Origin of the sequence: Streptomyces sp. NPDC056161, from assembly GCF_042268025.1 — a bacterium.
In the GTDB taxonomy this organism is placed as follows: domain Bacteria; phylum Actinomycetota; class Actinomycetes; order Streptomycetales; family Streptomycetaceae; genus Streptomyces.
Map to the genome: position 1 here is coordinate 57672 of NZ_JBHJUV010000011.1, position 57208 is coordinate 114879.

The 57208-nt window shown below is 73.4% G+C and carries 46 protein-coding genes, 1 tRNA gene, 2 pseudogenes and 1 riboswitch; of the genes and pseudogenes, 29 read left to right on the forward strand and 20 right to left on the reverse strand.

All coding sequences use genetic code 11. The features are described 5' to 3' along the window. The first annotated feature begins 18 nt into the window (after positions 1-18). Positions 19-210, forward strand: coding sequence for a hypothetical protein (locus ACFC09_RS12635; protein WP_376526461.1), 192 nt, complete (start codon positions 19-21; stop codon positions 208-210). An 82-nt stretch (positions 211-292) separates the two neighbouring features. On the opposite strand, the gene ACFC09_RS12640 is transcribed toward ACFC09_RS12635, so the two are convergent. The 3 genes from ACFC09_RS12640 to ACFC09_RS12650 form a co-directional block, all read right to left on the reverse strand. After that, entirely contained in the window at positions 293-1297 is a 1005-nt protein-coding gene (locus ACFC09_RS12640; protein ID WP_376526464.1) for a Gfo/Idh/MocA family oxidoreductase, read from the reverse strand. Positions 1298-1454: 157 nt separating this feature from the next. After that, positions 1455-2231 (reverse strand): SDR family oxidoreductase, encoded by a 777-nt coding sequence (locus ACFC09_RS12645; protein ID WP_376526467.1) that lies wholly within the window; start codon positions 2229-2231, stop codon positions 1455-1457. A gap of 14 nt (positions 2232-2245) precedes the next feature. Then, entirely contained in the window at positions 2246-3412 is a 1167-nt protein-coding gene (locus tag ACFC09_RS12650) for a phytanoyl-CoA dioxygenase family protein (protein ID WP_376526470.1), read from the reverse strand. Positions 3413-3594: 182 nt separating this feature from the next. On the opposite strand from ACFC09_RS12650, the gene ACFC09_RS12655 reads away from it, so the two are divergent. Next, a complete protein-coding gene (locus tag ACFC09_RS12655) occupies positions 3595-4626 on the forward strand; it encodes a LacI family DNA-binding transcriptional regulator (protein WP_376526473.1) in 1032 nt (343 codons plus the stop codon). Here the strand turns inward: ACFC09_RS12655 and ACFC09_RS12660 are convergent. Beyond that, on the reverse strand, positions 4607-5767 hold the full coding sequence (locus ACFC09_RS12660; protein WP_376526475.1) for a Gfo/Idh/MocA family protein: 1161 nt from the start codon (positions 5765-5767) through the stop codon (positions 4607-4609). The genes ACFC09_RS12655 and ACFC09_RS12660 overlap by 20 nt on opposite strands. 125 nt (positions 5768-5892) lie before the next feature. Here ACFC09_RS12660 and ACFC09_RS12665 point away from each other — a divergent pair, with 125 nt between their 5' ends. Both ACFC09_RS12665 and ACFC09_RS12670 read left to right on the forward strand, forming a co-directional pair. Further along, positions 5893-6903 carry a LacI family DNA-binding transcriptional regulator gene (locus tag ACFC09_RS12665; protein ID WP_376526479.1) on the forward strand — a complete coding sequence of 337 codons (1011 nt, stop codon included), beginning with the start codon at positions 5893-5895 and terminating at the stop codon, positions 6901-6903. Positions 6904-7058: 155 nt separating this feature from the next. Beyond that, positions 7059-7132 (forward strand) — tRNA-Pro (locus ACFC09_RS12670). A gap of 102 nt (positions 7133-7234) precedes the next feature. Here the strand turns inward: ACFC09_RS12670 and ACFC09_RS12675 are convergent. Continuing rightward, positions 7235-8062 (reverse strand): class I SAM-dependent methyltransferase, encoded by an 828-nt coding sequence (locus ACFC09_RS12675; RefSeq protein WP_376526482.1) that lies wholly within the window; start codon positions 8060-8062, stop codon positions 7235-7237. A gap of 74 nt (positions 8063-8136) precedes the next feature. Here ACFC09_RS12675 and ACFC09_RS12680 point away from each other — a divergent pair, with 74 nt between their 5' ends. Next, a complete protein-coding gene (locus ACFC09_RS12680; RefSeq protein WP_376526484.1) occupies positions 8137-8748 on the forward strand; it encodes a TetR/AcrR family transcriptional regulator in 612 nt (203 codons plus the stop codon). A 60-nt stretch (positions 8749-8808) separates the two neighbouring features. Here ACFC09_RS12680 and ACFC09_RS12685 read toward each other — a convergent pair whose 3' ends face one another. From ACFC09_RS12685 to ACFC09_RS12695, 3 genes are all read right to left on the reverse strand, one after another. Further along, a complete protein-coding gene (locus ACFC09_RS12685) occupies positions 8809-9558 on the reverse strand; it encodes an SDR family NAD(P)-dependent oxidoreductase (RefSeq protein WP_376526488.1) in 750 nt (249 codons plus the stop codon). 199 nt (positions 9559-9757) lie between these two features. After that, positions 9758-11035, reverse strand: coding sequence for a YeeE/YedE family protein (locus ACFC09_RS12690; protein ID WP_376526490.1), 1278 nt, complete (start codon positions 11033-11035; stop codon positions 9758-9760). Positions 11036-11494: 459 nt separating this feature from the next. Continuing rightward, positions 11495-12301, reverse strand: a complete 807-nt coding sequence (locus tag ACFC09_RS12695) for a hypothetical protein (protein ID WP_376526493.1) — start codon at positions 12299-12301, stop codon at positions 11495-11497. 429 nt (positions 12302-12730) lie between these two features. Here ACFC09_RS12695 and ACFC09_RS12700 point away from each other — a divergent pair, with 429 nt between their 5' ends. The 11 genes and pseudogenes from ACFC09_RS12700 (at position 12731) to ACFC09_RS12750 (ending at position 22908) form a co-directional block, all read left to right on the forward strand. Continuing rightward, a complete protein-coding gene (locus tag ACFC09_RS12700; RefSeq protein ID WP_376526495.1) occupies positions 12731-12850 on the forward strand; it encodes a putative leader peptide in 120 nt (39 codons plus the stop codon). Positions 12851-12954: 104 nt separating this feature from the next. Further along, positions 12955-13839, forward strand: coding sequence for a glutathione S-transferase C-terminal domain-containing protein (locus ACFC09_RS12705; RefSeq protein WP_376526498.1), 885 nt, complete (start codon positions 12955-12957; stop codon positions 13837-13839). Positions 13840-13917: 78 nt separating this feature from the next. Further along, positions 13918-14027, forward strand: a riboswitch (SAM riboswitch). Positions 14028-14382: 355 nt separating this feature from the next. Further along, positions 14383-15363, forward strand: coding sequence for an amino acid ABC transporter permease (locus tag ACFC09_RS12710; RefSeq protein WP_376526501.1), 981 nt, complete (start codon positions 14383-14385; stop codon positions 15361-15363). Next, positions 15360-16166, forward strand: coding sequence for an amino acid ABC transporter ATP-binding protein (locus ACFC09_RS12715; protein WP_376526505.1), 807 nt, complete (start codon positions 15360-15362; stop codon positions 16164-16166). The genes ACFC09_RS12710 and ACFC09_RS12715 overlap by 4 nt, the downstream gene beginning before the upstream one ends. Before the next feature lie 183 nt (positions 16167-16349). Then, positions 16350-17366, forward strand: a complete 1017-nt coding sequence (locus ACFC09_RS12720; protein ID WP_376526508.1) for a transporter substrate-binding domain-containing protein — start codon at positions 16350-16352, stop codon at positions 17364-17366. Positions 17367-17424: 58 nt separating this feature from the next. Next, positions 17425-17821: pseudogene (locus ACFC09_RS12725) on the forward strand (GNAT family N-acetyltransferase). Further along, on the forward strand, positions 17818-17964 hold the full coding sequence (locus ACFC09_RS12730) for a putative leader peptide (protein WP_376526511.1): 147 nt from the start codon (positions 17818-17820) through the stop codon (positions 17962-17964). The pseudogene ACFC09_RS12725 and the gene ACFC09_RS12730 overlap by 4 nt, the downstream one beginning before the upstream one ends. Positions 17965-18079: 115 nt before the next feature. After that, entirely contained in the window at positions 18080-19282 is a 1203-nt protein-coding gene (locus ACFC09_RS12735) for an LLM class flavin-dependent oxidoreductase (RefSeq protein ID WP_376526514.1), read from the forward strand. A gap of 19 nt (positions 19283-19301) precedes the next feature. Continuing rightward, a complete protein-coding gene (locus ACFC09_RS12740) occupies positions 19302-20681 on the forward strand; it encodes an NtaA/DmoA family FMN-dependent monooxygenase (RefSeq protein ID WP_376526517.1) in 1380 nt (459 codons plus the stop codon). Next, on the forward strand, positions 20678-21769 hold the full coding sequence (locus ACFC09_RS12745) for an LLM class flavin-dependent oxidoreductase (protein ID WP_376526519.1): 1092 nt from the start codon (positions 20678-20680) through the stop codon (positions 21767-21769). Before ACFC09_RS12740 ends, ACFC09_RS12745 begins: the two co-directional genes overlap by 4 nt. 11 nt (positions 21770-21780) lie before the next feature. Then, complete coding sequence (locus ACFC09_RS12750) at positions 21781-22908, forward strand: MsnO8 family LLM class oxidoreductase (protein ID WP_376526522.1); 1128 nt, start codon at positions 21781-21783, stop codon at positions 22906-22908. Positions 22909-23122: 214 nt separating this feature from the next. Here ACFC09_RS12750 and ACFC09_RS12755 read toward each other — a convergent pair whose 3' ends face one another. Continuing rightward, positions 23123-24238 carry a M12 family metallopeptidase gene (locus tag ACFC09_RS12755; protein ID WP_376526524.1) on the reverse strand — a complete coding sequence of 372 codons (1116 nt, stop codon included), beginning with the start codon at positions 24236-24238 and terminating at the stop codon, positions 23123-23125. 70 nt (positions 24239-24308) lie between these two features. Between ACFC09_RS12755 and ACFC09_RS12760 the strand changes: the two genes are divergently transcribed. Then, the gene (locus ACFC09_RS12760; RefSeq protein WP_376526527.1) at positions 24309-26261 is read left to right on the forward strand and encodes a LuxR C-terminal-related transcriptional regulator; all 1953 of its coding nucleotides are present in this window, start codon (positions 24309-24311) and stop codon (positions 26259-26261) included. Between the two features lie 37 nt (positions 26262-26298). Here the strand turns inward: ACFC09_RS12760 and ACFC09_RS12765 are convergent, their stop codons facing one another. After that, positions 26299-28902, reverse strand: coding sequence for a CHAT domain-containing protein (locus ACFC09_RS12765; protein ID WP_376526529.1), 2604 nt, complete (start codon positions 28900-28902; stop codon positions 26299-26301). A gap of 132 nt (positions 28903-29034) precedes the next feature. Between ACFC09_RS12765 and ACFC09_RS12770 the strand changes: the two genes are divergently transcribed. Genes ACFC09_RS12770 through ACFC09_RS12780 form a run of 3 tightly spaced genes read left to right on the forward strand, consistent with a single transcriptional unit; the run spans position 29035 to position 31642 of the window. Then, complete coding sequence (locus ACFC09_RS12770; RefSeq protein WP_376526532.1) at positions 29035-30474, forward strand: S8/S53 family peptidase; 1440 nt, start codon at positions 29035-29037, stop codon at positions 30472-30474. Then, positions 30474-31112, forward strand: coding sequence for an RNA polymerase sigma factor (locus tag ACFC09_RS12775; protein ID WP_376526791.1), 639 nt, complete (start codon positions 30474-30476; stop codon positions 31110-31112). The genes ACFC09_RS12770 and ACFC09_RS12775 overlap by 1 nt, the downstream gene beginning before the upstream one ends. A gap of 5 nt (positions 31113-31117) precedes the next feature. Further along, positions 31118-31642 (forward strand): hypothetical protein, encoded by a 525-nt coding sequence (locus ACFC09_RS12780; RefSeq protein ID WP_376526794.1) that lies wholly within the window; start codon positions 31118-31120, stop codon positions 31640-31642. 138 nt (positions 31643-31780) lie between these two features. On the opposite strand, the gene ACFC09_RS12785 is transcribed toward ACFC09_RS12780, so the two are convergent. From ACFC09_RS12785 to ACFC09_RS12815, 7 genes are all read right to left on the reverse strand, one after another. Then, a complete protein-coding gene (locus tag ACFC09_RS12785; RefSeq protein ID WP_376526535.1) occupies positions 31781-32578 on the reverse strand; it encodes an N-formylglutamate amidohydrolase in 798 nt (265 codons plus the stop codon). A 69-nt stretch (positions 32579-32647) separates the two neighbouring features. Next, positions 32648-33790: a homoserine O-acetyltransferase gene (locus tag ACFC09_RS12790; RefSeq protein WP_376526797.1), complete on the reverse strand. Its 1143-nt coding sequence runs from the start codon at positions 33788-33790 to the stop codon at positions 32648-32650. Beyond that, the gene (locus ACFC09_RS12795; protein ID WP_376526538.1) at positions 33787-35148 is read right to left on the reverse strand and encodes a bifunctional o-acetylhomoserine/o-acetylserine sulfhydrylase; all 1362 of its coding nucleotides are present in this window, start codon (positions 35146-35148) and stop codon (positions 33787-33789) included. The genes ACFC09_RS12790 and ACFC09_RS12795 overlap by 4 nt, the downstream gene beginning before the upstream one ends. Before the next feature lie 435 nt (positions 35149-35583). Then, positions 35584-37803, reverse strand: a complete 2220-nt coding sequence (locus tag ACFC09_RS12800) for an NADP-dependent isocitrate dehydrogenase (RefSeq protein WP_376526540.1) — start codon at positions 37801-37803, stop codon at positions 35584-35586. Between the two features lie 409 nt (positions 37804-38212). Beyond that, on the reverse strand, positions 38213-39310 hold the full coding sequence (locus tag ACFC09_RS12805; protein WP_376526543.1) for a mechanosensitive ion channel family protein: 1098 nt from the start codon (positions 39308-39310) through the stop codon (positions 38213-38215). 269 nt (positions 39311-39579) lie between these two features. Beyond that, a complete protein-coding gene (locus ACFC09_RS12810) occupies positions 39580-40344 on the reverse strand; it encodes a crotonase/enoyl-CoA hydratase family protein (RefSeq protein ID WP_376526546.1) in 765 nt (254 codons plus the stop codon). Between the two features lie 66 nt (positions 40345-40410). After that, positions 40411-41388, reverse strand: coding sequence for a YbhN family protein (locus ACFC09_RS12815; protein ID WP_376526550.1), 978 nt, complete (start codon positions 41386-41388; stop codon positions 40411-40413). A 435-nt stretch (positions 41389-41823) separates the two neighbouring features. On the opposite strand from ACFC09_RS12815, the gene ACFC09_RS12820 reads away from it, so the two are divergent. Together ACFC09_RS12820 and ACFC09_RS12825 are read left to right on the forward strand one after the other, a co-directional pair. Continuing rightward, entirely contained in the window at positions 41824-43701 is a 1878-nt protein-coding gene (locus ACFC09_RS12820) for an ABC transporter ATP-binding protein (RefSeq protein ID WP_376526800.1), read from the forward strand. Between the two features lie 102 nt (positions 43702-43803). Beyond that, complete coding sequence (locus ACFC09_RS12825; protein WP_376526553.1) at positions 43804-44148, forward strand: GNAT family N-acetyltransferase; 345 nt, start codon at positions 43804-43806, stop codon at positions 44146-44148. Positions 44149-44818: 670 nt separating this feature from the next. Here the strand turns inward: ACFC09_RS12825 and gndA are convergent. Continuing rightward, a complete protein-coding gene (gene gndA, locus ACFC09_RS12830) occupies positions 44819-46258 on the reverse strand; it encodes an NADP-dependent phosphogluconate dehydrogenase (protein ID WP_376526556.1) in 1440 nt (479 codons plus the stop codon). A 275-nt stretch (positions 46259-46533) separates the two neighbouring features. On the opposite strand from gndA, the gene ACFC09_RS12835 reads away from it, so the two are divergent. Continuing rightward, a complete protein-coding gene (locus tag ACFC09_RS12835; RefSeq protein ID WP_376526558.1) occupies positions 46534-47928 on the forward strand; it encodes a peptidoglycan DD-metalloendopeptidase family protein in 1395 nt (464 codons plus the stop codon). Here the strand turns inward: ACFC09_RS12835 and ACFC09_RS12840 are convergent. After that, positions 47918-49108: a DMT family transporter gene (locus ACFC09_RS12840; protein WP_376526561.1), complete on the reverse strand. Its 1191-nt coding sequence runs from the start codon at positions 49106-49108 to the stop codon at positions 47918-47920. The genes ACFC09_RS12835 and ACFC09_RS12840 overlap by 11 nt on opposite strands. Positions 49109-49334: 226 nt before the next feature. Between ACFC09_RS12840 and ACFC09_RS12845 the strand changes: the two genes are divergently transcribed. From ACFC09_RS12845 to ACFC09_RS12860, 4 genes are all read left to right on the forward strand, one after another. Beyond that, positions 49335-50192, forward strand: coding sequence for a (2Fe-2S)-binding protein (locus ACFC09_RS12845; RefSeq protein WP_376526564.1), 858 nt, complete (start codon positions 49335-49337; stop codon positions 50190-50192). Positions 50193-50428: 236 nt separating this feature from the next. Then, positions 50429-52750 (forward strand): GH92 family glycosyl hydrolase, encoded by a 2322-nt coding sequence (locus ACFC09_RS12850; protein ID WP_376526567.1) that lies wholly within the window; start codon positions 50429-50431, stop codon positions 52748-52750. A gap of 144 nt (positions 52751-52894) precedes the next feature. Beyond that, positions 52895-54241, forward strand: coding sequence for a wax ester/triacylglycerol synthase family O-acyltransferase (locus tag ACFC09_RS12855; protein ID WP_376526570.1), 1347 nt, complete (start codon positions 52895-52897; stop codon positions 54239-54241). Between the two features lie 154 nt (positions 54242-54395). Continuing rightward, positions 54396-55889 carry an SDR family NAD(P)-dependent oxidoreductase gene (locus ACFC09_RS12860; protein WP_376526573.1) on the forward strand — a complete coding sequence of 498 codons (1494 nt, stop codon included), beginning with the start codon at positions 54396-54398 and terminating at the stop codon, positions 55887-55889. A 62-nt stretch (positions 55890-55951) separates the two neighbouring features. Here ACFC09_RS12860 and ACFC09_RS12865 read toward each other — a convergent pair whose 3' ends face one another. Beyond that, entirely contained in the window at positions 55952-56347 is a 396-nt protein-coding gene (locus tag ACFC09_RS12865) for a hypothetical protein (protein WP_376526576.1), read from the reverse strand. 457 nt (positions 56348-56804) lie between these two features. Here ACFC09_RS12865 and ACFC09_RS12870 point away from each other — a divergent pair, with 457 nt between their 5' ends. Together ACFC09_RS12870 and ACFC09_RS12875 are read left to right on the forward strand one after the other, a co-directional pair. Continuing rightward, positions 56805-56978 carry a hypothetical protein gene (locus ACFC09_RS12870; RefSeq protein WP_376526579.1) on the forward strand — a complete coding sequence of 58 codons (174 nt, stop codon included), beginning with the start codon at positions 56805-56807 and terminating at the stop codon, positions 56976-56978. Between the two features lie 59 nt (positions 56979-57037). After that, positions 57038-57160: pseudogene (locus tag ACFC09_RS12875) on the forward strand (GNAT family N-acetyltransferase); the annotation flags it as partial. Positions 57161-57208 lie beyond the last annotated feature (48 nt).

Genomic DNA, 57208 nt, shown 5'->3' on the forward strand with positions numbered 1-57208 from the left:
GGCCACGGGGAGGACCGGATGACCCACACGGCACCACAGGAGCAGCCCTCGGACAGGGCGGCCGAGGCCGCCCTGCGCCGCGCCCGGTTCGGCACCCTGCCGGAGCGGGTCCACCCGCGGGAGACGGTGGAGATGGCGCAGGCCACGCCCCGGGACCCGGCCCGCGACGCCTACCATCCCGACGACTGGCTGGTCCGCTACTGCCTGTGACCCGCACCCCGGACCCGTGGGTGACCGTGCCTCTTCGGTCGCCCACGGCGCCGGGCCTCGCCGTGCCGCCGGACCGCCGGGGTCAGACCGAGCGGATCTCCTCGATCGTCACCGGCCGGTGCTCGTGCAGCGACAGGGTGCAGGCATCCGCGATCCAGCCTGCCTCCAGGGCGTCCTCGATCGTGCACGGGGAGGGCCGGGTGCCGGCCACGACCTCCGTGAACGCGGTCAGTTCGGCGCGGTAGGCGGCGGCGAAGCGGTCCATGAAGAAGTCGTGCGGAGTACCGGCCGGGAAGGTCACCCCCGGCTCGACGGAGCGCAGCGGAAGCTTGTCCTCCAGGCCGACGGCGATGGAGTCCCGGAAACCGTGCAGTTCCATGCGGACGTCGTAACCGCGGGCGTTGTGGCGGCTGTTGGAGACGACCGCGATGGTGCCGTCGTCCAGCGTCAGGATCGCGCCGGTGGTGTCGGCGTCGCCCGCCTCCTTGATGTAGTCGGCGCCCCGGTTGCCGCCCACCGCGTACACCTCGGTCACCTCGCGGCCGGTCACCCAGCGGATGATGTCGAAGTCGTGCACGCTGCAGTCACGGAAGATGCCGCCGGAGGCGGCGATGTACGCGGCCGGCGGCGGGGCCGGGTCCAGCGTCGTCGAGCGGACGGTGTGGAGCTTGCCCAGCTCACCGGCCTGTACCGCGGCCCGCGCGGCGACGAAACCGGCGTCGAAGCGGCGGTTGTAGCCGATCTGGACGGGTACGTCGCTGCCCGCGACGGACCTGAGCACCGCCACGCCCTCCGCCATGGTGCGGGCGACGGGCTTCTCGCAGAAGACGGGGACGCCGGCCTCGACGCCGGCCCGGATCAGGTCCGGGTGGGCGTCGGTCGCGGCTGCCACGACGAGGCCGTCCACGCCGGCGGCCAGTACGGCCTCGGGCGAGTCCGCGACCTCGGCCCCGAACCGCTCCGCGGCGGTCTTGGCCGCGTCGGCGAACGGGTCGGCGACGACGAGGGACTCGACCGCGTCCAGTCCGGACAGGGTCTCGGCGTGGAAGGCGCCGATGCGGCCGAGGCCGAGGATTCCGATGCGCATGGTCGTGCAACTCCTTGGTGCTGTGCAGGGTGGTGCGATGTGCTGTGCAGGGTGGTGCGATGGGGCTGGGGGTGGTGCGGTGTGGTCTGGGCGGTGGTGTCGAGGACGGGGGCGGACGGTGGTGCGGAGGGTTGTGCTCGGGAGGGCGCCTGTGGGGCTAGTCGGCCGCGCCGAGGACGTTCTGGTCCCAGTCGATCACCGAACCGGTGACCACCCCGGAACGCTCGGACAGCAGGAACACCACGAAGTCGGCGATCTCGTCGGGCTGGCCGAGCTTGCCCATCGGCAGCCGGGCCGCGCCCTGCTCACGCCAGTCGTCCCCGGCGCCGTGGAAGGCGCGCTGCGTCGCGTCCTCGCCCTCCGTGTCCGTCCAGCCGATGTTCAGGCCGTTGATCCGGATCCGGTCCCAGCGGTGGGCGTGCGCCGCGTTGCGGGTGAGGCCGACCAGCCCGGACTTGGCGGCGACGTAGGGCGCGAGGAACGGCTGCCCGCCGTGCGCCGCGGAGGTGATGACGTTGACGATCGTGCCGGGCGCCTCACGTGCCACCATGTCGGCGACCGCCGCCTGCATGGCGAAGAACGGCGCCCTGAGATTGATCGCGACGTGCGCGTCGAACAACTCGGGAGTGGTGTCCAGCAGGGTGCCGCGCGCGGTGAGTCCCGCCGAGTTCACCAGGCAGTCGATCCGGCCGTGGGCGGCGGTCACCTCCGCAACGGCAGCCTTGGCCTGTCCGGCGTCGGCGAGGTCGGCGCGCAGATACCGCGCCCTGCCGCCGTCCCCCGACAGTTCGGCCACCAGCGCCTCGCCCGGCTCGGGGCGCCGCCCGGTCACGGTGACGGTCGCGCCCTCGCGGACCGCGGCCCGCGCGATCGAGGCGCCCAGGCCCTGGCTGCCGCCGTTGACGAGGACGACCTTGTCGTCGAGAAGTCCCATGGATCGCTGTCCTTTCAGCCGGCGCGACGCTCGGCGCCGGCCCGCAGTTCGTCCCGCAGCGCCCGCGGGGTCCACTCCTCGTGGACCGCCCGCCGTACGACGTCCGCCTGGCTGGGCGGCGCCAGGCCGTCGAGCGGTGGATCGTTGTCCAGGTCGGTGGGGAACGGATAGCCGTCGGCGCTCGCGGCGATCACACGCTCCAGCCACTCCTCGCCCGCGCCCGCCGCGCGGCGCTCCAGCAGCACCGGGAAGACCGCGTTCACCACGGCCTGCCGGTCCACCGTCTCCATCGCCCGCCCGAACGCCGAGGACACCTGGAGGAGGTTGGCCATCCGGCGGATGTCCGCCGAGCGGTTCGAACCGGCGGCGTGGAAGACCGCCGGGTTGAAGAAGACCGCGTCGCCCTTGGCGAGCGGCAACTGGACGTGGTGCTCCTCGAAGTACGCCCGGAACTCCGGCAGCCGCCAGGCCAGGTAACCGGGCTCGTACTGCTGCGAGTACGGCAGATAGAGCGTCGGCCCCGACTCGGCCGGCATGTCGCGGTGGGCGACCGCGCCCTGGAGGGTGAGCACGGGGGAGAGGCGGTGCACATGCGCCGGGTAGGCCGCGGCGGCCTCGTCGCTGAGGAAGCCGAGGTGGTAGTCGCGGTGCGGGGACTGGGCCGCCCCGCCCGGGTTGACCACGTTGATCTGCGAGGTCACCTGGTAGCCGGGGCCGAGCCAGGCGGTCGAGGCCAGGGCCAGGATGTCGTTGGCGTAGTAGTCGGCGAACGTCTCCGGGTCGTACAGGGCCGCCTTCTCCAGCGCGTTCCACACCCGGTCGTTCGCGCCGGGCCGGGCGAAGTGGTCGCCGGCCGCCAGCCCTTCGGCCCGCTGCTCCGCGATCAGCGCGTCGAACACCTCGGTCGCCCGGTCGACGACCGAGTGGTCCGGGAAGGCACGCCGGAAGACCACGACACCGGGACCGTCGGACAGCGCGCGGACCAGTTCCGCCGCGACCGCGCGCCGGTCGCCGGCCTCCCGCAGCCGGGCGCTGTCGTAGACGAGGACGTTCCGCTCGACGGACGAGGCGTACGGATAGCCGGCGAGCGGCGTGGAGCGGTCGACCAGGGCCCGGAAGGCGTCGAGATCGCAGTCCGGGCCGGACAGCCAGGCACGGCCCTGCGCGGTGGCGAAAGACATCGGTGTCCTTCTTTCGGTCACGGGAGTGACGTGCGTGCGGTCGGGGAAGGGGCGTGCCGTCGGTCAGGGGGGTGCGTTCGGGCACGGGGGTGGCGCGATGCCATTCTTGTCAGTACAAACCCATCGAACAACCAGCAGCAACCCATCAAAAACCCCTCAAGGAACTCAGGAGTCCGTTTCCCGTGGGCCATCCCTTCCCCATCCGTGAGATCGCACGTCAGGCAGGTCTGAGCGAGGCCACCGTGGACCGCGTGCTGAACGGCAGGGGCGGGGTGCGGGACAACACCGCGCAGGAGGTGCGCCGGGCCATCGCCGACCTCGACCGGCAGCGCACCCAGGTGCGGCTCGTCGGGCGGACCTTCATGGTCGACATCGTGATGCAGGCACCCGAGCGGTTCACCACCGCCGTGCGCGCCGCCCTGGAGGCCGAGCTGCCCGCGCTGCATCCGGCCGTGCTGCGCTCCCGCTTCCACTTCCGGGAGACAGGCCCGGCCGCCGAGCAGGTCGAGACGCTGGACCGGATAGCGCGGCGCGGCTCGCAGGGCGTGATCCTGAAGGCGCCCGACGTCCCCGAGGTGACCGCGGCCGTCGGCCGGCTGACCGCCGCGGGCATTCCGGTGGTCACGCTGGTGACCGACCTGCCCGCCAGCGGCCGGCTCGGCTACGTGGGCATCGACAACCGGGCGGCCGGCGCCACGGCCGCCTATCTCACCGGCCAGTGGCTCGGCGACCGTCCCGGCAATGTGCTGACCAGCCTGAGCAGCGGCTTCTTCCGCAACGAGGAGGAGCGCGAGATGGGTTTCCGCGCCACCATGCGGGCCCTGCACCCGGAGCGCACGCTCGTCGAGATCGCCGAGGGCCAGGGCCTGGACGCCACGCAGTACGACCTCGTGCGGGCCGCTCTGGCACGCGACCCGGCGATCCGCGCGGTCTACTCGATCGGCGGCGGCAACATCGCCACCCTGCGGGCCTTCGCGGACCTGGGCCGGGAGTGCGCCGTCTTCGTGGCGCACGACCTCGACCACGACAACACCCGCCTGCTGCGCGAGCACCGGCTGTCCGCGGTGCTCCACCACGATCTCCGGCACGACCTGCGGGAAGCCTGTCACCTGGTGATGCGCGCGCACGGCGCACTGCCGCCCGCGGGGCCCACCCTGCCGTCGGCGATCCAGGTGGTCACCCCGTACAACCTGCCTACGACGCCGGCAGGTTGACCCAGGACCCCGTCGCCGCGGACCGTTCCATCGCGTCCAGCGCGGCGGCGCTGCGCACCGCGTCCCTGAGGGTGGTGCCGTACGGGGTGCCCTCGGCGATCGAACGCAGGAACCGGGACGCCTCGACCACCTTGAGGTCGTCGTACCCCATGGCGTTGGCCGCCCCCGGCTGGAAGGCGCCGAACTCGCCCTGGCCGGGGCCGACGTACACCGTACTGACCGGTTGGTCCTGATATGTCGTTCCCTGGCTGATCGCCAGCTCGTTCATCCGGCGGAAGTCCCAGAACACCGCGCCCTCGGTGCCGTGCACCTCGAAGCCGTAGTTGTTCTGCTCGCCGACCGAGACCCGGCATGCCTCCAGGACGCCGCGGGCGCCGGAGGCGAAGCGCAGCAGACAGCTGACGTAGTCCTCGTTCTCCACCGGGCCCGGTGCCCCGCCGGAGGCGAGCGCATGCCCCGCGGTGGCTCCCGTGGGACGGGCCCGCTCCGGGATGAAGACCGCGGTGTCGGCGGTCAGCGACGCGATGTCGCCGAGCAGGAAGCGGGCCAGGTCGACGCCGTGCGAGGCGAGGTCGCCGAGGACCCCGCTACCGCCGCGCGCACGCTCGTAGCGCCAGGTCAGGGCACCGTCCGGGTGGGCCGCGTAGTCGCTGAACAGGCGGATGCGGACATGGGTGACCGTGCCGATCCCGCCCGCGGCGATCAGGTCACGGGCGCTCTCCACGGCCGGCGCGTTGCGGTAGTTGAAGCCGACCGAGCCCTGCACCCCGGCCGCCGCGACGGCGTCGGCCACCGCCCGCGCGTCCTCGGCGGTCAGGCCCACCGGCTTCTCGATCCAGAGGTGCTTGCCCGCCTCGGCCATCGCCACGCCGATCTCCCGGTGCAGGAAGTTCGGCGCGGTGACGCTGACCGCCCGCACCCGGGGGTCCGCCGCCACCTCGCGCCAGTCGCGGGCCGCCGAGGCGAACCCGAACTGCGCCGCGGCCTCCTCGGCGCGGCCCGGCACCTCGTCGGCGACCGTGATCAACCGGGGCCGCAGGGCGAGCCGCGGATAGTGGTGCGGCAGACGGGCGTACGCCTGGGTGTGCACCCGGCCCATCCAGCCGAACCCGACGACGGCGACCCCGAGCGCATCCATCATGACAGCCCCTCTTTGGACCGGTCCATACCCTGTCCAGGTCACCCTGAGAGGCGGACAAACCCGGTGTCAAGCCCTCGGTGTCAAGCCCTTTGACAACGGTCCCGGCGCGTGGAACGGTCCAGGACATGAGGCCGCCGACCATCCGCGACGTCGCCGAGCGGGCCAAAGTCTCCAAGTCGCTCGTCTCCCTGGTGCTGCGCGGCTCCGGCCAGGTGCGCCCCGAGAAGCGCGAGGCCGTGCTCAGGGCCGTACGCGAACTCGGCTACCGGCCGAACGCCGCCGCGCGCAGCCTCAGCGAGCAGCGCTCGCGCACCGTCGGTGTGCTCCTCAACGACCTGCGCAACCCCTGGTTCGTCGACCTGCTCGACGGCCTGAACTCCCTGCTGCACGCGGGCGGCCTGCACATGCTGCTCGCCGATGCCCGGCTGAGCCGCCGCACCGGCGGCCGGCTCACCGGCCCCTTCCTGGACCTCGGGGTCGACGGACTGGTGGTGGTCGGCACCCTGCCCGATCCGACGGTCCTCGACGCCGTGGCCGAGCACCTCCCGGTGGTCGTCGCGGGCGCCCGGGAGCCGGCCCCGCCGGGCGTGGACCTGGTGGCCGGCGACGACGAGGCGGGCGCCCGCCTCGCCACCGAACACCTCGTCCGGCTCGGCCACCGGCGCATCGCCCACATCGCGGGCTACGGGGCCGTCGGCGACCTGCGGCGGCGCAGCTTCGAGGCGACGATGCGCGCGCACGGCCTCGCGGACGGCGCGCTCGTCGCGGCGGGCGACATGACCGAGGAGGGCGGCTACCGCACCGCCGTGCGGCTGCTCAGCCGTCCCGACCGGCCCACCGCCGTCTTCGCGGTCAACGACATCACCTCCGTCGGCGTGCTGTCGGCGGCGGCCGAACTGGGCCTCGGGGTGCCCGCGGACCTCTCGGTGACCGGGTACGACAACACCAGCATCGCCCGGCTGCGGCACGTCTGGCTCACCACCGTCGACACGGCCCCGCACGAGGTCGGACACCGGGCCGCCCGCTTCCTCCTCGACCGTTTCGAGCGGCCCGGGGGCGCCGGCCGGGTGCACCTGGCCGCGCCGGCACTGGAGATCAGGGGCACCACGGCGGCGCCCCCCGACCACAGGGGCTGATCCCGCGCCCGGCGCGCGGTGTCCCGGGGACGTCCCCGTCCGGCGGGGTGGCGCGCAGGCGCGGCCTCGTCACGGTGCGACCGGCACCGGCACCTGTCCCCGTGCGGTAGGGTTTACCTGCGAGATCACGCGGAACACAGCGTGTGGCACCGCGCCGGGACGTGGCGCAGCTTGGTAGCGCACTTGACTGGGGGTCAAGGGGTCGCAGGTTCAAATCCTGTCGTCCCGACTTGCGTAGGGCAGGTCGAAGGCCGTATCGGGTTCACCGGTACGGCCTTTCGGTTGTTCCGGGACAGGCCGAGGTCGGCCGGGTCCGGGTCCGGGTGGTGACTCAGGGCGTACCGGTGTGTGCTGCGGTCACGGCCAGGGTGGTGTAGTTCATCGTGAACCGGCCGCCCAGGGAGTCGATGGCCCCGCCGACCGCGTCCAGCACCTCGGCCAGCCGATCGGGCCTGAGCCGGGTGAGGCCGCCGGTGGTGGGCAGCAGGTCCAGCCACTGCTCGCGGGTGTAGGACCGCTCCCAGTCGAAGCGCCACTGCTCGGGATCGTCGAACTGCCCGCTCCCGCGCATCTTGTCGGCGATCTTCTCGTACGCCGCCAGGTAGGGATCGAGCGGACGGCGGGCCGGCCGCTCGCCCAGCGGGGAGTCGGGCACCGCCCGGCGCCAGGCGGCGGCGAACGGTTCGGCCACCTCGGCGGGCGGCTCGTAGACATGCCCGAAGATCGCCAGCCGTCCTCCCGGCCGCAGCACGCGTGCCGCCTGCGCGGCACCGGCGACCGGGTCCACCCAGTGCCACGACTGGGCGGCGACGACCGCGTCGAACGTCCGGCCGGCCGGCTGCCAGGTCTCGAAGCCCGCCACCTCGACCTTCAGACCCCGGGCCTGGGCGAGGCGGGCCATGCGGGTATCGGGCTCGACGCCGAGGACGGTGCAGCCGGCGGCCTGGAACTGGCGGGCCGCGATGCCGGTGCCGCAGCCGACGTCGAGCACGTCGGGGCCCGGACTCGCGGCGACGATCCGCGCCACCAGGGCATCGGGGTAGCCGGGCCGGGCCCGGTCGTAGCGTTGCGCGTCCGTGCCGAACGACTCGGCCATCTGCCGGGCCTGGTGCGGCTGCGCAGGGGTGGGTGCGGAGTGCTCTCGCGGTAGGGTGGGCATGTGCCCACCTTAGTGGGCACTCGCCCATTAAGTCACGGGCGCCACCGGACCGACGGACGAGAGGACTGTGAGCAGTGCCGACTGGGGTGCACCTGCGCGACGCGCGGCAGCAACTGTTCGACGCCGCCGAACGCGTGCTGCTGAGGGACGGGCCGAACGGGCTGACCAGCCGCGCCGTCACCGACGAGGCGGGCTGCGCCAAGGGCGTGCTGCACCGGCACTTCGCCGACTTCGACGCCTTCCTCGCCGACCTCGTGCTCGACCGGGCCGCACAGCTCGAAGCCCAGGCGAGCGCGCTGCGCGAGTCCGCCGGGACCGGGACGGTGGCCGGCAACCTCACCAGCGCGCTGACCACCCTGTTCGGGCCGGTTCCGGTGGCGATCATCCCGCTCATCACCTTCCGGGACGAGCTGCGGGCACGGCTGCGCCTGGCCAGGCCCGGAGGCGGCATCGCGATCCTCGCGCAGGCCACGACCGCCGTCTCGGCCTGTCTTTCCGACGAACGCGACCGGGGCCGTATCGCGGCCGACACCGACGTCGACTCGCTCACCCTGTCCCTGGTCGGCGGCGGGCATCTCCTGTTCGCGGACCGCGACCCCGGGCCGCCGTCCGCCGCGGCCGTCGACAGGTTCGTGACCGCGGTGGTCGCCGACGCCGTGCGACGACGACCGGCCGAGGGCTCCTGAGCGCCGGCGAACCCGCCGGGGCAGCGGCCGGACCGGGATCCTCCGGCACGGCCGGGTCGCTCAAGTGCGCAGGTACGACGCGCCGTTGACGTCGATTACGGTGCCGCTGGCGAACACCGCCTCCGGGGAGGCGAGCCACAGCACCGCGGCCGCGACCTCCTGCGGGCGGGCCACCCGGCCGAACGGGGACTGGCCGCGCACCGCGTCACCGCCGGGTCCGTCGAGGACCGAGCGGGCCATGTCGGTGTCCACGAAGCCCGGCGCCACCGTGGCCACGCTGATGTTGCGGCCGGCCAGCGCCACGGCCATCGACTGCCCGAAGGCGTTCAGCGCCGCCTTGGAGGCGCCGTACGCAGGGCAGTCGGGCTCGCCGCGGAACGCCCCGCGGCTGGAGACGTTGACGACCGCCCCGCCGCCCGCCGCCACCAGGTGCGGCACCGCGCAGTACGTCGCGTTGGCCGCGCCCGTGAGGTTGGTGCCGAGCGTCGCCGACCACGCCGTCTGCCACTCCTCGTACGACGTGCTCAGCGGCGGATGCGCCAGGAACACACCGGCGTTGTTGACCAGCACGTCCAGCCGGCCGAGGAGAGCCGCCGCCGTGTCCACGGCACGCCGCACCGCCGCCGCGTCGGCCAGGTCCGCCCGGACGGTGACATGCCCCTCGCCGGGAAGCGAGGCCGCCACTTCCGCGGCCTCCCGCACCGACGTGTTGCAGTGCACCGCGACCCGGTCCCCGGTCCGCGCGAACGCCTCGGCCACGGCCCGGCCGATGCCCCGGGACGCGCCCGTGACCAGCACTCCGCGGTTCATCCGGCCACCTCAGCGGCACCACCGTCGGTCAGCGACCGCACCCGGTCGCCGAAGCGGGCCGCCCGCTGCCGCGGGGCGGGGAAGCCAGTACGCGTGGTCACGCCGTCGGAAGACATGTGCCCATCCTGCCCGCACACCCCCGCAGCGCAGCACGCCGCCCGTGCCGGAGCGCGGGCGGCGGGCGGTGGTCCCGGCGTGCTCAGCACACGCTGTCGGTCGGCTTCGGATTGGTGAGGCCGAACAGCGGCCGCAGCTTCAGCCCGACCCAGGTGCCCATGAGCGCGGTGACCGCCCAGAGCCAGCCGTGCAGACTGCCGGAGGCGATGCCGTCGAGGTAGGCGCCGATGTTGCAGCCGTACGCCATGCGTGAGCCGTAGCCCATGACGACGCCGCCGAGCACGGCGCCGGTCGCCAGCCGGAGCGGGATGCGCCGGTGCAGGGTGAACGCCCCGGCCGCCGCGGACGCGACGAGCGCGCCCACCATGATGCCGATGTCGGTGAGCGAGGTGGTGTTGGCGAGGACGGAACCGTGCAGCGTCGCCGCGCTGGGACCCGACCAGAACGCCCAGCCGGACGGGTCACCGCCGAGCGCGCCCCAGATCTTCGAGCCCCACAGGGCGAAGGCGGAGGTGATGCCCCAGGCGGAGCCGGAGGTCAGCAGCACCAGTGCGTTCAGACCCGCGAGGACCAGCGCGCCGACCCACAGCGGCCAACTGCCCCGCACGATCCGGGCGAACCCGCGGGCGGCGGGCACCGACGCCACCGGCGGAGGGGTGCGGCGGCGTTCCACCCAGTAGGTGCCCGCGACGATGAGCGCCAGGACGAGCAGCGTCACCGCGAGTCCGCCGCCGTAGCCGAGGCCGGTGTTCAGCGACAGGTTCCCGAGCGAGGGCAGCGACGTCCAGAACCCCGAGGTGGCGGCGGCCGTCGTACCACCGGCGACGAACCCGAGCAGCGTCAGCACGATGGCGCTCTGGCCGCTGCCCACCGCGAAGAGAGTGCCGGAGGCGCAGGCCCCGCCCAACTGCATCCCGATGCCGAACAGGAACGCGCCGATCGCGACGCTCAGTCCGAACGGGGCGACGGACGCGGTCGCGTGGACCCCGCCGAAGCCCGCCCCGGCCGCCAGGATCGGGGTGAACAGGATGCTCGCGGCGCCGAGCAGCAGTGCGTGGGCCCGCAGCGCCCGGCCCTGGCCGACGGCGACCAACTGCCGCCAGGCGGAGGTGAAGCCGAACCGGGAGTGGAACAGACCGACGCCGAGCGCCAGGCCGAGGGCGAAGAGGGCCAGTTCACGCGGGCCCTGGCCGAGCCAGACCCACAGGGCGAGGCCGACGGCGAGCACTCCGCCCACCACGAGCACGACGGGCTGCGGGGGCTCGGCGGGCGCCGGGGGAGGGGCGGTGGGTACGGACGTGCGGCGCAGCCATTGCCTGCGCTGTGCGGGGACCGGGGCGGTGGTGGCGGGTGTGGTCATGGCGGCAGGGAACTCCGTCAGGCAGAACGGGCCGGGCTCGCGCGGCGGTGGCCGCATGCGGCCGTGCTTCGGGCGCACGGAGATCACGCGGACGCGTGGGGGAGCGGCCGGACCGTGGGGGCGGGGTGAGAGCCGACGGCATCGAACAGGGGAAAGCCGACGGCATCACAAGGGCGACGACGAGCGCATACCTGTCAGGACATACGGGATGTACGGGACCTACAGCCCGTCGTCGACGGCGCCCAGCGAGGCGGCGAACAGACACCTCACAAGGGCAGGCTCGCGGTAACCACCGGTCTTCTGCATGACGGGCGCAACCCGCGCGCGAATCGCGGTTGTTCCGCGAGTGCGGCAATTTGACGATCTCTTTCGAGATCTTTGCGATCTCTTGGGTCGGATTCTCGGACGGACTCCTGGGGCGGACTCTTCGGCCGGACCGGTGCAGTCGACCGGACCGGTTCAGTCGAACTCGCTGGGGTTTCCCGTCGGGGTCTTCCCGGCGAGGACGTCCGTCAGCCGCCGCGCCCCCTCCCGCACGGCCGCCTCGGTGCTCGTGTGCTGGGCACCGCGGGGGCCGCCGTTGGTGACGGCCGCTCCGGACGCGCCCACCCGGAGCGCGGCGACGTCCAGGGTGAGGGTGGTCGGTTCCCCGTTGGCGGTGCCCCGCAGCGTCACGGTGACCCCCTCCCGGGCGTCGCCCGCGGCCGGCAGTTTGGCGGCCACCACCTGGACCGTCCGCTTGCCGCCGTCGGAGCCGGTCGCGGTGAACTGGTTGCACTTCTTGGGCAGACTGCGCAGCCAGTCGAGGGTCTTCGTCATCGCGTCCCGGCCGTAGTCGCCGACCTGGTACAGCAGCCGGGCGTGCGGATCGGTGAACCCGGCGAGCGCCGAGCCCCCGGACGCGCGGCCCAGCAGGCTGTCGGAGTACAGGCTGTCGAGGAGCCGCTGGCATTCGGCGGCGTTGGTCTTGGTCCTGAGGAACGCGGCGACGTCGACCTTGTCGATCAGCAGCTTGTTGCGCCAGGAGGCCGCGTCGTTGGCCTGCGTCCAGTCGTCCTCCAGGTCGGCGGCGGTGATCAGCGCGGCCTTCGCCCCCGCCCGGGTCAGCGCCGGGGTGGCGGACGGGCTCGGGGACCGTTCGGCGGCGGGCGAGACGGACACCGTGTCGGAGGCCCCGCCGTCGTTCGCGCAGGCGACCACGGTCAGCAGTGACCCCGCGGCCAGGGCCGGGGCGAGGACACGCACAGGACGGGACGGACGGTTCATCGCGGCTGCCTCCTCGAAACGCGGTACGTCCCTCAACGCCACCACCCCGCACGACGGCCGACCAGCACAGCCGGGCCGTTCGGGTGACGCGGGGTGGGGGTGCGGAGCGGCGAAGACGAGGGAGGCAGGTGCGGTGGCAGCGGTAGCGGCTTGTGGTGGCAGTGGTGACGGTTGCGGTGGTGGCGGTGGTGGTGGCGGTGGCGGTTGCGGTGGTTGCGGTGGTGGTGGTGGTGGCTGTGGTGACGGTTGCGATGGTGGCGGTGGTGGTGGTCCGTGCCGGGCGGGCGCCGGCCCGTACCGTTCCGCCGTCGGCGGGAAGCCGTTGGGCCGGACGTGGCTGCCGGTGTCCGGGCGGCGGACGCCCCCTTGACGCCGTGCGGAGGCCGATCGACACTCCAGAAGGGAATCCTAGTGAAAAGGTAGGGAAGAATGACGCGCCGTGGGACGAGCACCGGCCGCAGCGGCCGCGCGCCCTCGCTCCCGCTGCTGACGTCCCGCCGTCACATCGACCTCCAGCGCGTCTGCAGCGCGATCGGCCGTCCGGCCTGACCGGCTCCCTACCGCCCCGGCCGACACAGGCCCCCTCGCACCCATCGACCGATGACGCTGCGCCGCGGTACGCCGCGCGCCCGCACCCGGGGAGACACATGTCCGTGTCCAGCACGCCACTCGCCGCCGTCCCGTCCGCCCAGCGGTCGGCCCGCTTCCGGGGCAGGATCGGCCGGGACGCCCACAGCGGCCACTACGCCGTGCCACGCCGTTACCGGCTCCACCTCACCACCGCCTGCCCGGACGGCCTGCGGATCGCGGTGGGGCACAGCCTCCTCGCCCTGGACGACATCTGTCCCATCACCTTCCTCACCGCCGTCCCCGACTGTCCCGGCGGCGGCCACTCGGCGCTGCGCCCGCTGTACGAGGCCAGCGCGCACCGCTACGCCGGACCGGCCCTGGCGCCGGTGCTCAGCGACGACTGGTCCGGGCGGATCGTCAGCAGCCACGCCCCCGACATCCTGCGCGACCTCGACCGGTGCTTCGGCGACGGGCGCGCCCGGCTCTACCCGAGCGGCGCCGAGACCGAGATCGAGGAGGTGGAACGGCTGTGCGCGCAGGGCATCGAGGCGGCCGCACAGCGCGCGGGCCGGGTCGGCGCCGAACCGGCCGAACGGGCCGCCGCGCTCGACGTCCTGACCGACACCCTGGCCCGCCTGGAACGGCGCCTGACCGGGCGGGAGTTCCTGGTCGGCGACGGACTCACCGCCGCCGACGTCGAGTTGTGGGTCGCCCTGGTCCAACTCGACACCGTGCACCGCCACCACCTCGACGCCGCCGCGGTGCACCGGGTGGCCGGCCACCCGGCGCTGTGGGCGCACGCCAGGCGCCTCGCCGCCCGGCCGGCCTTCGGCGCCCACCTCGACCTGGACGGCATCGCCCGCCGCCACCACGCCCGTTGCGCGGGTCTCGAAGCGGCCGGCTCGGCCGTCCAGATCCTGGACTGGGCGCACCACACGGCCGCCGCCCCCGGCTCCCGGCACAGGTGAGCGGGGCCGGCGGCCGGTCCAGTCCGCGGACGGACGTTGACATAAACCCGGCGGACTGTCTTACTTACCGCTCAGAACGGTCATGAGCGTCAGCGACAAGCCCTGGCTTGCTGACCGGCAACCCTCGCACCGCGGTGGGGTGCCCCAGGTGAGGACCGGACCGGATGACGTTTCGGTAAGCGCGAGGGCCCGCAGCGGCCAGAAATGCGAGTGACGGACATGTACGCAGCTCCCCGGACGGCCCTCGGCCGCCCCCAGAGCTGCGTACATCCGTACGCCGGGCTGCTCGTCGCCGACCGGACGGTCGATCTGCTCCGCGTGAACAGCGCACTGTGTACCGCGCCGGGCCGTGCCCGCTGCCGGGGCTGACAGCACTTCCAGCCCCCGCGATCCCCGCGCCCGCCCACCCAGTGGTGTGCCCCCGCCCGCCCAGCTCCCGGTTCCCGTGCCGTTCCGTGTGCCGCGCCGCGCCGTAGTGCCGTCGCCGTGGCCATGCCGATCCGGCTCCGCCCCCGGGGGTGTCCGAACCCGCCGGAGCCCGTCATGTCCGAACCCCCGGGCGGCGCCGTGTCCGTCACCGCGCCGCCGTCAGCCGACACACCGTCAAAACCCCTGTCCGCGCAGCGAGTCGTACCGCTGCGCAGGCCCGGCCGGTGGATCGCCTCGGCCGTCGTGCTGGTGCTCGTGGCGCAGATCGCGCACGGACTGGCCACGAATCCCTTCTACCAATGGGACCGCTTCCGCTACTGGTTCCTTCGGCCCAGCATCCTCGACGGGCTCCTCATCACCCTCGAAGTCACCGCGTTCAGCGCCGTGCTGGGCCTGCTCGGTGGCATCCTGCTGGCGCTCGGCCGGCTCTCCGGCAGCCCCGTGCTGCGCGCCGTCAGCTGGACGTACACCTGGCTGTTCCGGTCCGTGCCGCTGATCGTCGTACTGATCTTCCTCTACAACTTCTCGGCCCTGTACCGGACGGTGGGTCTCGGCGTCCCCTTCGGTCCCTCCTTCGTCAGCTTCGACGAGTCGAAGCTGGCCACCGACATGGTGGTGGCCGTGGTCGGCCTCAGCCTCAACGAGGCGGCGTACGCGGCGGAGGTGGTCCGCGGCGGCATCCTCTCCGTCGACCAGGGCCAGCACGAGGCCGCCGCCGCGCTCGGCCTGCCGAAGGGCTACCAGTTCACCCGGATCGTGTTCCCGCAGGCCCTCAGGTCCATCACGCCGAACTACGTCAACCAGCTCATCGGCCTGGTCAAGAGCACGTCCCTGGTGTTCTACGTGTCGCTGCTCGACCTGTTCGGCTCGGTCCAGACCATGGGCAGCACCTATCCCGGCGACATCGTGCCGCTGCTGCTGGTGGCCACCGTCTGGTACCTGATCCTCACCAGCGCGGTGTCCGTCGTCCAGTTCTACGTCGAGCGGCACTTCGCCCGGGGCGCCACCCGGACCCTGCCGCCGACCCCCCTGCAACGGGCCCGCTCCGGGCTCACCGCACTGCGTGCCCGACTGCGCCGGGAGGCCGCCGTATGACCGCCGCCACGTCCGCCGTCACGCCCACCGGGCAGGCCCAGGCCCCCGTCGCCCTGGAGGTGCACAACGTGCACAAGTGGTACGGCGCCCATCGCGTCCTCGACGGCATCGACCTGACCGTGCGTCCCGGCGAGGTCACCGTCATAATCGGCCCGTCCGGATCCGGCAAGTCCACGCTGCTGAGGGTGATCAACCACCTGGAGAAACCCGAGATCGGACACGTCAGCGTCGGCGGCGAACTGATCGGCGTCCGACGCAGCGGGGACCGGCTCAAGGAACTGAGCGAACGGGCCATCCTGGCCCAGCGCGGCCGGATCGGCTTCGTCTTCCAGAACTTCAACCTCTTCCCGCACCTGACCGTGCTCGACAACGTCGCCGCCGCCCCCGTGGCCACCGGGCGGCTGTCCAGGTCCAAGGCCCAGGAGCTGGCCCGCGACCTGCTCGGCCGGGTCGGACTCGGCGACCGGACGGGCGCCTACCCGCGGCAGTTGTCCGGCGGCCAGCAGCAGCGCGTCGCCATCGCCCGTGCCCTCGCGCTGCGCCCCGGCATCATCCTGTTCGACGAACCGACGTCGGCGCTCGACCCGGAACTCGTCGGCGAGGTGCTCTCCGTCATCAAGGACCTCGCGACCAGCGGCACCACCCTCGTCATCGTCACCCACGAGATCGGCTTCGCCCGCGAGGTCGCCGACCGGATCGTCTTCATCGACAGCGGCCGGATCGTCGAACAGGGCCCGCCCGCCGACATCCTGGACCGACCCCGGCACGAGCGCACCAGGGACTTCCTGAGCAAGGTCCTGTGACCGCCGCCGGACCGGCGTCGGCACCGCCCTCGTACCACCCGGCACCACCCCCTGCCACCGGCACGCACCACCGCAGGTCCGCGCCGGCTTCCCCCCTCACCCCTCACCCCTCACCCCTCACCCTCACCCTCACCCTCACCCTCACCCTCACCCCTCACCCTCACCCAGCGACGAAGGACAGCCATGCCCACCCAGCTCTCCCGACGCGGCCTGATACGCGGCGTCACCGCGGCGGCGGCCGCCGCCACCCTCGCCCCGGTCCTCGCCGCCTGCGGGGGCGACAGCGAGGCCGCCACCACCGACCCCGCGGGCTCGGTCACCATAGGTCTGCTGTCCAACGGCGCGGCCAAGGAGACCACCTTGAAGGTCTCCGAGGTGAAGTCCATCAGCGCGCAGCTGCCCGCCGCCCTCAAGAAGACCGGCAAGCTGGTGATCGCGTCCGGCACCCTGCCCGCCGGTTCCGCGCCGCTCGGCTATGTGGGCAGCGACCAGAAGACGCTCACCGGCTGCGAGGTCGACCTCGCCCGACTGGTGGCCGCCGTCCTCGGCCTCGAACCCGAGTTCCAGCAGGCGACGTGGGAGAACATGTTCATCGCCATCGACAGCGGCAAGTCCGACGTCGGCTTCGCCAACATCACCGTCACCGAGGAACGCAAGAAGAAGTACGAGTTCGCCTCCTACCGGAAGGACGACCTCGCCTTCGAGGTGCGCAAGGACAGCACCTGGAACTTCGACGACGACTACGAGAACCTCGCCGGCAGGACGGTCTCCGTCGGCAGCGGCACCAACCAGGAGAAGATCCTCCTGGAGTGGAAGGCGAAGCTGGCGAAGGAGGGCAAGAACCTCACCGTCAAGTACTACCAGGACAACAACAGCCTCTACCTCGCCCTGAGCAGCGGCAAGATCGACGTGTACCTCGGCCCCAGTCCGGCTCTCTCCTACCACGCGGCGAAGACCGCCGGCACCCCGCAGGCGACCCGGGTCGCGGGCCGGTTCTCCGGCGCCGGCACGACGCTCCAGGGCCTGATCGCGGCGACCGCCAAGAAGGGCAGCGGCCTCGCCAAGCCCCTGGCCGACGCCATCAACTACCTCATCGACAACGGCCAGTACGCCAAGTGGCTCACCGCCTGGAACCTCTCCGGCGAGGCCGTCGCCAAGTCCGAGGTCGACCCGCCGGGTCTGCCACTGGACAACTCCTGACACTGCGTCATACCGGCCTGGTCGCACACCCGTCGGACCAGGAAAGGACTCCGTCTCCGTGCCCCTCCACACCGACGTCCGCGAAGGCGGAACCCCGGTGGCCGCGATCCTCGACAACGCCGTGTGGGCCGCCCTCGACGGCCCGCACGCCCGCTTCGCCGAGCGCAGCGAGATGGGGGTCCCCCCCGGCCGAAGGCCGGGGGAGGGCCGGCCGCGCCGCCCGCTACCCCGCCGACGTCTACGACTGCGCCGCCCTCGCCGATCCGGACGATCCGGCCGCCTGGGCCGACCTGCACGGGCTCGTCGAACGCGGCGACACGCCGTTCCTGCACGCCGCCGCCGACAACACCCCCGCGATCAGGCTCTACGAGTCGCTCGGCTTCACGCTCCGCCGCCCCTCGACCGTCCTGAAGGTCCGCAGCCCTGGAACATCCCCCGAGCGGTCGGTGTTGTGACTCACGACGACATCCGCGAGGCGCCGCCGCGCGCCCCGAAGGAGGAGGTGACGGACGTGACGACCGTCCTGCACGCCGTGCACCTCCACTCCCGGCCGCACATCGACCTCCAGCGCGTCGCCGCCGCGCTCTGTCGCCGCTGACCTTCCACCGCCCCCCCGGCCCCCGGGACCCCTGCCCCGCCGGCCGTCAGCCGCCGTGCCCTGCCCCGCCGCGGGCCGGTGATCCCGCGTACGGACCTCCAGGAAGGCACCCCTCGTGTCCCTGTCCTCTGCTGCCCCCCTGCACCTCGCCGTCGCGCTCGACGGCACCGGCTGGCACCCCGCCTCCTGGCGCGAGCCGGGCGCCCGCCCCCGTGATCTGCTCACCGCCGACTACTGGGCCGCCCTCGTCGCCGAGGCCGAACGCGGCCTGATCGACTTCGTCACCATCGAGGACGGCCTGGGCCCCCAGTCCTCCCGCCCCCTCGACCGGGACGACCGCACCGACCAGGTACGCGGCCGGCTCGACGCGGTCCTCGTCGCCGCCCGCGTCGCACCGCTCACCCGCCACATAGGTCTGGTGCCGACGGTGGTGGCCACCCACACCGAGCCGTTCCACATCTCCAAGGCGATCGCCACCCTCGACTACGTCAGCACCGGCCGGGCCGGTCTGCGCGTCCGGGTCACCGGGCGGCCCGACGAGGCGGCCCACTTCGGCCGGCGCAGCATCCCCGCGATCGACGCATACGACAGCCCGGCCGCCCAGGACCTGCTGGACGAGTGGTTCGACGAGGCCGCCGACTACGTCGAGGTGGTCCGCCGGCTCTGGGACAGCTGGGAGGACGACGCCGAGATCCGGGACGTGGCCACCGGCCGCTTCGTCGACCGCGACAAGCTGCACCACATCGGCTTCGAGGGCCGGCACTTCAGCGTCAAGGGCCCCTCCATCACCCCCCGCCCGCCGCAGGGACAGCCGCTGGTCACCGCGCTGGCCCACCAGAGCATCCCGTACCGGCTCGTCGCCCGGCAGGCGGACGTCGGCTACGTCGCCCCGCACGACGCCGGGCAGGCCCGTGCGATCGTCGCCGAGATCCGGTCCGAGCAGGCCGCGGCCGGCCGCGCCGACCAGCTCCTGCACGTCTTCGGCGACCTGCTGGTCTTCCTCGACGACGACCCCGCGAAGGCGGCGGCCCGCCGCGCCCGCCTGGACGAGCTGGCCGGCGAGCCGTACACCGCCGACGCCCGGATCTTCACCGGCACGCCCGCCGGACTCGCCGACCTGCTCGCCGAGTTGGGCGAGGCCGGGCTCACCGGCTTCCGGCTGCGGCCCGCCGTGCTCGGCCACGACCTGCCGCGGATCACCCAGGGCCTGGTGCCCGAACTCCAGCGCCGGGGCCTGTTCCGACGCGCCTACGAGGCCGGCACCCTGCGCGGGCTGCTCGGACTGGCCCGTCCCGCCAACCGTTACCAAGCTGCCTGAGCCGGAGGACCACACCGACATGAGCAAGCCGCTGAAGCAGATCCATCTGGCCGCCCACTTCCCCGGCGTCAACAACACCACCGTGTGGAGCGACCCGGCCGCCGGCAGCCACATCGAGTTCGACTCGTTCGCCCACTTCGCGCGCACCGCCGAACGCGCCAAGTTCGACTTCCTGTTCCTCGCCGAAGGGCTCCGACTGCGCGAACAGGGCGGGCAGATATACGACCTGGACGTCGTCGGCCGCCCCGACACCTTCACCGTGCTCGCGGCGCTGGCCGCCGTCACCGACCGGCTCGGCCTGGCCGGCACCATCAACTCCACCTTCAACGAGCCCTACGAGGTGGCCCGCCAGTTCGCCAGCCTCGACCACCTCTCCGGCGGCCGGTCCGCCTGGAACGTGGTCACCTCCTGGGACGCCTTCACCGGTGAGAACTTCCGCCGCGGCGGCTTCCTGCCGCAACAGGAGCGGTACTCGCGCGCCAAGGAGTTCCTGGCCACGGCGAACGAGCTGTTCGACTCCTGGCACGGCGACGAGATCCTCGCCGACCAGGCGGCCGGCACCTTCCTGCGTGACGCGCAGGCCGGCGCCTTCGTCCACCAGGGCCGTCACTTCGACATCCACGGCCGGTTCAACGTGCCGCGCTCCCCGCAGGGCCGGCCGGTGATCTTCCAGGCCGGCGACTCCGAGGAAGGCCGCGAGTTCGCCGCCGCCGGCGCCGACGCGATCTTCAGCCGGCACGCCACGCTCCAGGCCGGCCAGGCGTTCTACACAGACGTCAAACGCCGCCTCGCCGCCCACGGCCGGCGGCGCGACGAACTGCTCATCCTGCCCGCGGCGACCTTCGTGCTCGGCGACACCGACGCCGAGGCCGAGGAACTGGCCCACGAGGTGCGCCGGCAGCAGGTCAGCGGCGCCACCGCGCTCAAGCACCTGGAGTTCGTCTGGAACCGCGACCTGTCCGCGTACGACCCGGAGGGCCCGCTGCCGGAGATCGACCCGAACGTGGACGAGGAACACATCTCACGGGGCCGCGCGCAGGTGCGCATGTACCGGGACCCGCTGGCCACCGCCCGCGAATGGCGGGAGCTGGCCGAAGCGAACAAGTGGTCCATCCGCGACCTGATCATCAACACCGGCAACCGGCAGACCTTCGTCGGCTCCCCGGCCACCGTCGCCCGGACCATCGACGAGTTCGTCCAGGCCGACGCCAGCGACGGCTTCATCCTCGTCCCGCACATCACCCCGGGCGGCCTCGACGTGTTCGCCGACACGGTCGTCCCGCTGCTCCAGGAGCGCGGTGTCTTCCGTGCCGACTACGAAGGCACCACCCTGCGCGACCACCTCGGCCTCGCCCATCCCGACGCCGCGCGGGCCGAGCGCCGGCGGGTCGCCTCGTGAAGTTCCTCGCCATCACGCTGATCGTGCACCGCCCCGACCCGGTCACCGGCGTACAGAAACCGACGCACGACCGGTTCCGGGAGGTCGTCGCGAGCGCGCTGCTCGCGGAGGAACTGGGCTTCGACGGCTTCGGCGTGGGCGAGCGGCACGAACGGCCGTTCATCTCCTCCGCGCCGACGGTCGTCCTCAGCCACCTCGCCGCGCTCACCCGCCGGATCCGGCTGTTCACCGCCGTGACGACGCTGAGCCTGCTGGACCCGGTCCGGGCCTACGAGGACTACGCCACCCTGGACCACCTCGCCGACGGGCGGCTCGACCTCATCATCGGCAAGGGCAACGGCTCCGCACAGCGCGAGCTGTTCCACGTCACCCCCGAGGACCAGTGGGAGCGCAACGCCGAGAGCTACGAGGTGTTCCGGCGGATCTGGCGCGAGGACAAGGTGACCGCCAGGACCCGCTTCCGGCCGGAGCTGACGGACGCCGAGGTCTGGCCGCGCCCCTACCAGCAGCCCGTCCGGGTCTGGCACGGCAGCGCCACCAGCAAGGAGAGCGTGGACCTCGCCGCCCGCTACGGCGACCCGCTGTTCTCCGCGAACGTCACCCATCCCGTCGAGCCGTACGCCGAACTGGTCCGCCACTACCGGGAACGCTGGGAGCACTACGGCCACGACCCGGCCGGCCTCACGGTCGGCGCGGGATCAGCGGGGCTCTGTGTCGCCCGGACGACCCAGCAGGCGCTCGCCGCCTACCGGCCGGTCTTCGAGAGCAACCTGGCCTTCCAGCGGGCCACGGGCCTGCCCGTGGTCTTCGAGACCCTGGAGGACTTCGCCGCACGCAGCTCCGCGCTGATCGGCAGCCCGCAACAGGTCATCGAGAAGGTGCACCGCTACCACGATCGGTTCGGGCACACCGTGCAGCACCTGCCCGCGGACGCGGGCGGGCTGACGGACACCCAGCACCGTGACTCGCTGGAGCGGTTCCAGTCGGAGGTGGCCCCTGTGCTGCGCCGGGACATCCCCGACCCGCCGTTCGACTGGGGCCCGGTGCTCGCGCCGCCCCACCCCGCGCCCGTGTCCGACGCCCCCTGAGGGAGCCCTGTATGCCCTCCGTACCGCTCGGCGTCCTCGACCTGGTCCCGGTCTCCTCGGGAGCCACGGCCGGCGAGGCGCTGCGCAACTCCATCGACCTGGCCCGGCACGCCGAACGCCTCGGCTACCGCCGCCACTGGTTCGCCGAGCACCACCTCAACCCCGGCGTGGCGGGCACGTCGCCCGCGGTCGTCCTCGCCCTGACGGCCGCCGCCACCTCGACCATCCGGCTCGGGTCGGGTGCCGTGCAGCTCGGCCACCGCACCGCGCTGAGCACGGTGGAGGAGTTCGGCCTGATCGACGCGCTGCACCCGGGCCGCCTGGACCTGGGCCTCGGCCGCTCCGGCGGCCGTCCCCCGGGCGAGCGCGCCGACCCGCCACCGGCCACGCCCCCGGTCGTGGCCGGCCGCGCCCCGAACGGCCTGCTCGTCCCGCCCCGGTACGCCTTCGAACGCCTCCTCGCCTCACCCCGGCTCGCCCTCCAGCGCGGGCTCCTGCACCTGCCGGGCGCCGAATCCCAGGACTACGCCGAGCAGATCGACGACGTCCTCGCCCTGCTGGCCGGCACCTACCGCTCCGCGGAGGGCGTCGAGGCACACGCGGTGCCGGGCGAGCACGCCGACGTCGAGGTGTGGATCCTGGGCAGCAGCGGCGGCACCAGCGCCGAGGTCGCGGGCCGCCGCGGACTGCGCTTCGCGGCGAACTACCACGTCAGCCCGGCCACCGTCCTGGAGGCGGTGGCCGGCTACCGCGCCTCTTTCCGGCCCTCCGACGTCCTCGACGAGCCGTACGTCACCGTCTCCGCGGACGTCGTCGTCGCCGAGGACGACCGCACAGCACAGGAACTCGCCACCGGATACGGCCTGTGGGTGCGCAGCATCCGCACCGCCGAGGGCGCCATCCCCTTCCCGACCCCCGACCAGGCCCGCGCCCACGCCTGGACCGACGAGGACCGGGACCTGGTGCGCGACCGGGTGGACACCCAGTTCGTGGGCTCCCCGTCCCGCGTCGCCGACCGGCTGGAACAACTCCAGGAGGCCACCGGAGCCGACGAGCTGCTGATCACGACGATCACCCACGACCACGCCGACCGAGTCCGCTCGTACGAACTGCTGGCCCGCGAGTGGCACCACCGCTGAGCGGCACCCGCCGCCGCGGGCACCGGTCACGGCTGCCGTGCACCGCCTCCGCGGGCCTACGACGCGGTCGAGAACGTCACCAGCGACATCCAGCCGAGGTACTGCTCCCCCGAACAGTGCCTGAGCGACGTCGTCCCCCGTAGGTGACGTCCTCGACCGCTCCCCCGGGTGCCGGACCGTGGTCCGGGCGCCCGCGTGGCGCGGCTCTGTGCTGTCACCAGCACATGACCGCCGTTTCCCCGGTACCCCATGTGGAGTACAGGCGGACGCGGACGAAATAGCGGCGGCCCTTGACGAGCCTGACCCTGAGCACGGCGTTGTGCGGCGTGCCCCCGTCGTCCTGTCCGGCGAGATAGCGCGGCTCGCCGTCGCGTTCCTCGAAGGCGACGACGACGCTGTCACCGTCGCCGAAGGTGCCCACCGCGTAGTCGCGGGTCTCCGGCGGGTCGACGGTGAAGTCGGCCTGCCCGCCCGGCCCCAGGCTGAGCGGCACCGACCGGAACGGCACCAGCGCGCGATGCGGATCCCCCCGGTCGAACCTGTCCGCGACCGAGGGCGGATCGGCCGGCGGGTACCAGCGCAGTACGAACTCCTTGTCGGCCGGGGACAGCGTGCCGGGCGAGTGCAGCCCCCCACGGTACTGCTCCGGCTCCAGCACCAGCCCCGCCTCGAAGGGGTACGCCATGATGGACTGCGGGTCCCAGACCGAGCCGTTGACCTCGGACGCGTCCAGCTTGCGCAGGATGTTGAAGAACGTGCGGTCCCGGTTCCAGAAGTTCGGCGGACCCGCCAGGTCGGCGTACACCGCCTCGTCGTCCCAGTGGATACCGGCCAGCGGGCTCTGGTGTTCGTGCTGCATGCCGAGCGCATGCCCTATCTCGTGCAGCGCCGTGGCCCGCTGCCCGGGCCGGGTGAGGTCCCAGCCCAGGTTCATGGTGCGCTCGTTGAGACCGACCACGAGCGCGTCCCGGCCCACCTGCGACCAGGAGCCGTCCCCGTACTGGAAACCGATCCGCAGTTCCGCCTCGCGGTGGTCGGTGACCTCGGCGAACGTCACCCCGATGCCGAGGTCCTGCCACTGCCGGAAGCACTCCCGGACAACGTCCCGCTGCTCCTTGGCACCGGCCCAGGAGACCCATCGGGTCTCCCCGGACCCCGGCACGTGGATGACCGACCCGTCGGTGTCCGCGTCGAAGAAGCAGTAGTGCAGCACCGTGCCGTTGACCCACATGCGCCGCCCCGCGACGAGCGCGCTCGACCGCTCGGCGGCCAGCCCCGGTGCGAAGGAGGGGGCCGGCTGCTGCGGAAGTGAGCAGTAGCGCTGGGTCATGCGCCAAGACTGCCTCCGCTTCCGTCCGGGCGCCTGAGTCAGGGGCTACTCAAGTCCCCCTGTATCAAGCATGAGTATCCGGACTCTCCATGACGTGACGAATTTCGTACAGGACGCCAAGACCCTGGAACTGCCCTGGCCGTTCACCGGCCGGGAGGACGAACTGGAAGCGATCCGCCGGTCCCTGACCGCCGGCCGGCACGGCATCGTGGTGACCGGTCCGGCCGGCTGCGGCAAGACCCGGCTGGTCATGGAGGCCGTGCGGGGCAGCGACTGCGCCCGGGTGACCGGGACCCCTCAGACCCGCGGGCTGCCCTTCGCTGCGTTCGCCCCGCTGCTGCCCGAGACGGTCTCGCTGCACCGCGCGGTGCAGCTCCTGTCCGGCGTGCGTGTTCTCGTGGTCGACGACGCCCATCTGCTGGACGAGGCATCGGCCGCCCTGGTCCACCAGCTCGCCGTGCACGGCCGCACCCGCCTGGTCGTGATCGCCGCCGACCGGACCCCCACCCCCGGCGCGGTGTCCCGGCTGTGGACCGGCGAACTCCTGCCGCGGCTCGCCCTGGAGCGGCTGCCGCACGAGGAGACGGCCCAGCTGCTGGCCACCGGCGGCACCCTGGAACCGCTCACGGTGCGCCGGCTGCACCAGGTCTGCGGGGGCGATCTCAGGCTGCTGCGGGACCTGTCGGGCGCGCTGCGCACCCAGGGGCTGCTGACCCGCGTCGCGGCCACGGACGAGTGGGCCTGGCGCGGCCCGGTGCCGATGACGCCCACCGTGCGCGAGCGCGTCGCCTGCGTCCTGGACCGCCCGAGGCCCGGCGAGCGAGAGATCCTGGAACGCCTCGCCTTCGCCGAACCCCTGCCCCTGCACCTGGACGAACTCGACCTGGACGTCCTCGAACGCGTCGAGGCCGACGGCCTGGTCCACGTCGACGACCAGGGCTTCGCCCACCTCGCCCACCCGCTGCACGGCCCGGCGCTGCGTGCCTGCGCCGGACGGCTGCGCGCCAGGCGGCTGGCCCGCACCCCGCAGCAGTGCGCCCGTGCACTCGCCGCCGAACAGCACGCCCTGGCCGGGCGGATCGCGCAGACGGACGTACGGGCCCGGCCGGCCCCGGTGGGGGAGTGGCTGATCGCGGAGGGGGCGACCCTACCGGCCGGATACGCGGCGGTGCGGGCCCGGTTCGCGCGGCTGCGCGGGGAACTGCTTGAAGCGGCGGCGTGGGCCAGGGAAGGGCTGCGGGAGACGCCCGACGACCCGGCGTGCCGCGGCGAACTCGTGCTCGCCGCCGCCCAGTCCGGCGAGCCGGGCCGGTTCCACCGCGGTTGGGGCGAGCGGGACTGCCCGGGCGGCGGACCGGCCGCCGGCGGCCCGTCGGCGGCGGACGGCACCGCGGTCTGGGCCGCGGCGGCACACGGCGACCTGGACGGCGCCGTACGGGCACTCGGCGGCGGCGCCCACGGCCGCCAGGACGGAACGCAAGCCTCCGACCGTCCCGACGGCACCGCCGTTCCCGGCGACGACGTGTACGCCCACTATGACGCCGTACGCCTCGGCGCCCCCGAGCTGGCCGCCGGCCGGCTCCCCGGCGACGGCGTGCTGGCCCGGCACGCCGACGCGCTCGCCCGTGGCGACGGGCCCGCCCTGGACCGGGCCGCCGAAGCGCTGGAGGAACGCGGTTTCCTGCTGTTCGCGGCCGAGGCCCACGCCCAGGCGGTACGGGCGCACCGCGACCCGCGCGCCGCCCGCACGGCCCGCACCCGCGCGGTCTCCCTCGCCCGCCGCTGCCAGGGCGCCCGCACCCCGGCGCTGTCCGGGCTGGTGCTCGGCGAACTCACCGCCCGGCAACGGCAGATCGTCACCCTCGCCGCCGCCGGGCTGACCAACCGGCAGATCGCCGAAAAGCTGACGCTGTCCGTGCGGACCGTGGGCAACCACCTCTACAGCGCCTACACCCGGCTCGGCGCCAGCGACCGGGGCGCGCTGCCCTGGCTGGTGGAGCTGCCGGACACCGCCTCGGCCTGACCCGGCGGCGCCGCGGGCCGCCGGGCCCGCGCGCGCCTCACGCAGCGCCGAACGCCGCGAACGCCCATCCGGTCGCCTGGTGGACGGCGTCGCCCGGCACGGCCGCCCGCGCGTCGCGCAGGGCCTCGGCCAGGGAGAGTCCCGCGTCGAGGCCCTTGTGCAGGGCGAGCATCAGCGGCACCACCGCGGCGTCGTTGACCGGTGCGCTGCTCGCCACCACCCCGGCCGTGCCCAGCGGGAGCAGCGCGGTGACCAGACCGAGCAGTTCGTCGGCGCCGACCGAGGCGAGCCGGGCCGTGTCGCAACTGGAGAGGATGATCCGGTACGGGCTGCGGGCCAGCCGTTCGAAGTCGTGCACGATGAGCGGCCCGTCGGCCATCCGCAGCGAGGAGAACATGGGGCTGTCCGCGCGGAACGTGCCGTGTGCGGCGATGTGCGCGAGCGCCGCCCCGTCCAGCTCCCGCAGCACCCGCGGCACCCGCGCCTCGTCGTGTTCGAGCACCGTCGCCGCGCCGTTGCGGCCCGCCAGGTCGGGCACTTCGGCGCCGCCCGTCGCCAGCCCCGGACCGCGCACGAAGACCTGCGGGCCACCCGGCGGCGCCTCGGTCTCCCTTGCCCGCAGCCAACTGCCCGCCGACGGCGAGACGCTGAGCACCCGGTCGCGCAGCGCGGGCAGCAGCGCCCAGGGCACCCGGTGCAGCGCCCCCGGCGGCACGATCACGACCGGGCCGCTGCCCAGCCGGCGCACCGCACCGCCCAGCAGCAGCTCCTGGAGCCGCAGGCCCGCCGCCTCCACCAGCGGCAGCCGCGCCTCCGCCCCGGGGTGGGCGAGCCGCCGCAGCCCCGCCTGCACGTGCTCCGCCTCGGTCAGCGCCGCCGCCAGCGCCCCGCCCTCGAACCGCCGTACCCGTCCCTGCCCGCACAGCAGCACATGCACCCGCCCGTCCAGCACGGCGAGTTCGACGAGCGTCGTGTCACCGAGCCGTGCCAGCAGCCGGGCGGAGTCGAATCGGCGGTCGTCGCCGGGCGCGGCGCCGTGCATGTGATGGGTCCGGGAGCGGATCTCCCGTTCCAGGCGCCGCTGTTCGCGCTCCAGGGCGGGCACCGGACGGCCGTCCATCCGGGCGGCCTCCGCGCGGGCGGCGATCTCCCGGAACGCGGTCAGCCCGCTCAGCAGCGACGGGTCGGCGGGCGGCCGGGTCGGCGGCGCGGACAGCACCGTGGCCCGCCAGCGCTCGCTCCACTCCAGCAGCCGCCGCGGACCGCCCCGGGCCAGCACGGCCTGCTGGGCCAGCGCCGCCAGCTCCGCGCCCTGCGCGGTGGCCCGGGCCCGCAACTCCGAGGCGCCCAACGTCATCCGGTGGTCGTCGAGCACGTCGAGCCCGCGCCGGCACGCCTCCAGGACACCCCGTACCGAACCGGCCGCCCGCGCCCGCAGCGCCTGCGCCGCCCAGCCCGTCATCCGGGCCAGCGGCGGACCCGCGTTCCTGCTGCGCGCCGCCAGCGCCAGGTGCCGCTCCGCGTCCGCCGTCCAGCCGAGACCGAGCGCCATCCGGCCCGCGAGCAGCGACGCCTCCGGCGCGGCGGGCGACCCGAAGGACGCCAGCCGTTCGGCGACCGCCGCGGCGTCCGCCACCAGCCGCCCCGAGCTGCGCCCGGACGCCACCCGCGCCTCGATCAGGACCAGCCGGGCGTGCGCCTCCCACCAGGAGCGCCGCTGGGCCGCGAACAGCCGTACGGCGACGGCGGCGCGGGCGATCGCGGTGTGCGCCTCGCCCGCCGAACGGGCGGCCCGAGCGGCGGCCAGCAGCAGTTCCGCCTTGCGGGTGGACTGCCCGCCGATCCCGTCGAGCGTGGTGATCGCCGTGTCCGCCTCGGCCAGCGCCTCCGGGGCCAGCCCCGCGGCCATCAGCACCTCGCAGCGCCGGATGTTGAGCATGAAGGTCGGCGTGCCCAGCTTGGCGTACCGCTCCTCGGCCTCGTCCAGCAGCCGCAGCGCGGCCGGGATGTCGCCCGACCGGAAGGCGGCCAGCCCCCGGCTCTCCACCGCGTCGGCCTTGTCGTGCTCCTGGCCGGTGGTCTCCCACAACTGCTCCGCCGCGGTGAAGTCGGCGTCGGCCCGGTCCACCGCGCCCAGCGCCAGATGCACGGTGGCCCGCAGCGTCAGCGCCCGCGCCGTCCAGATGACGTCGTCGGCCTGGCGCAGCACGGCGATCGCCCGGCGCACGTCCTCCAGCGCCGCACGGTGCCGGCCGAGCACCCACCAGACGTAGGCGCGGCGGTACAGCACCCGGGCCCGGGTGTGCCCGGTGCCCCGCGCGACGCCCTGTTCGAACGCCGTCAGCCCCTGCCGCGTGCGCCCCGCGTGCACCAGTGCGACCCCGAGCGTGGCGAGGACGTCCGCCTCCCGCTCGGCCGAATCCGCACGCGCCGCCAGATCCCGGGCACGCCGCAAATGGCTCAGGGCGATCCGCAGGTCGCCGAAGTCCCGCTGCCAGATGCCGATCACCTGGTGGGCGATGGAGGCGTGCAGCGGTGGCGGACCGGTCTCCAGCACCCGTTCCGCCCGCGCCAGAGCCTCCATCGGGGCGGCGAACACCATCGGCAGCAGTTCGAGAACCGAGTCGCTAGCCGCTGTCACGCCTCGGATGGTAGTGGTCCAGGGCAGGCACGTCACACGGGTCCGCCGCCGTGCGCGGCGGTACGGGCTGTATCAACGGACGGCTGTCCGGCTCTGAATGAGGACCGCCGTCCCGATGGGGGAGGACACGCCATGGCACCTCAGCGATTCCACGAGCAGTTCGACCAGATCCAGCGCTCGATGCCCGACATCCCACTGGCGATGGGACCGGACGACTCCGCGGAGTTCTTCTACGAGAAGGGCGTCGTCCTCGCCCGCGACGGTGAGGAGGCCCGGGTCGTCGAGGAGACCGTGCGCAGCCACTTCGCCGCGACCGCCGACCTGGTCGCCGACGACGTGCGCCGGGCGGGCCCGGACACCAACCGGACCGGGATCACCCGGATCCGCGTCGGTGACCCCGGCCGTGGGGCCCGGGACGGCGACCCGGCGGTCGGGCACGCGCTGCGCGCCCTGCGCGAGGCGGAGGGGCGCCGCGGGCACCGGCTCGTCAGCCGCAACCACGTGGTCTCGATCTCGGTCAACGCCTGCCCCGGGGACGAACCCGTGCCCGCCCCGGCCGGCGAGGCGCCGAACCCGGCGGCGGACGGCACCCCCTACGACCCGGACACCGCCGTCGGCGTCCTCGTCATCGACACCGGCCTCATGCACGACTACCGCTCCTACCCGCTGCTCGCCCACACCGAGGGCGACGGCCAGGTCGAGGAGACCGACGCCGAGGGCGTCCTGCGGCAGTACGTCGGTCACGGCACGTTCATCGCCGGACTGGTCGCCGCCGTCGCGCCCAACACCGACATCACCGTCCGGGGGACCCTGAACGACGCCGGCGCCGTCCTGGAGTCCGAGTTCGGCGCCAAACTGTTCGAGGCCGTCGACCGGGACGGCTGGCCGGACGTCATCAGCCTGTCCGCGGGTACCTCCAACGGCCGTACCGACGGACTGCTCGGTGTCGACGCCTTCATGCGCGAACTGCGCGAGCAGGGCACCCTGCTGGTCGCCGCGGCCGGCAACAACGCCAGTGCCACCCCGTTCTGGCCCGCCGCCTACGCCTCGCTGCCCGACTACCAGGACGCCGTACTGTCGGTCGGCGCCCTGCGCGGTGACGGCGAGATGGGGGCCTGCTTCAGCAACCACGGCCCCTGGGTGACGGCCTACGCGCCCGGCGAACGCCTCGTCAGCTCCCTCACCGGCTTCGACGCGCCCGTCCCGTACGTCTACCAGCACTCCACCTACGACGCCTGCCGGTTCGGTTTCACCTACGACTGCACCTGCCGGTCCCCGCGCCACCGGGGCGTGCTGAGCGAGGCGGGCGCCGACGCCGCCGGGGGCGACCCGGACCGGACGACGTTCGAGGGGTTCGCGCACTGGAGCGGCACCTCGTTCGCCACTCCGGTGGCCGCCGGACTCGTCGCCGCCCACATGACCGCGCACAAGGAGGGCGACCCGCGCGCGGCCCACCGGCAGTTGCTGGAAGCCACCACGGCGTACGCGGAAGTGCGTGGGGCGCACGTACCGGCGCTCCGGCCGCCCACCTGGCGCCCGGTGCCGGTCGCCCGACCGGCGCGTTCCGCATGATGACCGGAGGTGCCCTCTGCACGGCGTACGATGACTTGCCGTACACGAGGGGTGGCGCCGTGGAACGAGCAGAGGTCGGCGCGCTGGTCCGGGCCGCGACCGACGGCGACGCGGCGGCCTGGAAAGCGCTGGTGGAAGGACTGAGTCCGCTGGTGTGGGCCGTCGTGCGCGCCCACCGGCTGTCCGACGCCGACGGCCACGAGGTCTATCAGACCGTGTGGTTCCGCTTCGCCCAGCACCTGGCGCGGATCCGGGAACCGGAGAAGGCCGGGTCCTGGCTCGCCAGCACGGCCCGGCACGAGTGCCTCAAGGTCATCAAGAGCCTCACCCGGCTGATGCCGACGGACGATCCGCTCGTCCTGGACCGGGTCAGCGAGGACCGCACCCCGGAACAGACGCTCATCGACTCCGAGGAGGCGGCCGCCGAGGCCGAACGCATCCGTCGCGTATGGCAGGAGTTCGAGAAACTGGGCGACCGCTGCCGGCAGTTACTGCGCACCCTGATGGCCTCGCCGCCGCCCAGCTACGCGGAGGTGTCGGCGGCCCTGGGCATCGCGGTGGGCAGCATCGGCCCGCTGCGCCAGCGCTGCCTGCGCCGGCTGCGGGCCCGGCTCGGTGACGGACGAGGGGCGGTGTGAACGGCATGCACGAGGAGAACAACGGGCACGAGGAGAACACCGGGTACGGCGGGTACGGCGGGCACGGCGAGGGAGCGGTCGGCTTCGACGAGGCCGAGTTCCGCGACGGACTGCTGGAGGAGGAGCTGCGGCAGGCGGCCGCCGTCCTGGATCCCGTCCCCACCGAGCTGCGGCAACTGGCCCTCGACGCCTACGCGCTGTACGACCTCGACGCCCGTGTCGCCGAACTGACCTTCGATTCACTGGTGGACGCCCTGCCGGTCAGGGGAGTCCTGGACGCGCCGCGGATGCTCACCTTCCGCGCGGGCGAGCTGACCGTCGACGTAGAGGTCACCGGGCAGGGGCTGATGGGGCAGGTGCTGCCGCCGCAGTCGGCGCGGATCGAGGTGCTCGGCGGACCGCAGACGGCCGTCCCGGTCCCCGTCGACGACTTGGGCCGTTTCACCAGCGACGCACGCCCCTCAGGCCCGTTCGCGCTGCGGCTGCGCACCGGCGCGGACGTGATCGTCACCGAGTGGCTGCGCGCCTGAGGGAGCCGGTTCACCCGCTGACGGACGGGGGCGGTGTCCCCGGCTGACCTGCGGGGCCGGGGCCCGGCGTCCGGCGGCGCACGGCCCGGGTACCGGGGCGTGCTCGCCGTCCGGCCGGTTAGGCGGACCGCCGGACGGTCAGTGGTCCACGCCGTCCACCAGGGCGGCGAGCGCGGTGGCGAACCGGTGCAGCCCAGGACCGGCCGGGCCGCCGGGTTCCGTCATGTAGCCGTCCCTGCGGATCTCCACCATCAGGGCGGCGACGCGGGGGTCCGTCCCGTAGAACTCCAACGGCACGTACGTCCCGGCGAAAGGGGTGTCGAGTTCCGTCCCGCCGCACCCGGCGAACGCCGCGCGGGCCAAGTCGGCCAGCGCGGCCGGCGTGTGGCAGGCGTCGGTGCCCAGACAGACCGGGGGCCGGGACCCGCCGCCGTGCAGTTCGTACGGCAGCGGCTCGGTCGGATAGGAGTGCACGTCGATCACGACGGCCCGGCCGGTCGCGGCCAGCCGGTCCCGTACGGCTTCGGTCATGGCCCGCGCGTACGGCCGGAAGTACCGCTCGATCAGCGGCCCGGGATCGCCGTCCCCGGCCCGCAGCGTCCCCCGCCGGGTCGTCCCGGTGTAGACGGCCCCCATTCCCACGGCGAGCATCTCCTCCCGCTCGTCCGGGAACCGCTCCGGATCCACCACCAGCCGGGACAGCCGGTTCACGAACATCCAGGGCGTGCGGCCGGCCAGCGCGGCGGCGGCCTCGGCCAGCTCCGCGGTGTGCGCGTCCGTGATGTCGTCCAGCTCCCGCTCCAGCGCGGTGTCGTCCAGCACGATGCCGGCCCGCACGGCCGCCGGGACGGTCCGCGCGGAGTGCGGCACATGCAGGATCACCGGGGATCCGGCGGCGCCGGGCCGCAGTTCGAAGGACGGTACGGCGTGAGCCATGCGGCTGCTCCCCGGGCGGTCGGCGGTGTGGTGCGCGGTGCACCGGCGAGGCTCACGGTACGCGGTGCGCTATCCGAGGATCTCCCGCACCAGCGCCGCCACTTGCTCCGTCTCGATCAGGAACCCGTCGTGCCCGTACGGCGATTCGATCACCCGCAGCCGGTCGGCCGCCGGGATCAACGCGGACAGCTCGGCCTGTTGGGCGAGCGGGTACAGCCGGTCGGAGCCGACGCCCGCGACGAGGGTGCGGGCCCGCACCCGGCCGAGGGCGGCCCGGACGCCGCCGCGGCCCCGGCCGACGTCATGCGCGTTCATCGCCTCGGTCAGCACGACGTAACTGGCCGCGTCGAACCGGCGGACCAGCTTGGTGGCGTGGTGGTCGAGGTACGACTCGATCTGGTAGCGGCCACCGCGCCAGGGGTCCTCGCCGCTCTGGGCCGCGCGCCCGAAACGGACCCCCAGCTCGGGCTCGCTGCGGTAGGTGACGTGGGCGAGCCGACGGGCCAGCCCGAGCCCGGTGTGCGGGCCGCGACCGGTGTCGTGGTAGTCGCCGCCCTGCCAGTGCGGGTCGGAACGTATCGCGTGCAGTTGCCCGCCCGCCCAGGCGATCTGCTCGGCGCTCGCCGCCGCCGTCGTGGCGAGCAGCAGCAGCGCGCCGGTCCGCTCCGGGTGCGCCACCGCCCACTCCACGGCCCGCATCCCGCCCATCGACCCGCCGACGACCAGCGCCCAGCGGTGCACGCCCAGCGCGTCCGCCAGAGCGGCCTCCGCGGCCACCTGGTCGCGCTGGGTGAGGAACGGGAAGGAGCCGCCCCAGGTCCGGCCGTCCGGCCGGGCCGAGGCCGGTCCCGTGCTGCCCTGGCAGCCGCCCAGCACGTTCGGTGCCACCACGAACCAGCGGTCGGTGTCCAGGGCCAGCCCCGGGCCGACCAGCGCGTCCCACCAGCCGGGGGTGGGGTGTCCGGGCCCGGCGGCACCGCCGACGTGGCTGTCCCCGGTGAGCGCGTGCAGCACCAGCACCGCGTTCGCGCCGTCGGGGGCGAGCCGGCCCCACGTCTCGAACGCCAGCCGCACGCCCGGAAGTTCACCGCCCGCCTCCAGCGGCAGCGGCGCGTCGGCCGCGTACCACTGGCGCCGTCCGGGCGGGTCCCCCGCCCGCCAGGCCCCGGTGGCCGGCGGGTGGGGGACCGAGGAGGCCGGTACGGCGCTCAGGACGCGCCCTTGGCCGCGCGGAAGCCGGCCTCCAGATCCGCCTTCAGGTCGGCCAGGTTCTCCAGACCGACCGACAGGCGTACCAGGCCCGGCGCGGTGCCGGTGGCCGTCAGTTGCTCCGCGTCGAGCTGGCTGTGCGTCGTGGACGCGGGGTGGATGATCAGGCTGCGGACGTCACCGATGTTGGCGAGGTGGCTGAACAGCTCGACCGCGTCCACGAACCGCTTGCCCGCCTCCACCCCGTCCCGCAGTTCGAAGGAGACGACCGCGCCGGCCCCGCGCGGCAGGTACCGCCGCCCGGTCTCGTACCACTGGCTGGAGGGCAGCCCCGGGTAGTGCACGGCGGCCACCTCGTCCCGCTGCTCCAGCCACTCGGCCAGCGCCTGGGCGTTCGCGGAGTGCCGTTCGATGCGCAGGCTCAGCGTCTCCACTCCTTGCAGGAGCAGGAAGGCGGAGTGCGGGGAGAGGGCCGGGCCGAGGTCGCGCAGCAGTTGCACCCGGAGTTTGACGGCGAACGCTCCCGGGCCCAGAGCCGGCCAGTACCGCAGCCCGTGGTAGCTCGGGTCCGGCTCGGTGAAGTCGGGGAAGCGGTCGGCGTGCGCGCCGAAGTCGAACGTGCCGCCGTCCACCACGACCCCGGCGATGGCGTTCCCGTGCCCGCCGAGGAACTTGGTCGCCGAGTGCACCACGATGTCCGCGCCGTGCTCGACGGGCCGCAGCAGGTACGGCGTCGGGACGGTGTTGTCCACGATCAGCGGGACGCCCGCCGCGTGGGCCACGTCCGCGACGGCGCGCACGTCGAGCACGTTGCCGCGCGGATTGCCCAGCGTCTCGGCGAACAGTGCCTTGGTCTGCGGGCGGATCGCCGCCCGCCACGCGTCGACGTCGTCCGGGTCGTCGACGAACGACACCTCGATGCCGAACCTCGGCAGCGTGTGCCGGAACAGGTTGTACGTGCCGCCGTAGAGGGAGGTGCTGGAGACGATGTGGTCGCCCGCGCCGGCCAGGGTCAGGATCGCCAGCGTCTCGGCGGCCTGCCCGGAGGACAGCGCCACCGCCGCCACTCCGCCCTCCAGCGCGGCGACGCGCTGCTCGAACACGTCCTGGGTGGGGTTGTGGATGCGGGTGTAGATGTTGCCGGGCTCGGCCAGCGCGAACAGGTCGGCGGCGTGCTGGGTGTCCCGGAAGACGAACGACGTCGTCTGGTAGATCGGGGTGGCGCGGGCGCCGGTCGCGGGGTCCGGCGCGGCCCCGGCGTGGATCTGCTTGGTCTCGAACGACCAGGCCGGGGTGTCGGATCCCGCGGGGTCCTCCTCGGGGGTGTGACCGGCGGTGACGGAGTCGATGGGCTGGCTCATGGTGCTCCTCGTGCGGCAGGGCGGATCGAAGGCGTGCGGCGACGGAGAGACGTACGACTGGGGGGAATGCGGATAAAAGTTGATGAAAGGCGAGAAAGATGATGCAAGTGTAATGAAGTGGGTGAATGGGTGGATAGCGGTGAAATGTGTGACGGGAGCGGTGGGAGTGATGCAGGCCCCGTCACCTCGGGCGGGTGGCAACCGTGGCAGTGACCCGCCCGTGATCGATGGGGCGCCGGGGCACGAGCGCGGGCCTGTGAGGAGGTAACCACACGGCGTGACGGGCGGCCAGCGTTCCCACGCCCCCGACATCGAGCGTTCACGAACAGCGCCCGGCCGGGGCCCGGGGCACCGGCGGCGGACATGGCTCCGCCCCGGCCGGGCAGTTCGCCGGCCGGGGCGGAGCGGGTGGCCGCGAGGGGCCTGCGGCTCGGGTCAGCTCAGGGCGGCGAGCGCCTCGTTCCACGTGGCGGACGGGCGCATCACCTTGTCGGCCTTGGCCTTCTCCGGCTGGTAGTAGCCGCCGATGTCGGCCGGGGAACCCTGGACGGCGCCCAGCTCGTCCACGATCTTCTGCTCCTGCGCGGTGAGCGTCTCGGCGAACGCGGCGAACGCCTTGGCCAGGTCGGCGTCGTCGGTCTGCCGGGCCAGCTCCTGGGCCCAGTACAGGGACAGGTAGAAGTGGCTGCCGCGGTTGTCGATGCCGCCGACGCGGCGGGTCGGCGACTTGTTCTCGTTGAGGAAGGTCGCCGTGGCGCGGTCCAGGGTGTCGGCGAGGACCTGGGCCCGGGCGTTGCCGGTGGTCTTCGCGTACTGCTCGAAGGACGGCACCAGCGCGAAGAACTCCCCCAGGGAGTCCCAGCGCAGGTAGTTCTCCTTGACCAACTGCTGGACGTGCTTGGGAGCGGAACCGCCGGCGCCCGTCTCGAAGAGGCCGCCGCCCGCCATCAGCGGGACGACCGACAGCATCTTGGCACTGGTGCCCAGCTCCAGGATCGGGAACAGGTCGGTCAGGTAGTCGCGGAGCACGTTGCCGGTGACGGAGATGGTGTTCTCGCCGCGCCGGATGCGCTCGACGGAGAGCTTCGCGGCCTCCACCGGGGCGAGGACCTTGATCTCCAGACCCTCGGTGTCGTGCTCCGGCAGGTACGCCTTGATCTTCTCGATCAGCGCGGCGTCATGGGCGCGGGTCTCGTCCAGCCAGAACACGGCCGGGTCGCCGGTGGCGCGGGCCCGGGTGACGGCCAGCTTCACCCAGTCGCGGATCGGGGCGTCCTTGGTCTGGCAGGCCCGGAAGATGTCACCTGCGGAGACGGTCTGCTCCAGGACGACCTCGCCGGCCTGGTCGACCAGCCGGACGGTGCCGGTGACCGGGATCTCGAAGGTCTTGTCGTGGCTGCCGTACTCCTCGGCCTTCTGCGCCATGAGGCCCACGTTCGGGACCGAGCCCATGGTGGCCGGGTCGTAGGCGCCGTGCGCGCGGCAGTCGTCGAGCACGGCCTGGTAGACACCGGCGTAGCTGGAGTCCGGCAGCACCGCGAGGGTGTCGTGCTCCTGGCCGTCCGGGCCCCACATGTGACCGGAGGTGCGGATCATGGCCGGCATGGAGGCGTCCACGATCACGTCGGAGGGGACGTGCAGGTTGGTGATGCCCTTGTCGGAGTCGACCATCGCCAGCTCGGGACCCTCGGCCAGCTCGGCGTCGAAGGACGCCTTGATCTCGGCACCGTCGGGCAGGGACTCCAGGCCCTTGAAGATGCCGCCCAGGCCGTCGTTCGGGGTCAGACCGGCCGCGGCGAAGGTCTCGCCGTACTTCGCGAACGTCTTCGGGAAGAAGACGCGCACCACATGGCCGAAGATGATCGGGTCGGAGACCTTCATCATCGTGGCCTTCAGGTGCACGGAGAACAGGACGCCCTCCTGCTTGGCGCGGGCGACCTGCGCGGAGAGGAACTCGCGCAGCGCGGCGACACGCATCACCGAGGCGTCGACGACCTCGCCCGCGAGGACCGGTACGGACTCGCGCAGCACGGTGGTGGAGCCGTCGTCGCCCGACAGCTCGATGCGCAGCGAACCGTTCTCGGAGATCACGGCGGACTTCTCGGTGGAGCGGAAGTCGTCCACGCCCATCGTCGACACATTGGTCTTGGACTGCTCGGTCCAGGCGCCCATGCGGTGCGGGTGGGTCTTGGCGTAGTTCTTCACCGAGGCGGGGGCGCGGCGGTCGGAGTTGCCCTCGCGCAGCACCGGGTTGACGGCCGAGCCCTTGACCTTGTCGTAACGGGCGCGGATCTCGCGCTCCTCGTCCGACTTCGGGTCGTCCGGGTAGTCCGGCAGCGCGTAGCCCTTGCCCTGCAGCTCGGCGACCGCCGCCTTCAGCTGCGGGATCGACGCCGAGATGTTCGGCAGCTTGACGATGTTGGCCTCGGGCGTCCTGGCCAGCTCACCCAGCTCCGACAGGGCGTCCGGGATCCGCTGGCCCTCGTTCAGGTACTCCGGGAAGACGGCGATGATGCGGCCCGCCAGCGAGATGTCGCGGGTCTCCACGGCGACACCGGCCTGCGAGGCGTACGCCTGGATCACCGGCAGGAACGAGTGCGTCGCCAGGGCCGGGGCCTCGTCTGTGTAGGTGTAGATGATGGTCGAGTCAGTCACCGGGTGCTCCGCTCCACGTCTGCAACATTGCTCGACATCAAGATATCTCGTGCCGGCTCCCGACTCGACAGTGGCCGACGACTCGGCAAGACCGCACGCCCCACGGGTGCGGTGATTCCGCCACCCCCGCGTCGCGGCTCGGCTTTCCCGCACCACCGCTCCGCTCCTGTGACCTGCGTCTGCCGCGGCCGGGGCCCGCCGCCCTGCGAGGCCGGCGCGGTGGACCCCGCGATCCCCGCGCGCCATGCCATGCCGTTCCGGTGCCTGCCACCCGGCCGGGGAACGGTCCGCGCGCCGTGTCGAGACTCTTCCCGATACGCAGCGGCGTCGGCCCGCCACGCAAGGTGGCGTCCCTCGTCCCCTCTCCCTCGTCCCTCATCTCCTACGGTGCCGCGGTTGTCGGAGGTCGTCAGAGAAGGCGAGGGGAGTCCATGTCGTCCGGTTCGTTCTCGCCCTCGCGCTGCTGGGGGAGCACCACGGCGCCCTGCTGGAGCGCGACCGTCCGTGCCGGGGCCGGGATGCGGATGCCCTCCTCGCGGTAGCGCCGGTGCAGGCGCTTGATGAACTCGTGCTTGATCCGGTACTGATCGCTGAACTCACCCACGCCCAGGATGACCGTGAACCCGATCCGGGAGTCGCCGAAGGTGTGGAAGCGGATCGCGGGCTCGTGCTCGGGAACCGCGCCGGTGATCTCCGTCATCACCTCCGCGACCACCTCGCCCGTCACCCGCTCGACCTGGTCCAGGTCGCTGTCGTAGGCGACGCCCACCTGCACCAGGATCGTCAACTCCTGCTCGGGACGCGTGAAGTTGGTCATGTTCGTCTTCGCCAGCTGGCCGTTGGGGATGACCACCAGGTTGTTGGAGAGCTGCCGGACCGTCGTCTGGCGCCAGTTGATGTCGACGACGTAGCCCTCCTCCCCGCTGCTCAGCCGGATGTAGTCACCCGGCTGGACCGTCTTGGAGGCGAGGATGTGGATGCCCGCGAAGAGGTTGGCCAGGGTGTCCTGGAGCGCGAGGGCCACCGCCAGCCCGCCCACGCCCAGGGCGGTCAGCAGCGGCGCGATCGAGATGCCCAGCGTCTGGAGCGTCACCAGGAAGCCGATGGCGAGGACCAGCACGCGGGTGATGTTCACGAAGATCGTGGCCGATCCGGCCACTCCGGAGCGGGACTGCGTGACCGTCCGCACCAGACCGGCGACCACCCGGGCCGTGGCCCCGCTCACCACGAGGATGAGCAGCACCTGCAACGCCTGCTGGGTGTGGTGCCGCACGGTCGGGGTCAGCGGCAGCACGGCCGCCGCGGCGGCTCCACCGGCGGCGACGGCCGCCCACGGCACCACCGTGCGCAGCGCGTCCACGACGACGTCGTCGCCGCTCCAGCGGGTCCGCTTGGCGTGCCCCGCCAGCCAGCGCAGCAGCGTCCGGGACAGGAACGCGGCCAGTACGCCCGCCGCCACGGCGATTCCGGCGATGATCAGGTCGTGCGCGGTGAGTGCGCGGTTCACCGGTCACCCCCGGCGGGGCGCCGCGCGGTCGTCCGCGTCTGGGGCGGCCGGATGTGAAGTCTCGTCACGTTGTTCACCTGCTCGTTTCCGGGGTGTGCGAGCGCGCCGACCGTACGGTGCGAAGGGCCGGCCGCGCCGCTCATCCTGCCGTATCCGTACAGGAGTTCGCACCGTGGGCGAACCGCGCGGACCTCGGGCGGGTGCTCCGCGCGAGGTGTCGCCGGTGCCGGACCTCCGGGGTACGGCGGCCCGTGCCCCGGACGTGCCGCTCACAGGTCGGTGAAGGAACCGTGCCGCCCGGCACCCCCGGCGAACCGCGCCGCGCCGTCCAGCGCCTCCGCCAGCACGGCCGCCCCGTGCCGGAACTCGCCCCGCAGCGCCTCCGGCTCCGTCAGCCCCTCCTGCTCCAGGACCGACGCCCGGTCGGCGCGCAGACACGCCTGCGGGAAACGGGCGATGGCCGCGGCGAGTTCCTCCGCCTCGGCGCGGGCCCGGCCGGCGGGCACCACCCGGTCGGCCAGGCCCATCCCGTACGCCTCCCGGGCGGGCACCGGCCGGCCGGTGAGGATCATGTCCAGCGCCCGGCCGGTGCCGATCAGCCGGGGAAGCCGTACCGTGCCGCCGTCGACGAGCGGCACGCCCCAGCGGCGGCAGTACACGCCGAACACCGCGTCCTCCTCCGCCACCCGCAGGTCGCACCACAGGGCGAGTTCCAGGCCCCCGGCGACGGCGTGCCCGGCGACCGCGGCGATCACCGGCTTGGACAGCCGCATCCTGGTCGGCCCCATCGGGCCGTCACCGTCCTCGGCCACCCGGTTGGCCCGCTCGGTGCCCAGCGCCTTCAGGTCCGCGCCCGCGCAGAACGTGCCCCCCTCACCCCACAGCACCGCCACCCGGGCTCTCTCGTCGGCCTCGAACGCGCGGAAGGCGGCCGCGAGTTCGACCGCGGTCGGACCGTCCACCGCGTTGCGGGCCCCGGGCCGGGACAGGACGACGGTGGTGACGTGCTCCTCGCGCTCCAGGCGGACCGGCACGGGCGGCTCTCCTCCCTCGGGCACCGGCCGGGCCGCGCCCGGCCGGCTCGGAGGGCCAACTCTGCCTCAGATCACCTTCAACCGCACCAGCGCGCCCAGCGTCAGCGCACCCGGCAGCAGCGGCACCCACACGGTGATGATCCGGTAGGCGAGGACCACCGCGGTGGCGACCGCGACCGGGCCGCCCGCCGCCACCAGGGCCACGATCAGCGCGGCCTCGACGGACCCGAGGCCACCCGGCGTGGGCACCAGCGCCACCGCCACCGTCGCCGCGAGATAGGCCAGCGCCATGTGCGCGGGCGCCACCGGCAGGTCGAGCGCCCGCCCCACCGCGGCGAGACCGGCCGCCTGGAGCGCCGGGAAGGCCAGCGAGCCGCCCCACAGGGCCAGCGCCCGGGACGGACGGGTGTGCACCGAGCGGGCCTCGCCCAGCGCGCTGCGCAGGAAGGACCACACGGCCGTGCGCAGCCGCCGGACGAACACCAGCACGCCCGCCGCCACCACCAGCAGGGCGCCGATGATCAGCCCGAGCGGGCCCGTCGCACCGGCGGGCAGCAGGCCGCCGAGCCGCAGCGCGTGCGGGAAGGCGATCAGCAGCGCGGCCAACAGGCCCACCCGGCCCACGGATTCGGCCAGCAGGTACAGCGCGACCGCGGCCGACGAACGGGCCAGCGGGATCCCGCACACGGTCATGAAGCGCAGGTTGACCGCGCTCGAACCAAGACCCGTCGGCAGCAGGTGATTGGCCGCGTACGCCGCCAACTGGGTGGCCAGCAGCCGCCGTTTGGGCAGCGGCTGCACCACCGCGCCCTGCCGGGTGACGGCCGCCGCCACCCAGGTCAGGCAGGTGGCACCGCCGGCGGCCAGCAGCCAGGGCCAGGACGCGGACCGCAGATGGCCGAAGCCTTCCGCGAGCACGGAGCGGTGCTGCACCGCGACCACGGCCACGAGTACGAGTGGGGCCAGGCACAGGACTTGGCGGACGGGGAGCCGCCAGAGGCGGCGGGGCCGCGGGCGGGGATCGGGGAGTTGTGCCGCTGTCACACTCGGAGAGGCTTTCCGCACCGCCCCAACGGCGGGTAGCCGGATCGGGGACAGCGGATTACATGCGGGAAGCGGGTGGGGGAGGAGAGAGGCGAACCGCCCGTTCGTCTCGGGTCTGCGGGGTCTGAGGGGTCTGCGGGGTCCGCGGGGTCTGCGGGGTCTGCGGGGTCTGCGGGGTCCGCCCGACCGGGGACCGGTGGGCGGCTGTCCGACCGGGGACAGGCAGGTGTCAGCCTGCTCGGGATCGGCGGGAGCCCTCCGGCTCGGGGCGGTCGGGTGTCGGCCGGCGCGGACCGGTTGCGGGCCGTCCGGTTCGGGGCGACGGCAGGGGGCGTGGCCACCCGGCCCGGGTCGGGGATCGCAGGCTCGGGCCGGTGACGTCCGGTAATGGTTGACCTCAAGGATGCTTGAGGTTCTAGGTTCTCTTCCATGAGCATGGAGACCACAGCCTGGACGCAACTGCACAGCGTGATGACCGCCCAACAGGAACGGCGCCCGCTGGCGCGCGCCACCCTGCGCCGTATCGCCGTCTTCGCCCGGCCGCACCGCCGCCGGATCGCCCGGTTCGTCCTGCTCGGGGTGGTGACGGCGCTCCTCGCCGTCGCCACCCCGGTGCTCGCGGGACGCGTCGTGGACGCGATCGTCTCGCACGGAGACCCGGCCACGGTCGTCCGGCTGGCCCTGCTGATCGCCCTGATCGCGGTGGCCGAGGCGGCCCTCGGCATCCTCGGCAGGCGGCTCTCGGCGACGCTCGGGGAAGGACTCATCCTCGACCTGCGGACGGCTGTGTTCGACCATGTGCAGCGGATGCCGGTCGCGTTCTTCACCCGCACGCGTACCGGAGCGCTCGTCAGCCGGCTCAACAACGACGTCATCGGGGCGCAGCGGGCGTTCAGCAACACCCTGTCCGGAGTGGTGAGCAACGTCGTCACACTGCTGCTCACCCTCGCCGTCATGCTCACCCTGTCCTGGCAGATCACCCTGCTCGCGCTGGTGCTGCTCCCGGTGTTCGTGATCCCGGCCCGCCGGATGGGCAGCCGGATGGCCCGGATGCAGCGCGAGGCGGCGGCGCTCAACGCGGCGATGGGCACCCGCATGACCGAGCGCTTCTCCGCCCCCGGCGCGACCCTGGTGAAGCTGTTCGGCCGGCCGGAGGAGGAGTCGGCGGAGTTCGCGGCCCGCGCCGGCCGGGTGCGGGACATCGGCATCCGATCGGCGACCGCCCAGTCGGCGTTCATCACGGCGCTCACCCTGGTGTCCTCCCTGGCCCTCGCCCTGGTCTACGGGCTCGGCGGCTTCTTCGCGCTGCGCGGCACCCTGGAACCGGGCGCCGTGGTGTCGCTGGCGCTGCTGCTGACCCGCCTGTACGCGCCGCTGACCGCGCTCGCCGGTGCCCGGGTCGAGGTGATGAGCGCGCTGGTCAGCTTCGAGCGGGTCTTCGAGGTGCTGGACCTGAAGCCGCTCCTGACCGAGCGGCCGGACGCGCGGGAGGTCCCCGCGGGTCCCGTGACCGTGGAGTTCGCGGACGTCCGCTTCGGCTACCCGTCCGCCGACAAGGTCTCCCTCGCCTCCCTGGAGGAGGTCGCGACGCTGGACACGCGCGGCGGCGCCGAGGTCCTGCACGGCATCTCCTTCCGCGCCGAACCCGGGCAGACCGTGGCCCTCGTCGGCTCCTCGGGCGCCGGCAAGTCGACCATCGCGCAGCTGCTGCCGCGCCTGTACGACGTCGACGCGGGCGCCGTCAGGATCGGCGGCGTCGACGTCCGCGACCTCGGCGCGGGCTCGCTGCGGGCCACCCTCGGCATGGTCACCCAGGACGGCCACCTCTTCCACGACACCGTGCGGGCCAACCTGCTGCTGGCCCGCCCCACGGCCGACGACGCCGAACTGTGGGAGGCGCTGACCCGGGCCCGCCTCGACGAGGTCGTACGGGAGCTGCCCGACGGACTCGACACCGTGGTCGGCGAACGCGGCTACCGGCTCTCCGGCGGCGAGCGCCAGCGCATGACGATCGCCCGGCTGCTGCTGGCCCGGCAGCGCGTCGTCATCCTGGACGAGGCCACCGCCCACCTGGACAACACCTCCGAGGCGGCCGTCCAGGAGGCGCTGGCGGAGGCGCTGGAGGGACGGACCGCGGTGGTGATCGCCCACCGGCTGTCCACGGTCCGGACGGCGGACCTGATCCTGGTGGTCGAGGCCGGGCACATCGTGGAACGGGGCACCCACGAGGAACTGCTGGCGGCGGACGGGCGGTACGCGGAGCTGTACCGCACCCAGTTCGAGGGGCAGGACGCGCAGCTGACGGCGGGCTGAGCGCGGCTGCCGCCGTCGTGCGGACCCGGCTCGCGGACCACCGTCGTACTGATCACCATGGGCTACGCTCGGCTGACCGAAAGCAGGAGGGTGTGCGTAGCCATGAGTGACATCGAGATCCGCGACGACCGGGCGGCGGGCCGTCTGGAGGCCGTCTCCGGCGCCGAAGTCGTCGGCCGCATCGAGTACTTCGTCCTGGAGGCACCGGGACGTGCGCTGGTCCCCGTCCACACCATCGTGGAACCGGCGCACGAGGGCAAGGGCATCGCGGGCTCCCTGGCCCGGGAGCTGTACGCCATCGCCGGGCGCGAGGGCGTGCAGGTGGCCCCGCTGTGCCCGTACGTCGTGAAGTGGGCGGCGCGCCACCCCGAGGAGGCGCCCGCGGCCGATCCCGAGCTGCTGACCGCCGCGCGCGCCTGGCTGGTGGCGCACCCCGGCCGGTTCTGACCTCCCCGAGGGTTCCCGCCCGGCGGCGCCCGCCGCATCGACGCCGTCGGCACGGGGGCGCCCGCGCAGGCCGGGCGGGTCGGTGCCGGGTCCGCGGTGAGTGGTGGCGGCGGTGTCGGGTACCTGGGGAGTAGCCCAGAGGCGATGTCGAGCGCCCGGCCGGAGGACGTCATGAGCAATCCGCATCCCGAACCCGCGCCCGGACCGGGCCCCCGGCCCCCGGACCCGTACCCGACCCCGGTCCCACCCCCCGAGCCGCCCCCGGCCCCCGAACCACCCCCACCACCGGGCCCACTCCCGCCCCGACCCCCGGGCCCACCCCCAGAACCCTCACCCTCACCGATCCCACCCGGCCCAGAGCCACCCCCCACCCCCGAACCGGGCCCACCCCTGACCCGACCAGCGTGTCAGCCCCGGTCCCGGTAGGCGCCCTTAAGGGGCGCGGGGAACGGCGCGCCCAGCCACAGTCTTGCCGCGGCCGAAGAACGCCTTGCCCCGTTCGTGCCTTGAAGCGGACCGAGCGTGTCAGCCCCGGTCCTGGTGGGCGCCCTTAAGGGGCGCGGGGAGCGGCGCGCCCAGCCACACTCTTGCCGCAGCCGAAGAACACCCCGCCCCGCTCGCCCCCTGAAGCGGACCGAGCACAGCCGAACACCCCCACCCAGCGGAGCGCCTACGCCTTGACCTCGGACCGATCCCCACCCCACAGCGTGTGGAACGAGCCGTCCCGATCCACCCGCCGGTAGGTGTGCGCCCCGAAGAAGTCCCGCTGCCCCTGGGTCAGCGCGGCCGGCAGCCGTTCGGCGCGCAGCGCGTCGTAGTAGGCGAGGGCGGCGGAGAAGCCGGGGGCGGCGACGCCCTGCCGGGTCGCGGCGACCAGCACCTCGCGCCAGTCGTCCTGCGCCGCCGCGATCTCCTGCGCGAACGTCTCGTCGGACAGCAGGCTCGGCAGGTCCGGCCGGGCGTCGTACGCGGCACGGATACGGTCCAGGAACGCCGCCCGGATGATGCAGCCGCCCCGCCAGATGGAGGCGATCGCGCCGAGGTCGATGTCCCAGTCGTACTCCTCGCTGCCCGCGGCGATCTCGTGGAATCCCTGCGTGTACGACACGATCTTCGACGCGTACAGCGCCTGCTCCACGCGGTCGGCGAAGGCCGCCGCCTCCGCGTCGCCGAGCGTGGTCGGCTTCGGGCCGGCCAGGCCCTGCGAGGCCGCCCGCAGCGCCGCGTGGCCGGACAGCGAGCGGGCGAACACGGCCTCGGCGATACCGGACACCGGAACGCCCAGTTCGAGGGCGATCTGGACGGTCCAGCGGCCGGTGCCCTTCTGCTCCGCCTGGTCCACCACCACGTCCACGAACGGCTTGCCCGTCGCCGCGTCCACATGGGACAGCACCTCGGCCGTGATCTCGATCAGATACGAGTCGAGCCGGCCCGTGTTCCAGGTGCGGAAGATGTCCGCGATCTGGGCGGGGGAGTATCCGGCGACATCGCGGAGCAACTGGTATGCCTCGCCGATGAGCTGCATGTCGGCGTACTCGATGCCGTTGTGCACCATCTTCACGAAGTGCCCGGCGCCGTCGGGGCCGACATGGGTCACACAGGGCGCCCCGTCACCGGCCTTCGCGGAGATCTTCTCCAGCATCGGGCCGAGGGAGTCGTACGACTCCTTGGAGCCGCCCGGCATGATGCTCGGGCCGTGCAGCGCACCCTCCTCGCCGCCGGAGATGCCCGTGCCCACGAAGTGGATGCCCTGCTCGCGCAGCTCGCGCTCGCGGCGCCGGGTGTCCGCGAAGTGGGCGTTGCCGCCGTCGATGATCATGTCACCGGGTTCCAGGAGCGGGGCGAACTCCTGGATCACCGCGTCGGTCGGTTCGCCGGCCTTCACCATGATGACCAGGCGCCGTGGCCGCTCCAGCGCCGCCACGAACTCCTTGGCGGTCTCGGCGGGCACGAAGTCCCCCTCGTGGCCGAACTCCTTCACCAGCGCCTGGGTCCGGGACGCGGTCCTGTTGTGCACCGCGACCGTGTATCCGTTGCGCGCGAAGTTGCGGGCGAGGTTGCGGCCCATGACCGCCAGACCTGTGACGCCGATCTGGGCTGAAGTGCTCATACGGATGGCTCCTAAAAGATCCTGGGCTCCGATGGTGCCGGTCGTGCCGCCAGTATTGCCCCTGACCATCCTGACTTGCCGGTAGGCCGACCGCACGTCCTGATTGTTCCGACCACGCGGACGGACACGCACTACAAGCCCCGGCTGACCCAGCCGTATTCCAACCGGTGCGGATTCCCGGACGCTTGCCCCGCAGAGCGGCTGATTGCTGTCTTGTCATGGCCAGTTCGCGGCCCTTACCTTTGCCCCTCCTGCTCATGTCGAGGGGGCTCTGAATGGCCGTACGCGGCCGGCATCGCCGGTACCAGCCGAACAGGATCAACCGCGCCTCGCTCACCGCCACGGCAGGCGGTGTCGGCATCGCGATCCCGCTGATCGGCGCCCCGACGGCGCACGCGGCCGACGCGGTCACCTGGAACAAGGTCGCCGCCTGCGAGTCGAGCGGCGACTGGAGCGTCAACACGGGCAACGAGTACTACGGCGGGCTCCAGTTCACGCAGTCCACCTGGGCGGCCTTCGGCGGCACGGCGTACGCCCCGCGGGCCGATCTGGCCACCCGGGAGCAGCAGATCGCCGTCGCCGAGAAGGTGCTCGACGGACAGGGACCCGGTGCCTGGCCGGCCTGCGCGCCCCCGTCGGGCCTCACCAAGGGCGATGCCTCCGGTACCCGCACGGAGAGCGCCGCGACCCGGCCCGTCCAGAGCGCGACGAGCGAGGTACAGCCGCAGACCACGCCGCAGTCCCGGGCGGGCCGGGCACGGATGTACACCGTGGTGCGGGGCGACACGCTCTCTGGCATCGCCTACGACCGACAGGTGCGGGGCGGCTGGCAGCGGCTGTACTCCGCCAACCGGAGCACGGTCGGCGCCGACCCCGATCTGATCCTGCCGGGACAGCGGCTGGACCTGCGGGCCGAGGCGGCCCCGGCGACCGGCAGCCGCACCGGGACCGGGGCGGCGGAGAAGAAGCCCGCTGACGCGCGGCAGACCGCACCGGGCAGCAGGCAGGCCGCACCGGAGGCGAAGAGACCGGCCGGGACGAAGAAGACGACGAAGAAGACCCAGAAGGCGGAGCGGGCCGAGCAGACGGAGAAGAAAGCCCAGCAGGCGAAGAAGACCTCTCCCGAGGCGAAACACGACGCGAAACACGACGCGAAACACGAAGCGAAGCCCCAAGCGAAATCAGAGGCGAAATCAGAGGCGAAGAAAGACACCTCGGGGGCGAAGAAGGCAGCCGGCAGCACGCACGCCTCGTCGTCCGGCGCCCATTCCCGCGTCGCGCCCGTGAGCGCCGCCACGGGCACGCAGTACCACGCCTCGGGCAGCCACTGGTCGAAGGGCTACCACACCGGAGTCGACTTCCCGGTGCCCACCGGGACCCCGGTCAAGGCGGTCGCGGCCGGGCACGTGGTCTCGGCGGGCTGGGGCGGCTCGTTCGGCTACCAGGTGGTGATCCGGCACGCCGACGGCCGCTACACCCAGTACGCCCACCTGTCGGCGATCTCCGTGAAGGCGGGCCGGCCGGTGACCGCCGGGCAGCGCATCGGCCGCTCGGGGTCCACCGGGAACTCCACGGGGCCGCATCTGCACTTCGAGGTGCGCACGGGGCCCGGTTTCGGCACCGACGTCGACCCGCTCGCCTACCTCCGGGCCGGCGGCGTCAGGATCTGACCTTGGCGCAGTGCTCGTCCGGGAACGCCAGCGGCAGGCAGACTCCGCTGTGGAACGGGCCGTAGGAGGCGGAGAGCACGTACGGGGCCGACGTCCCCCCTCCGCCTTCGCCCTCGTGCCCTCCGCCCGGCGGTACGACGGTCTTCGGCTCGGGCGCCGGACCGGGGTCCGACGGCGCCGTCCTCGGCTCGGCCGCCCGGCCGGTACCCGGTTCCGCGCGGTCCGCCGCGCCGCGCTGTTGCGGCAGTGCGACGAGCGGCTCCCCGGCCGCCACGGGCCCGGCGAGCGCGGACAGGGGCAGCGACCCCGTACCGGCCGAGGGCAGCGGCTCGGCGGGGAGCGGTTCCGCGGGCCTGATGCGTTCGGTCGTCAGCAGGATCAGTCCGCCCGCCGTCAGCACGCCGCAGCCCAGCGCGAGGGCCGTGCCCGCGGAGCCGTGCCGGAACGTCTCGCCGAACATCGTGAGGCCGACCGCGGCGGCCAGCACCGGGTTCACCACGGTCAGCGTGGCGAGCGGCGCGGCCAGACCGCCGCCACGGTACGAGGACTGCGACAGCAGCACACCGCCGACGGCGAACACGCCGATCACGGCCAGCGACGGCAGGTCCGCCAGGGCGATCCCGTGGGCCCAGTCGACCGCGACGGTCTTGGTGAACACGGAGGACATGCCGAAGGCGATGCCGGACGCGGTGGCGAGCAGCACGCTGCGCACCGCCCGGTGCCGGTGCACCGCCCGGCCCGCGACCATCAGCGCCACGACCGCACCGCCCGTGACGAGCCCGACCTCCATCTGCTCGGTGCCGTCGAGCGACCGCCCGTCGGACGTGCCGACCAGGGACAGCAGGCCCGCGAGGCCCACCGTGGCCATGACCGCGCCGCGCCAGGCCGTGCCCCCGGCCCTGCGGCCGACGAACAACGCCGCCATGGGCAGCGCGAACACTATGGTCAGCGCGCCCAGCGGCTGCACCAGGCTGAGCGGGCCGTAGGCCAGTGCCACCACGTGCAGCAGTCCGCCGAGTCCGTTCAGCGCCATCGCCGCCCACCAGCTCCCTCGGCGCAGCAGCGCGTACCGCTCGCCGGGGGAGGAGGACACCGCGATCTGCTCCTGCACGATCGCTCCGCCGGCGTAGGCGACGGCGGAGACGAACGACAGCACCACGGACAACGCGAGGGCATTCATGAACTGCTCCTCTGCGTGAAGCCGAGGCGCGGGGCCCGGCGCGGCGAACGATCTTCTTCCATGTCCAACACTCTGCCCGTCCCGGTGCTTCCCGTCGTCGTACTTGAGCAGGCAATGCCTCCTACTGCCGATGGAGTACGGTCCTGCCCCGGTCATCCCATGGGCGGGCGACGCGTGGTGTACGCCGGTTCCGCGTGCCGTCCGCGGCCTGGTACTACTCCTGTCCGTGGACCTCGATCCCGACCTCGCCGCGCTCCGTCCCCTCGGAGGTTTCTTCGTCCTGCGCACGACCGGACCCGCGGGCGTGGCGCCGTCCCGGCCGCTGCCGACGCTCGCGGACGCCTACGACGTCACGAGGCCGGACGGTGCCCCCGGACCGGGCGGCGGCACGAGGCCGGGCGACGACGCGATGCCGGACGGTCTCAGGAAGCCGGAGGACGTCACGAGGTCGCAGGACGTCACGAGGCCGGACGCGCATGGCAGTCCGCTCGCTTTCCGTGTGGGAGTCGTCGGGCAGCGGCTGCGCGCACCCGAGCCCCGGGTGTGCGCGTCCATCGCCCAGCAGGGGCTCGCGGCCCGGCTGTGGTCGGTGGCGCTCGGCTGCGCCGCCCTGTACGGCGGCGTACCCGACCTCGACCCGCGCCTGCTGCGCTGGGACCCGGACGCCGCGGCCCCCGACGACCTGTGGCTGACCGAGGTGCGCGCCCTGCCCGCGACCGCCGCCGTGCTGACGGACACCGTCCTGCACGGCCATCTCCGGCCCCTCGGCGAGGCGTTGCGCGCCCGCTACGGGACCGCGGCGGGACTGCTGTGGGGGAACGCGGGCGCGGCGCTCGCCGGGGCGGCCCGCGAACTGGACCGCTGGGCGCGCGGCGGCGGCCGTGACGACGTCGCGGACCGGGCCCGCGCGCTCACCGCGGAACTCTTCGCCCACCCGCCGCTGAGCGCCACCGGCGTCTTCACCGCAGCCGCCTTCCGGCGCCGCAGCTGCTGCCTCTACTACCGCGTCCCCGGCGGCGGGATCTGCGGCGACTGCTGTTTCACCCGGCCGCCGCGCCCCGCCCCGCCCGCCGACCCCGGATGACCGGGAGGTGACCTCCGCGTGGCCCCGGCCCGGCGGCTCCCGGACCCGGGCGGGTGGCCGGGGAACGGAGGCGGACCGGGCCGGGGCGGCGGCTGCGGCTTCCATGGACCCCGGCACCGGCGCCAGGCACCGCCGTGCGGGCGACGCGCCGCGGACGGTCCCCGCGGGATCCCGGGCTTGCGGACCTCCGGACCTCAGGATGCAGTCAACGATTCGAGATCCGGAGGTCATCCGAGATGAGAGCGACCTGGCGACCGCGGCTGTGCCTGGCCGGGGTGATGGCGGCGTCCGCGCTGTTCACCACCCCCGCCGCACGGGCCGCCGAGCCTACCGTCGGCCACCTCACCGACCTGGTCAACCCGTTCATCGGAACCCAGAACGAGGGCAACACCTTCCCCGGCGCCACCGTGCCCTTCGGCATGGTGCAACTGTCCCCGGACACCGGGCACAGGACCGGCTACGACTACTCCCACGACCGCATCCGCGGCTTCTCCCTGGTCCACCTCTCGGGCGTCGGCTGCCGCCTCGGCGGCGACCTGCCCGCGCTGCCGACCACCGGCGAGGTCACGCAGACGGACTACGCCCGGTACGCCGCCGCGTTCCGGCACGACGACGAGCGGGCGAGCCCCGGCTACTACCGGGTCGGCCTGGCGTCCGGGATCGAGGCCGAACTGACCGCGACCGCGCGCACCGGTGTGCAGCGCTACACCTTCCCCGCCACCGACCGGGCCAACGTCCTGCTGAACGCGGCCCAGGCGCTGCACAAGGCGGTCTCCAGCCGGGTGGAGATCCTCGACGACCGTACCGTGCGCACCGAGATCACCGGCCGCGGCTTCTGCCGGGACACCCTGCCCTACACCGTGTACACGGTCACCCGCTTCGACCGGCCGTTCACCGCGTACGGCACCTGGGACGGTGCCACCGTCACCCCCGGGTCGCGGACCGGGCCCGGGGGCGCCTACCTGCGCTTCGACACGACCCGGGAGCGCACCGTCACGGCGACCACCGCCCTGTCGTACGTCGACGCGCGGGGCGCGGCGGCCAACCTGGGCGCGGAGGGCGGCCGTTCCTTCGACGCCGTGCGCGACGCGGCCCGGCGGGCCTGGGAGGACCGGCTGGGCACGGTCCGCGTCCGCGGCGGGGCGGAGGAGCGGCGGCGCACCTTCTACTCGTCGCTCTACCGCTCCTTCCTGAGCCCCAACGTCGGCAACGACGCCGACGGCCGCTACCTGGGCTGGGACCGGAAGGTCCACCGCGCGCGGGGCTTCACCTACTACCAGAACTGGTCGCTGTGGGACACCTACCGCACCCAGTGCCAGCTCCTCGGCCTGCTCGCCCCGCGGGAGGCCCGGGACATGGCCGTCTCGGTGGTCCGCGTCGGTGAGGAGGGCGGCTGGCTGCCCAAGTGGGGTTACGGCACGGTCGAGACGAACATCATGACCGGCGACCCGGTCACCCCGTTCCTGACCAACGCCTACCAGCAGGGGCTGCTCAAGGGCTACGAGGAGCGGGCCTACCGCGTGCTGAAGCGGAACGCCGACGGCGTGCCGCCGGCCGGGGTGCCGATGGCGGGCCGCGAGGCCAACGCCGAGTACATCGCGCACGGCTTCGCCCCGTACGACAAGGCCCGCCCGCAGGCCAAGCTCGGCGACTCGGACTACCACCAGGGCGGCTCGGTGACGCTGGAGTACGCCCTGTCGGACGCCGTGCTCGCGCGGATGGCGGGCGGCCTCGGCCACACCGCGGACGCCGCGCGGTACGCGGCCCGCGCCCGCAACTACCGCAACGTCTTCGACGCCTCGACCGGTTTCTTCCGGGCCCGGGACGCCTCCGGCGCCTTCACCGGACCGGCCGACCCGGCGCGCAGCGTCGGCTTCCACGAGGGCACTGCCTGGCAGTACCAGTGGCTGGTCCCGCAGGACCTGCCCGGCATGGTGGACCTGATCGGCGGCACCCGGGCGGCCAACGAGCGGCTGGACGCCTTCTTCGCCTACGACCGGCTGCTGGCCGACCCGGCGGGCACCGCCCGCGAGGTGTGGGTGCACGGCGATCCGTACGCGTACTACAACGCCGACAAGTACAACCCGCAGAACGAGCCCGACCTCATCGCCCCGTACACCTATCTCTCCACCGGCCGGCCGTGGCAGACGACCGACGTGGTGCACGCGGCGCTGACCCTGTTCACCGACACCCCGACCGGCGTGACCGGCAACGACGACCTCGGCACCATGTCGGCCTGGCACGTGCTGTCGTCCATCGGCATCTTCCCGGTGCAGCCCGGATACGGCACCTGGGGCCTGTCCACGCCCGTCTTCGACCGGGTCGACCTCACCCTCGACCGGCGCCACTGGCCGCGCGGCGGGCTGACCATCACCGCGCCCGGCACCTCGGCCGCCGACCGCTACATCCAGTCCGCCCGGACGGACTCGGTGCCGTACCGGCGGACGTACCTGACCACCCCCGCGCTGCGCGGTCTGCGCTCCCTCGCGTTCACGGTCGGCTCGCGCCCGTCTGAGTGGGGCACATCGCCCGGGGCGGCGCCTCCCGCCCTGACGTGACCTCAGGCGTCTCAAGAGTCCCACCCCTTTTGGCGGGGTGGGACTTTAATATGTCGTTAACTATGCGTAGTTTGATCGTACTTGACCGTAATCGCCGACCGAGGTTGACTGCTCGCCCACCCACCGCCGATCCGAGGCAAGCCATTGACTTCCGATCTGCTCGCCCCCCTAGACCTGGCGTTCTGGAACATCGAATCCGATCTGCACCCGATGCACCTGGGCGCGCTCGGTGTCTTCACCGCGCACTCGCCCACGGCCGGCGCGCACGCCGCCGACCTGCTCGCCGCCCGTGCCGCCGCCGTGTCCGGGCTGCGCATGCGCATCCGGGACGTGTGGCAGCCGATCAGCTCCCCGCTGGCCCTCCCGCTCGCCTTCGGCGGGGCGGCCCGCGAACCCGATCCCGGCTTCGACCCCTTGGACCACGTGCGGCTGCACGCGCCCACCGAGGACTTCCAGACCGTGGCGGGCCGGCTGATGCAGTGCCCGCTGGAGCGCGACCGGCCACCCTGGGAAGCGCACGTCCTGCCCGGCGCGGACGGCGTCCGCTTCGCCGTGCTGTTCAAGTTCCACCACGCCCTGGCCGACGGCCTGCGGGCGCTCAAGCTCGCCGCCGGCGTGCTCGACCCCATCGACCTGGGCCCCCGGCGCGACCCCCGCCCCGCCGAGCCGCCGCGCCGCCCGGCACCCGACGTACGCAGGCTGCCCGGCCTGCTGCGGGGCGCCCTGTCCGACGTCGGCCGCGCCCTGGACATCGGCGCCTCCGTCGCCCTGTCCACGCTGGACGTGCGCTCCTGCCCGGCGCTGTCCGCGCCGTCCAGCGGCACGCGCCGCACCGCGGGCGTGGTCCTCGACATCGACGACGTGCACCGGATCCGCAAGGCCGCCGGCGGCACCGTCAACGACGTGCTGATCGCGGTCGTCGCCGGCGCCCTGCGCCGCTGGCTCGACGAGCGCGGCCACGGCAGTGAGGGGGTCGCGCCGCGCGCCCTCATCCCCGTCTCCAAGCGCCGCCCGCGCACCGCCCACCCGCAGGGCAACCGGCTCTCCGGCTACCTGATACGGCTTCCGGTGGGCGACCCCGATCCGTTGCGCCGCCTCGGCACGGTCCGTGCCGCGATGGACCGCAACAAGGACGCGGGACCCAACCGGGGCGCCGGTGCCGTGGCGCTCCTCGCCGACCACGTGCCCGCGCTGGGGCACCGGCTCGGCGGCCCGTTCGTCGGCCAGGCCGCCCGGCTCTGGTTCGACATCCTGGTCACCAGCGTGCCGCTGCCCGGCCTCGGCCTGCGCCTCGGCGGGCAGCAACTGACCGAGGTCTACCCCTTCGCCCCGCTCGCCCCCGGCCAGTCCCTGGCGGTCGCGATCTCGACCTACCGCGGCCGGGTCCACTACGGACTCGTCGCCGACGCGCGGGCCGTGCCCGACCTCGACCGGCTGGCCCGAGCGGTGACGGACGAGGTCGAGGCCCTGATCGCGGTCTGCGAGCGCTGACCGCCGCGCCGCCCGGACCCGCGCCGCCGCCACCCGCCGCCCGCCGCCCGCCGCCCGCCCGGGTTTGGCGGTGCGGCCGGGCGCTCCGTAAAATTCCGCCTTCGACGGCAGGCGCGACCGGAGCGCCGCGCGGTGATCAGGGAACGGCAGTGCGATGACGGTGACACAGGACGGCCCGACGGCCCCGGAGGGGACCTACGAGCCCGGTGAAGAGGCGGCGTACGGGCCGGGCATCGACCCCGAACGCCTCGCCGTGTGCCTCGGCGTGCTCGCGGAACTCGACGGGATCGAGGTCGACCACCCCGACGCGATCAAGGTGCGCCGGGCCACCTCGCACCTCTACCGCACGGTCAAGCAGCGCCGCCGGCAGGAGCGCCGGGCCGCCAAGACCGCCCACGACAAGGCGGTCACCGAGGCCACCGCGACCGGCTCCGCCCAGCGCATCGACGACGAGACCGAGGGCGTCCTGCTCTCCTCCTCGACCGGGGCGGGCCAGATCGCGGGGATACTGCAGCGCCCCCGCTCCTGTTACATCTGCAAACAGCGCTACGTCGAGGTCGACTACTTCTACCACCAGCTCTGCCAGAAGTGCGCCGCCGAGAACCGGGCCCGCCGCGAGGCCCGCACCGACCTCACCGGCAAGCGTGCGCTGCTCACCGGGGGCCGGGCCAAGATCGGGATGTACATCGCGCTCCGGCTGCTGCGGGACGGCGCGCACACGACGATCACGACGCGGTTCCCGAACGACGCGATCCGCCGTTTCAAGGCCCAGCCCGACAGCGACGAGTGGATCCACCGCCTGAAGATCGTCGGCATCGATCTGCGCGACCCCGCCCAGGTGGTGGCGCTCGCCGACTCGGTGGCCGCCGCGGGCCCGCTCGACGTCCTGATCAACAACGCGGCGCAGACCGTACGGCGCTCCCCGCAGGCGTACGGCGAACTGGTCGCCGCCGAGTCCGCCCCGCTGCCGGCCGGTGAGCTGCCGGCGGCCGAGGTGATCGGCACCTTCGGCTCCGGCGCGGTCGCCGAGCTGCCGATCGCCGGCGGCACCCTGACCGCCGCGGACGTGACCTCCCTGGCGCTGGTCTCCGGCTCGGCGTCCCTGGAGCGCATCGCGGCCGGTACGGCGATCGACGCGGGCGGGCTGGTCCCCGACCTGCACGACACCAACAGCTGGATCCAGTCGGTGGACGAGGTCACGCCGGTGGAGCTGCTGGAGGTCCAGCTGTGCAACTCGACGGCCCCGTTCATCCTGATCAGCCGGCTGCGCCCGGCCATGGCGGCCGCGGCGGCCCGGCGGACCTACGTCGTGAACGTGTCCGCCATGGAGGGCGTCTTCGACCGCGGCTACAAGGGCGCAGGACACCCGCACACCAACATGGCCAAGGCCGCGCTGAACATGCTCACCCGCACCAGTGCCCAGGAGATGTTCGAGAAGGACCGCATCCTGATGACGGCCGTGGACACCGGCTGGATCACGGACGAGCGTCCGCACCCCGACAAGGTCCGGCTCGCCGAGGCGGGCTTCCACGCCCCGCTGGACCTGGTGGACGGCGCCGCACGCGTCTACGACCCGATCGTGCGGGGCGAGGCGGGCGAGGACCTGTACGGCGTCTTCCTCAAGGACTACGCGCCGGGCAGGTGGTGATCGCGGCCGGGAACCGGGGCGGCGCGAGGACATCGCACGGCCGTTTCGCGCGGCGGGTGGCGTCAGTCGACGGCGCCGAGCCGGGAGTGCCGCGCCGCCACCAGTTCCAGGACCGTGCGCCAGTCCTCCAGGACCCCCGCGTCGAAGGCGGCGATCCGGCCTTCCTCGGTCGCGTGGCGCAGCCGCTGGAGATCGTCGTCGGCGGCCGGTCCGCGGTCGCTCACCAGGTCGTACACCCGCTCGCCGAGCAGCGGCCGCACGGCCTGCGCGGCGCGTGTCGCCTGCCCGGCCGGGTCGCCGGGGCACAGCAGCGGGCCGATGCCGTGCACCAGCCCCGCCACCTGGAGCTCCTTGTCGGCGGGGCGGGCGCGGCGCAGCAGCGCGGCGGTGCGCAGCGCGTGCTCGTACCGGCCGGCGTACAGCAGATCCATCAGCTCCTCGACGCTGCGCAGCTCCATGCGTCAGTCCTCCTGCGAGACAGCCGTTGCCTGGTGTCAGCAGATCATGGGGAGCTTGCGACCCGGCCAACGGCACTTGAACTGCACAGCGCTGGGGTCCTGTGTTCGAGGAGTGCTCCGAACGGGTGACCCTTAGTGACGCATTGCGTTACAAACAGGAGCAAAATGGTGTCGATGGAGCACTGAGTGACGCACGGAAGTTACAGCTTGTTTTCGCTCCCGATCGAGCGGACCCCCGCTCATTTGGTTACTCTGGTGGATGGCGGACAGCACCACTGGGTCCCACCCACACCCACGGTCCGTCCCGGGGTCGGTTCATCACGGCCGGCTCTACCACGAGTGACCGGCGCCACCGCGTCCGAACTGGCCTTCCCTTCAGACCCGAGCGGGCGTCGAGCACCGGACCGCACCGTGCCCGGCATGCCCCGAGGGTGACCCGACACATAAGGAGTGCGCGGTGACACCGGAGAAGACGAATCGCGATCAGCGCCCGAAGGAACGCCCGGAGCGGGCGAGCCGCCGACCCGGACAGCTCGGCAGCCTCGACGTGTGGGCGCGGTCCGCGCCGATCCGCCTGGCGGGCTACGAGGACGACCTCGCCGAACCCCACATCCTGCCGAGCGTGGACTGACCCGGGGCCGCCCCGGGCGCGATCGCGGACGCATGGGCGTGCGTGCGACACTCACGCCCATGCTGATCAGAGAGGCCGTGGCCGGCGACTGGGCGCGGATCTGGCCGTTCTGGCACCGGATCGTCGCCGCCGGCGAGACCTACATCCGGGACCCGGACACCCCCGGGGAGACGGCCCGCGCCCGTTGCCACCCCCGGCACGGCCGGGTGGGTCCGCACGTCATGTGCAAG

Excerpts from the sequence above, each read along its gene's own strand:
- ACFC09_RS12775 (WP_376526791.1), top strand. The coding sequence starts at position 30,474 with ATGACCGGAGGTGCCCTCTGCACGGCGTACGATGACTTGCCGTACACG.
- ACFC09_RS12660 (WP_376526475.1), bottom strand. The coding sequence starts at position 5,767 with ATGATGGATGCGCTCGGGGTCGCCGTCGTCGGGTTCGGCTGGATGGGC.
- ACFC09_RS12785 (WP_376526535.1), bottom strand. The coding sequence starts at position 32,578 with ATGGCTCACGCCGTACCGTCCTTCGAACTGCGGCCCGGCGCCGCCGGA.
- ACFC09_RS12645 (WP_376526467.1), bottom strand. The coding sequence starts at position 2,231 with ATGGGACTTCTCGACGACAAGGTCGTCCTCGTCAACGGCGGCAGCCAG.
- ACFC09_RS12700 (WP_376526495.1), top strand. The coding sequence starts at position 12,731 with ATGACGCGCCGTGGGACGAGCACCGGCCGCAGCGGCCGCGCGCCCTCG.
- ACFC09_RS12720 (WP_376526508.1), top strand. The coding sequence starts at position 16,350 with ATGCCCACCCAGCTCTCCCGACGCGGCCTGATACGCGGCGTCACCGCG.
- ACFC09_RS12780 (WP_376526794.1), top strand. The coding sequence starts at position 31,118 with ATGCACGAGGAGAACAACGGGCACGAGGAGAACACCGGGTACGGCGGG.
- ACFC09_RS12650 (WP_376526470.1), bottom strand. The coding sequence starts at position 3,412 with ATGTCTTTCGCCACCGCGCAGGGCCGTGCCTGGCTGTCCGGCCCGGAC.
- ACFC09_RS12640 (WP_376526464.1), bottom strand. The coding sequence starts at position 1,297 with ATGCGCATCGGAATCCTCGGCCTCGGCCGCATCGGCGCCTTCCACGCC.
- ACFC09_RS12675 (WP_376526482.1), bottom strand. The coding sequence starts at position 8,062 with ATGCCCACCCTACCGCGAGAGCACTCCGCACCCACCCCTGCGCAGCCG.
- ACFC09_RS12710 (WP_376526501.1), top strand. The coding sequence starts at position 14,383 with ATGTCCGAACCCCCGGGCGGCGCCGTGTCCGTCACCGCGCCGCCGTCA.
- ACFC09_RS12690 (WP_376526490.1), bottom strand. The coding sequence starts at position 11,035 with ATGACCACACCCGCCACCACCGCCCCGGTCCCCGCACAGCGCAGGCAA.
- ACFC09_RS12850 (WP_376526567.1), top strand. The coding sequence starts at position 50,429 with ATGAGAGCGACCTGGCGACCGCGGCTGTGCCTGGCCGGGGTGATGGCG.
- ACFC09_RS12825 (WP_376526553.1), top strand. The coding sequence starts at position 43,804 with ATGAGTGACATCGAGATCCGCGACGACCGGGCGGCGGGCCGTCTGGAG.
- ACFC09_RS12685 (WP_376526488.1), bottom strand. The coding sequence starts at position 9,558 with ATGAACCGCGGAGTGCTGGTCACGGGCGCGTCCCGGGGCATCGGCCGG.
- ACFC09_RS12820 (WP_376526800.1), top strand. The coding sequence starts at position 41,824 with ATGGAGACCACAGCCTGGACGCAACTGCACAGCGTGATGACCGCCCAA.
- ACFC09_RS12695 (WP_376526493.1), bottom strand. The coding sequence starts at position 12,301 with ATGAACCGTCCGTCCCGTCCTGTGCGTGTCCTCGCCCCGGCCCTGGCC.
- ACFC09_RS12865 (WP_376526576.1), bottom strand. The coding sequence starts at position 56,347 with ATGGAGCTGCGCAGCGTCGAGGAGCTGATGGATCTGCTGTACGCCGGC.
- ACFC09_RS12795 (WP_376526538.1), bottom strand. The coding sequence starts at position 35,148 with ATGAGCCAGCCCATCGACTCCGTCACCGCCGGTCACACCCCCGAGGAG.
- ACFC09_RS12760 (WP_376526527.1), top strand. The coding sequence starts at position 24,309 with ATGAGTATCCGGACTCTCCATGACGTGACGAATTTCGTACAGGACGCC.
- ACFC09_RS12840 (WP_376526561.1), bottom strand. The coding sequence starts at position 49,108 with ATGAATGCCCTCGCGTTGTCCGTGGTGCTGTCGTTCGTCTCCGCCGTC.
- ACFC09_RS12750 (WP_376526522.1), top strand. The coding sequence starts at position 21,781 with ATGCCCTCCGTACCGCTCGGCGTCCTCGACCTGGTCCCGGTCTCCTCG.
- ACFC09_RS12770 (WP_376526532.1), top strand. The coding sequence starts at position 29,035 with ATGGCACCTCAGCGATTCCACGAGCAGTTCGACCAGATCCAGCGCTCG.
- gndA (WP_376526556.1), bottom strand. The coding sequence starts at position 46,258 with ATGAGCACTTCAGCCCAGATCGGCGTCACAGGTCTGGCGGTCATGGGC.
- ACFC09_RS12755 (WP_376526524.1), bottom strand. The coding sequence starts at position 24,238 with ATGACCCAGCGCTACTGCTCACTTCCGCAGCAGCCGGCCCCCTCCTTC.
- ACFC09_RS12635 (WP_376526461.1), top strand. The coding sequence starts at position 19 with ATGACCCACACGGCACCACAGGAGCAGCCCTCGGACAGGGCGGCCGAG.
- ACFC09_RS12715 (WP_376526505.1), top strand. The coding sequence starts at position 15,360 with ATGACCGCCGCCACGTCCGCCGTCACGCCCACCGGGCAGGCCCAGGCC.
- ACFC09_RS12665 (WP_376526479.1), top strand. The coding sequence starts at position 5,893 with ATGAGGCCGCCGACCATCCGCGACGTCGCCGAGCGGGCCAAAGTCTCC.
- ACFC09_RS12835 (WP_376526558.1), top strand. The coding sequence starts at position 46,534 with ATGGCCGTACGCGGCCGGCATCGCCGGTACCAGCCGAACAGGATCAAC.
- ACFC09_RS12740 (WP_376526517.1), top strand. The coding sequence starts at position 19,302 with ATGAGCAAGCCGCTGAAGCAGATCCATCTGGCCGCCCACTTCCCCGGC.
- ACFC09_RS12860 (WP_376526573.1), top strand. The coding sequence starts at position 54,396 with ATGACGGTGACACAGGACGGCCCGACGGCCCCGGAGGGGACCTACGAG.